The organism is Marinibacterium profundimaris, from assembly GCF_002210095.1.
Lineage (GTDB): Bacteria > Pseudomonadota > Alphaproteobacteria > Rhodobacterales > Rhodobacteraceae > Marinibacterium > Marinibacterium profundimaris.
Genome location: NZ_AQQR01000024.1, coordinates 1 through 55933 on the forward strand (window position 1 = coordinate 1; position 55933 = coordinate 55933).

Genomic DNA, 55933 nt, shown 5'->3' on the forward strand with positions numbered 1-55933 from the left:
TAATTTACGCCAGATCTTGTCCAAGAGATGGGGAGTAGCTCACGTTGCCTTCGAGGATTTGTTCGGCGGCAAGCTCCACGCGGCAGTGGACCGACAACACCCGCGCGATCTCTACGACGTCAAACTGCTGTACGAGAACGAAGGGCTGTCAGACGACCTGTTTCGCACATTCCTGATCTATGTCACCAGCTCACCACGTCCGGCACACGAACTCCTGAACCCTAACCTGATTGAACTTGACCAGCCATACGCGAGAGAATTCGAGGGGATGACCAGGATGCCGGTCGCGCTCGACGAGCTGCTCGAAACCCGCAAGAGACTGTTCGCAGACATCCAGTCCCGTTTGGATGAGGAAGCCAGGCGCTTCCTGCTCACCCTTCACGACGGCACGCCCCAATTCGATGCGATCGCCCGCCCGCAGGCTGGCGACCTGCCAGCCGTGAAGTGGAAGCTATTGAATCTGAACAAGCTGAAGGCCCAGAACCCCGCCAAGCACGCCGCGCAGCGCGCCGCCCTCGAATCGCTCTTCAGCTATTCGGGGCCCGACGACACAGGGCGGTCTGGCCAGAAACGAACCTGATCGTCTCCCCAACCTGACCACGGAGCCAGGGCAACATGTTCCAGGATTTCAATGCCGTTCGTCTGCACGTCGCGCTCGTGGGGGTCGAGCCGCTGATCTGGAGGCGTCTCGTCATCCCGTCTGCCTGGACGCTGGACCGTCTCCACCTGGTCCTGCAGGCAGCCTTCAGCTGGACCGACAGTCACCTGCACGAGTTTCAGATCGGCGGTTTGCGCTACGGTGATCCCGAGTTGCTCGACGACGGTTTCGAGGGCTCGAAGACGTTCAACTATCACGACGTGCGGTTGTCCGACTTCGTCAACCGGGCTGCGGCGTTTACCTACGTCTATGATTTCGGCGACAGCTGGGAGCACCGTGTCACGCTCGAGGATTGGCTCTCGCTGGATCCACTCCCTCGACATGCCGAATGCGTGGACGGTGCAAGGGCTCGGCCGCCGGAAGATGTCGGGGGCTGCTGGTCATACGGAGAATTTCTCGACACGCTCGCAGATCCCGAGCACGAAGAGCACGAGCACAACCTACGTTGGGCCGGAGGGTATTTCGATCCGGAATGGTTCGATCTCGAGCTGATCAACAAGGACTTGCGAAACACCTTCCGCACGAACGCCCGCAGGCGCTTGCATCAACCGAAGCCGCCGGCATGGAAAGCCACATGGTCGGGCAGAAAACCCTGATCGTCATCAGAAAGACCACCCCGGCAGTCTTCGGCCCGCAGCCGATGTCGTGGCCCGGGAACCGGGTTCAATAGTTCACCTGCTCGAAATCGTAGAGACCCTCGAAGTCGCGCCAGTCGACGAACACCGAACGATGGTTGATGTTCGGGCAATCGTCTCCCCATCGCTCGAGCCCGCTATGGGCGTCTGGCAACGCCCGCGGTATGGACGGCTGCCAGGAAAACTCTCCCTGCCTTCCATATGTGCCGCGGGTCACCAAGGCGTAGCGATTGCAACTGCCATCGCTGGACCTGCGCTGCCGTGCCTGGCGCACGTGATACACGCGGATGGACCGCACGAAGTTGAACTCCGGCCCGCTGATGTCGATGTCCGCCCCGTGCTGCGCCAGCGCCAAGGCCCGGGCGACCGCCGGTTCTCTTGGCTCAACCGGGGCCGATAGAAATCCAGCCGATACAGGTGTTCCGGCAACCTTCAGAGGCGCTTTGCGCAGGGCTTCAGGTCGTGGGTGCGCGCCGTCAAATAGCACGTCGTGAACCGGGATATCGAAACGACCACTCGTCCTCGGTCGAAAAGAGGCGCCCATCGGGCATCGCCAGATCTGCAGCGGCGGCTCGACGGGCCAGGGCGTGATCCGCCGCATGAATTCGGCCCTCGCCTGGGTGCAGGGTACGGACGCCGGCCATCCTCCGGCGAGACACAGCAGGATGGCGCAATCAATCGGGTAGGATTGGGCTTCGGTCCGGGCCGCAGGTCCAGTGAGTGCGCAAAGTCCCACAATGGAATTCAGGATGATGCGGGCAAACTATTTGAACATGGCTCGGCACTCGATCAACGCGAAGGTTCCAGGCACTATGCTTCAATAGTCTATCTTAGTCACGTGTGATTTATTTATGGAGGGGCCCGGCGGGATGCTGCCACTACCTGCCGGCGGACAGGTTCTCCAAGATTTCGGGGAACTCTTCTGCATTCAAGACCTTCGCCTTCGCCAGTATCTCCGAAGACATTGGTGGTTCGATGAATTAAGCTGGCATGTCTTCATCAATCCAGAGAACCGACAATTCTGCGTTGTCCCAGAGAATAACCCAGCCAACAGTTCGTTCGCCATCCTCGCCCAGAACGCGTGCGATGGAGGTGCCTTCCACTCTTTCAGAATTCACTGGCACATGCCCGCATATCTTGCCCCCACGCACCGAACAAGGTGGTCAGGTTCTTGATGGGGTTTGAAGAATTCAGTGGGCATTGGAGAAGCTTCCAGTCGCGGCTTCCTCTAAGCGGAAGTGCCAGCAACCACTTGTTTTGATGATGAATTTTACCATCAGGGGCAAGCGCAATCCTGCTATTCTGCAAAACTCTCGTAATCATGGTTATGTGCAATTTGCGGTGAGGCCGACTGTACCGGGCGGGTCACGGGGCCCTCTTCCCGGCGCGGTCTAGAGGTTGAGCCCCGAGCGGCGCAGCCCGTCCAGGAACATCTCGCGGTGCGCGTCGCGCCGGAACGGATAGGACATCGCGATGGTCTCGGCGTCGCAGGCCATGCCCAGCTCGGTCAGCCGTCCGGCCGCCTCGCGCGCGGCGTCGCGGTCGCCCATCAGCCCCGACAATGCGATCCGCCGCTGCAGCGCGCGGCCATAGGTCGGATCCCAGGACAGCGCGCGGCTCAGCCGGCTGTCGGCGGCGTCGAATTGTTCGTCGAGCATGTGCCACAGGCCCAGGTCGGCCTCGATCACCGCGCGGTAGGTATAGACCGGGTCCACCCGGAACAGCCGCTCCTGGTACTGCCGCGCCCGGTCGGAATGGCCGGAGAAGCCGTTGATGCAGCCGCCGAAATGGTAGTTCATCGCGGCACTCGGGTTCAGCGCGATGGCGCGTTCGACATGCAGCAGCGCCAGGTCGTGGTTGCGGTTGGTCCAGAGCTCGCCCACCGCCGAGAGCGCATGGGCGATCCAGGCGCTGCGGTCGATCTCCATCGCGCGGCGGGCGGCCTCCAGCGTCGGGGTGAAGGCGGTGGCGCTGTCGGCGGCGGAGAAGCCACCCATCGCCTGCTGGAACCGGGCAACGGCCACCAGGCACAGCGGCACCGACCAGTCCGGGCTGCGCTCGGCGGCGCGGGTGGCCAGTCTTTCGGCCTCGATCAGCCCGTCGCGGTCGCGCTGGCCCACCAGCCAGGCGGCGCGCATCGCCAGCTCCCAGGCGGTCATGTCCTCGGGGCCCTTGCGCAGCACGCGCCGCGCCTCGGCGCCCTCCAGTTCGGGTGCGATGACCGTGGCGATCTGGGCGGCGATGTCCTCCTCCATGTCGATCAGGTCGCCCATGTCGCAGAGGATGCGGTGGCTCCAGATCTGGCAGCCCTCTTCGGCATCGGTCAGGCTGACCTGCACCTTCAGCCGCTGGCCGACCCGGTGAAAGCTGCCCTCGACCAGGTAGCGCGCCTTCAGCGCCACGCCCAGATCCCCCGCGCCCAGCCCGGCATCGGCAAACCGTTGGGCGGAATTGCGGGCGATCACCGGGAAATAGCGCCAGGCCGACAGCGCCGCGATCAGCTCGTCGGTCAGGCCCGAGGCCAGCGCGTCGGACCGCGCGCCGTCCGACAGATCGCGGATCGGCAGCACCGCGACGGCGGGCCGGTCAAAGGGTGTCGGCCCGGCGCAGGGGTCCGGAGACGGACCGGCCCCCGGACCGGCGACGGGGATCCCCGCGTGTCCGGCGGGGCGCGGCGGTTCGGGCGCGGCCGGGGCGGCGGCGGGCTGTTCCTGCGCCTCGCCCACGAACCGGATCCCGCGCCGCTGGATGGTGCGGATGAACCTCTGCGTGCTGCCGTCGTCGCCAAGCGCCTTGCGCGCGTCCCGGATCCGGCTGGACAGCGCGGCGTCCGACACGATGCGGTTGCCCCAGATCTCCTCGAAGATCTCGTCCCTGCTTACCACCCGGTCGCGGGCCGAAACCAGCATGCGGATCAGGTCGAACACCTGCGGCTCCACCCGCACGATCTCTCCGCTCCGCCGCAGTTCAGCGCGGTCGGCATCCAGTTCGAAATCGGCGAAGACGTAGTTCATACGGTCCACCCGCAAGCCCGAGGCGCGCCATCATACCCCGAAAACGCGAATTCTCCTACGGGTCCGCGTTTGCGGGGCCGCGCGCCAAATCCACCGGATCTGCAGGCATCTCCACGGGCTCTGCATCCTGTCTCCAAGCGGCGCCGGGCAAAGCGGTGCATCACTCTGCCACGACCCGACAGGATATTGGAGACGACGATGAACATTGCCACCGAAACCGCCCCGGCGCCCGATCTCGCCGCCGTCAAGACAAAGCAGCAGGTCACCTGGTCGACCGGCGACTACCCGGCCATCGGCACCACGGTGCAGATCGTGGGCGAGCGCCTGGCCGAGGCCATGGACCTGCGCCCCGATGCCCGCGTTCTGGACGTGGCCGCCGGCAACGGCAACGCCACGCTGGCCGCCGCCCGGCGCGGCTGCAACGTGGTGTCGACCGATTACGTGCCGGCCTGGCTGAAGGCGGGCATGGCCCGGGCCGAGGCCGAGCGCCTGACCGTGGCCTTCCGCGAGGCCGATGCCGAGGACCTTCCGTTCGAAGCCGGCTCTTTCGACGCGGTCATGTCCACCTTCGGCGTCATGTTCACCGCCAACCAGGAGGCCGCCGCAAGCGAACTGGCGCGCGTCTGCCGCTCCAGCGGGCGGATCGGGCTGGTGAACTGGACGCCCGAAGGCTTCATCGGAGAGGTCTTCCGCACCATCGGCCAGCACGTGCCGCCCCCGCCCGGCCTGCGCTCTCCGCTGCAATGGGGCACCGAGGCCCGGATCGAGGAGCTTTTCGGCGACAAGGCCGCCGAGGTGACGCTGACGCGCAAGCATTTCGTCTTCCGCTACCGCTCGCCCGCCTTCTGGGTGGAACACTGGAGCCGCATCTACGGCCCGATGAACAAGGCGTTCGAGGCCGTGGGACCCGACGGGGCCGCCGCGCTCGAATCCGACCTGGTGTCGCTGGCCGCCGCGCGGTCGCGTGACGGGACCCAGATGATCGTTCCGGCCGAATATGCCGAGATCGTCATCCGCCGCGCCTGATCCGGCCCGGCAGGTGCCGGGTCCCGTCCCTGCCCGGCGCATCCCCGGCCGCCTGTCCCCCGGCCGGGGACCCCTTCATTTCCGAAGACTGATTGGAGAAAGCCATGACGTGCTCTACCGCTTCCCTTCCCCAGGGGTCGCTCTTTACCCGCTACGGCGGCATTTCCGGGCTGCGCTCCGTCATCATGATGTTCTACGACGCGGTGCTGGACAGCGAGGTCATCGGCCATTTCTTCGATGACGTCGACATGGGCCGGCTGATCGATCACCAGACCCGGTTCTTCGCCATGCTGATGGGCGGGCCGGCCGATTTTTCGAACGATCGCCTGGCCCGGGCCCATGCCCACCTGGACCTGACCCATGCCCATTTCGACGAGGTCCGGCGCCTGCTGGCCGAAACGCTGGATGCCGCCGGTTTCGCCCCGGCGGACCGCGACATCGTCATGGCCGAGGTCGAAGCCCGCCGGTCCGTCATCGTCCGTTCATGAGGTAGCCCCATGTTTCCCGAAGACCTCAGCGCGCGGCTCCTGAAATCCATCGGCGTGGGCGTCTGCCTCGCCGAGGCCGGGACGCGCCGCATCCTTTATGCCAATCCCACCTTCCTGGGCTGGTTCCCCGATGCCGCCTCCGGCACCGATCTTTGCGAGGCGGTCGGCGGGCTGGATCCCGTCCGCCTGGAAACCGACAGACCGTTCGAGCTGCGCACCAAGGTCAAGCGCCGCACCCTGGTGATCGAGACCCAGCTGCGCAAAGCCGAGCATGACGGCCGCCCGCTTCTGGTGATCGAATGCCAGAACGTGTCGCGCCTGCGCGAGACCGAGGCGATGATCGACAGCTACGCCGCCATGGTCGACCGCCGCACCCGCGACCTGGAACGCGAGAAGACGCATGTGGAAAAGCTGCTGCTGAACATCATGCCGCGTTCGGTCTATGAGGAATACACCACCTTCGGCTCCGTCGCGCCGCGCCTGTTCGAGCCGGTGTCGGTGCTGATGCTGGATTTCGTGGGCTTCACCGAGATGGCCGCCGCCGCCGATCCCACCGTGACCGTGGGCGAGCTGAACGACATCTTCACCGCCTTCGACCGGATCGGAGAGCTTTGCGGCTGCGAACGGATCAAGACGATCGGCGATTGCTACATGGCGGTCGCCGGCCTGCCGCATCCGCACCCCGATCATGCGCTGGCCGCCGCCCGCTGCGCGGTGAAGATGATGCGCTATCTCGACCGGCGCAACACCACGCACCAGCACCAGTGGCGCGCGCGGATCGGCATTGCCTCGGGCTCGGTGGTGGGGTCCGTCGTGGGGATCCAGAAATATGTCTATGACGTCTTCGGCCCGGCGGTGAACCGTGCCGCGCGGCTGCAGCAGATCTCCGATCCGATGGAGATCACGATCTGCGGGTCGCTCATGGGTGAGCTGATCGACACGTTCGACATCTCGCCGCCACGGACCGAGGATCTGCGCGGCTTCGGCGAGGTTTCGGTCGCGACCCTGTCGGAACGGCGTCCCGCGGCGTCGGCGATCGCGTCGTGATCGCGGTCAGTCCCGCCCTTCCCCGTCGCCGCGTTCGGCAAGGCGGCGGGGCAGGTCCGAGCTGACATGCAGAAGGTCCACGATCACGATCCGCGCCGGTTCCTCTATGAAGACAATGTAATGTCGGCCCATCCGGGCAAAGCGCAGGTCCTCGGGCAGGTCCGGGTCCAGCAGGGCGCGGCAGGAGCGGCTGTGCACCATGCCGTCGGCCAGGGCGCTGCAATGGGCGATCAGGTCTTCGGCGTAAAGCTCGGCCTGGCGGGGGCCGAAGGTCTGCCACGTCCAGTCGGCGATGTCTTCCAGCGCGGCCTCGGCCTGCCGGGTCAGGACCCAGGTTCTGGACATCGGGTGTGCGCTACGGCGCGCGGCGGGCAAAGGCGCGGCGGATCGCGTCCTCTCCGCTGCCCTCGGCCAGATCGCCGGCGCGCGCCTGCCCGACCCCTTTCGCCAGCCGGTCGCGCAATGCGCCCGCCTCGGCCTCGTCCTGTTCCAGCAGCCGCAGCCCTGCGCGCAGCGCTTCCGAGGCATTCTGATAGCGGCCGGAGGTGACGAGATCGTCGACGAAGCGCGACTGATGGTCGGTCAGGACGACATTGCGGGTGGCCATCGCGGTCTCCGTGGTCGGTGGGGTTCGATTGGCAATATATGCCATCCCGCCGGTTCGGTCCACCATCACGCGAAAACGCCGCCCCCGGAGACCCGGGAGCGGCGCTAAATGTATCATGTACCGAGGCTCGGCCGGATCAGGCGACCACGGCCAGCTTCGCTTCCTGCGGGATCAGCGCGTCGTGCAGCGCCTTGATCGCCGGCTTCAGGTTGTCGCGCTCCAGGATGAACTGCACATCCACGTTGCGCGGTCCCTGGCTGGCGCCCACGGCTTCCAGGCCGGCACCCGCGATGGCCTGCAGGCCCCGCGTCAGCACCGAAAGGCCGTTCAGGTCGCGCCCGATGACCGAGGCCATCGACATGGTCCGCGAGGACACGCGCGCCGAGGGGTAGAGCTTGGCCAGGTCGGTTTCGACCTGCCGCATCTTGGCAAGCGACGCATCCAGGTAGTGCGTGATCGTGTTGGCGTTCGACACCTTGGACACGATGCGCACGTTGTGCCGCGTCAGCACCTCGAGCACGGCGGTGTCGTAGCCTTTCACGCCGACCATGTCCTGTTCGAACAGCTCCAGCGCGATGATGTCCAGGCCGGTGACGATCTCGACCGCCGGGTTCTCGGCCGGCTGGTCGTCGATCAGCGTGCCCGGATCGCCCGGATCGAAGGCGTTGGTCACCCGCAGCGGCACGCCCGAGCGGCGCAGCGTCTTGGCGGCCTTGGGGTGGATCGCCTCCATCCCCATGTTCGACAGCTGGTCGGCCACGTCGAAGTTCGTGCGGCCCAGCTTGCAGACGGCATCCTCGCCCACCAGCTTGGGGTCGGCCGAGGACAGGTGGAATTCCTTGTGAATGATCGCCTCGCCCGCCCCGGTCAGGGCCGCGATCCGCGAAAAGGTCACTTCGGAATAGCCGCGATCGTAATGGCTCATCAGGCCTTCGGCGCATTGCGCGTAGCCGGTGACGATGGGCATCTCGACCATCGGGTCGATATCCTCGAAGGCGCCTTCGATCCGCTGGTCCAGGGTCACGTCGCCCTCGTCCCTCCAGCCCGACAGATCCACGAACCGCGCATCGATCCCGGCCCGCTGCAGCAGCAGAGTGGTCACGAAGGCCGAATGCGTCTCGCCGAGGCCGGACAGAAGCTCGCGCGTCTGCTGCATGTGCTCGGACAGCCGGAAGTGGCCGTAGGAGCACAGGCGCTGCAGGTCGATCAGGCAGTTGCGCACGCCCAGAATCCGTTCGGTGACGAATTCGTCGGCCATCCGCAGGTCGCCCTTGTTGCTGAGCACCGCGTGATGGGCCGCCTTCATCGCCTCGGCGACGCGGTCCAGCTGGTCGTGCCAGCCGTGTTCCGTGTCGTCGTTGGCGAACAGGGCATAGACGCCGGGCTCGCCCGACTTCTTGTGCTCCAGCAGCAGGTTGGTGATGCCCCCGAAGGCCGAGACCACGAAGATCCGACCGTAGGGGTCATCCTTGTTGAGGAACAGCGTGTCGACAAGCTCGTTCACACGGCTCATCGACGTTCCGCCGATCTTCTCTACGGTATGCGACTTGGGATCAGGTGACATGATTTCCCCCGTCAGGCGTCTTCCAGTGCATAGGAGCCGTCGGCGCGGTGAACTTCCTTGCCAGTGACCGGCGGATTGAAGCAGCAGGCCATGACGAGCTGCTCGTCGGCAATCAGCGTGTGCTTGTCATGCTCGTTCAGCGCATACATCACGCCGGGCTTGATCTCGTGCGATTCGCCGGTGGCCAGGTCGATGATCCGGCCCTTGCCTTCCATGCAGTAGACGCTTTCGAAGTGGTTCTTGTAGTGGAACGTGTGCTCCGACCCGGCTTCGAGGAAGGTGATGTGGAAAGAGAACCCCATCCCGTCGTTCGCCAGCAGCATCCGGACCGAGGACCATTGCGCGTCATTCACCACGCGGTCGCGTTCTTCTTCGATGATCTTGTTGAAATCGCGGACAATCATTGTGCGTTCTCCATATTCTTCTGTTCAGCCATCACTTCGCGCGTCACGTCGAGCAGGATGTCGAAGCCCTGTTCGAAGGTCGCGGTCGGCGTGGTCAGCGGGGCGAGGACCTTGATGACCTGGTCTTCGCTCCCGGAGGTTTCGATCACCAGCCGGCGCTTGTAGGCGCGGGCACAGATCTCGGAGGCAAGTTCGCCCGAACCGACATCGACACCCTGCATCAGGCCACGGCCCTTGAGCTTGGCGCCCGGCACTTCGGCCGCGACTTCGCGCAGGCGGCGGGTCATCAGTTCGGCCTTGCCGGCAAGTTCGGTCTGGAACCGGCCATCGGCCCAGAATTTCTCGATCGCGACGCGGGCGGTCACGAAGGCATGCGTGTTGCCACGGAACGTGCCGTTGTGCTCGGCCGGGCCGAACACGTCATATTCGGGACGCACCAGAACCATCGCCAGCGGCAGGCCGAAGCCCGACACGGATTTGGCCATGGTCACGATATCCGGCATCACGCCCATCTCCTCGAACGAGAAGAAGGTGCCCGTGCGGCCGCAGCCCGCCTGGATGTCGTCGATGATCAGCAGCGCGCCGTGTTTCTTCGCGATGTCGCCGATCTTGCGGACCCACTCGGCCGACGCAGCGTTCAGGCCGCCCTCGCCCTGCACGGTTTCCAGCATGATCGCGGCAGGCGCGTCGATCCCGCCCGAGGCATCCGACAGCATCTGGTCCAGCAGCGCGGCCGAATCGACACCTTCGGCGAAGGCGTCGAAGGGCATGCGGGTCACGCCCTGGGTCGCCATCGCGGCGCCGCCGCGGTGATATCCGTTACCGGTCGCCGCCAGTGCGCCCATGGTCACGCCATGGAAGCCGTTGGTGAAGGCGATGATGTTGGTCCGGCCGGTAACCTTGCGGGCGATCTTCATCGCCGCCTCGACGGCGTTGGCGCCGGTCGGGCCGGTGAACATCACGCGATGGTCCATGCCGCGCGGGGCAAGGATATGCGTGTCGAAGGCTTCCAGGAAATCGCTCTTGGTCGACGTGTGCAGGTCGAGACCATGGGCGATCCCGTCGCTGGTGATGTGATCGACCAGCGCGGCCTTCATGTCCGGGTCATTGTGCCCGTAGTTCAGCGAGGAACACCCGGCCAGGAAATCGATGTAGGTCTGGCCTTCGTTGTCCTTCAGCTCGGACCCGGAGGCCGAGGCGAAGATCGCGGGCATCCCGCGGCAATAGGAGCGTGCGGCGCTTTCGCGTCGTTCGAAAATATCGGTCGTGGCGGTCATGTCCTTGGGCATGAGACGTCCTTTCGTATCCGTAGATGTCAGTTGGGGTCAGGCGACTCGAGCAAGAGGGGCCGGTTGCGGCAGGTCGATGGTGACCATGTGCTCGGTCGCGTGCCGACCGTCGAAATGCGCGTGACGTTCGAAGTGGGGTTCGTCGTCCAGCTCGCCACCGATCTGCTTGGCAAAGCTGCGGAACAGCGCCCACGACGCTTCGTTGTCGCGCGTGATCGTCGTTTTCATGTTCTTCGCCCCGTCGCAGGCGTCGCGATTCACGAGCTCGAGCAACATCTTCTTGCCCAGGCCCAGGCCGCGCGCGGCCGGGCTGACCGCGACCTGCCAGACGAAGAGTTCGTCCTTTTCGGGGATCATGTGGCCCGAGATCCAGCCGACGATCATGCCGTCCAGCTCGGCCACGACGCAGGTGTCACGGAAGTGATCCGCCTGCACGAGGTTGCAATACATGGAGTTCTCATCGAGCGGCTTGCACTTGCGCACCAGCTCCCAGATGCCCGAACCGTCCGTGGCGTCGGGCTTTCTCAAACGAAGGGCCGGAGCCGCTTTCGTCTCGGGGCTCGGCGTTTTCTCGATGTCTTTCGGCATGTGTCCAGCTTCCTCGAAAACTACTTAGAGTGTCTAAGTAGGTCATCGGAACTGAAACTTCAACATTCAAAGTAATTTTCTTCCCCGATGCGCTGTTTCGGCGCATTTCCGCGCCCCGAGGGCGCTCCAGGCGACGGAATGCTTAGCCAGCCAAGCGAAACGGGGAAGGTAGCGCTTGATCTAATAAAGTAAACAGCAATATCGCTTCGTCTATTGAAGCTTTTGCCGGGGATGTGCATATGTAGTGCATGCAAGTAAGCCGACCCGACCGCCTGGATGAGAGCCTCATCGCGCTGCGAAGGATCCTGCGCGCGACAGAATTGTTCGAGCGGGACCTTGCCACTTCGGCGGGTCTCACGCCCGCACAGCTGCGCGTTCTGCAGATCGTGGACGAACGCGAAAGCGTCACGCCCAAGGGGCTGGCGCGGCAGATGGGCGTAAGCCAGGCCACCGTGACCTCGCTGGTCGACAAGCTGGTAGCGCGCGGCCTCGTGGAACGGCAGCCCTCCAGCATCGACCGCCGGCAGACCAACGTGGTGATCACCGCCTCGGGGCAGGCGCGGCTGAAGGTGGCGCCGGATGCATTGCAGCAGCGCTATGTCCGCGCCTTCGAGGATCTCGCCGACTGGGAGCAGGCGCAGCTTGTCTCCTCGCTTGAACGGGTCGCCGCGATTCTCGACGCCGAAACGATCGACGCTTCGCCGGTTCTGACCACGGGAGAGATCCGGCCCGGCGGGCGCCTGCCCGAATCCCATAACTGAGGCCCGCGCCGGACCTTTTGCCATCGGCCGCCTGACGCTGCGCGATCGCCAGCAGCATGCCCAGGTGATCGCGGTTCAACTGCGGCTTCCGCTGACCAGGTGACGGGGCTTACGCTTTGGCGCGCAGCTCCGCCTCCGGGGCGGCGCCGGTCGCGAAACGCGCCTTCAGCAGGCATTCCTCGTATTCCGACCGAACGTCGGAATCGTACACGACACCCCCACCGACATTGAAGATCGCCGCGCCGCCGTCATGCAGGGTAAGCGTGCGGATCGCGACGTTGAAACACATCCGGCCAGAGGGCGCGACAAAGCCGATCGCCCCGCAGTAGATGTCGCGCGGCTGGTCTTCCAGTGCGCGCAGGATCTTCATCGCCTGGATCTTCGGCGCGCCGGTGATCGAACCGCAGGGAAACAGCGCCGCAAAGATGTCGGAGACCGTCGCGCCGGGGCTCAGGCGGGCGCGGACCCTGCTGACCAGCTGGTGCACCGTGGGATAGCTCTCGATCCGGAAAAGCTCGGGCACATGGAGCGTGCCCAACTCGCAGAGCCGCGAGATGTCGTTGCGCAGAAGATCGACGATCATCAGGTTCTCGGCGCGGTTCTTGATATCCTGCCGAAGCGTCTCGGCCAGGGTGGCGTCTTCTTCGGGCGTTGCGCCGCGCCGGATGGTGCCCTTCATCGGGTGGGTTTCGATCCAGCGGTCCGCGTCGACCTCGAAGAACAGCTCGGGCGACCGTGACAGGATCACCGGGCCGCCCAGGTCCACAAGCGCGGCATAGCGCACCGGCTGCCGGTCGGTCATCCGGTCAAAAAGCGCCTCCGGCGCCCCGCTCCACCGCGCGTGGACCGGAAATGTCAGGTTCGCCTGATAGCAATTGCCGGCGCGCAGGTTCGCGTGCACCTGCTCGAAACGCGGCGCGTAGTCGTCGAAGGACCATGCGGGCCGGATGTCCGTCAGGCTGCCCGCAGCACTGTCCGCGCGCGCCCCGGCCGGCCCCGTCTCAGGCGCCTCGAACACCCCGAACAGGACCAGCGGCAACCGCCGCCCGTCGGGCATGTGATCGCGCAGCTTCGGCTCCAGCGCATAGCCGGCCTCGTAGCTGACATAGCCGGCGCACCATTTCCCGGCCGCCTGCGCACGTTCGATCCGCGCCAGGGCCGCCGGCACCTCGTCGGCATGGTCGGCGCGGATCACCTCATCGGGGGCGGCAAAGCGCATCTCGGTGCCCGCGAGATCGTCGCGCAGCAGGATGCCGGCGGCTCCCGGCAGGACACCGGTGTCGGGATCAGTCATCAGGGCTGGTAAGGGCCTGTGTCTGATCGTAATCCACCGCGAACCGCAGCTCTCGCAGGGGTTTCACCTGGCGGATCGACTCGGCGTAGATCTCGTGCGCCTTGTAGGCTGCAAGCGCCGCATCGTCGGCGAATTCGCCGTAGACCACCACATCGACTTCCTTGCTGTTCGGGTCCGTCTTCCGGTTCACCGCGATCTCAAGGTGCTGCGCATGCGGGATGCCGGTCAGCTTCTGAAGGCCCCTGCGGATGGCCTCGATATTGCCGTCGGTCCCGGCGGTGAAGAAGACGATGTGACGGATCATGGCAGTCGGGGTCTCGTTCTGAAAATCTGCGGATCCTTCAAGCATTTGGCCGGATCCTTCCGCAGCAGAGTGTAAGCGCCGCGCCGCTGGCTTCAACCGGATAATCCCGGCCCCCGGCAATCCGTCGCGCAGCATTTTCAAGGCGGATGGGGCCGCCGCCCCGCCGGATCTGCCCGCATATGCACGGGCCGTGACGCTGATCCGCCGCGCGGCGCAGGACCGGGGCAGGTGTCCGGCGGGGGTCGCGGTTCAGCCCGCGTTGCCCCGGTACAGCTGCACGACGTGAATGCGCGCGTCTTCCAGGTGTTCGCGCAACTCCGTGCGCAGCCGCTCGGCATCGCGGGCCGCGAGCGCCTCGATCAGCGGATCATGCGCGCGGGCAAGTTCGCGCGGATCGTCATAGACACGGCCCAGCAGCGCGATACCGGCCCTCAGCTGCGTGGCGATCTGGTCGAACAGCCGGACGATCCGCATGTTGCCGCCCAATTCGCAGAGCATCCGGTGAAACGCATAATCCTGTTCCACCTGTTCGCCCAGCTGGCCTTCGTGGGCGAGCCGTTTCATCAGCGCGACCTGTCCGGACAGCTGGTCCAGATCGGCTTCGGTCATGCGCTCGACCGCGGCGCCGGCGGCATGCAGCTCCAGGCATTCGCGCAGGTCGTAGATCTCGTCGAGCTCGTCCGCCTCGTAGGCATGGACAAAGAACCCCCGGCGCGGATGCGTGACGATCAGGCCCTGGCTTTCAAGGAGCCGCAACGCCTCGCGCACCGGCGCGCGCGAGGTGCCCAGTTCGCGCGCCAGCCGCGCCTCGCCGACCTTCTCGCCCGGGCGCAGCCGTCCATCGCCGATGGCCATCAACACCTGGTTCGCGATCCGGTTGGCTAGATCGGTGTTCTCCAGCTCGGTGAACAGGGGTCCGCCGGTCGATCCTTCGTCGTTCATCATGCGCGGGTCGTCCCCCGTTGATCTTTTGCCTGGCCGCCGGACCGGACGCCGGGCAACAGCCGAATTTTTCATCACCAGCTTGTCACGAGTATAAATCTGCCGATAGTCTAGTTGCAAGATTGTCGACAGTTTTTGGATTCTGCGTCATGTCTTGCCACAACAATCAGCGATCGTGCCCCTGCCCGCCCCGCGAACGGAGACCCGAATGACCCTGCAAGACCCCATCCGCACCAGCCTGGCCCCCGAACGGGTGGAACTGGCCGCCGCCTACCGGCTGATCGCGGAGTTCGGGATGGATGACAGCATCTTCACCCATATCTCGGCCAAGGCCCCCGCCGACGAGGGCGAACATGCCTTCCTCATCAATCCCTACGGGCTGCGGTTCGACGAGGTGACCGCCGGGGCGCTGGTGACCATCAACCTGGACGGCGAAATCCTGAAGGATCCCCATGGCGCGGGGATCAACAAGGCCGGCTTCACGATCCATTCGGCGGTCCATGCCGCCCGGCCCGACGTGGCCTGCGTGCTGCACACCCACACGGTGGCCGGTGTCGCCGTGGCCTCGATGAAGGAGGGGCTGCTGCCGCTCAACCAGTGGTCGGCGCCGTTCTTCAACCGCATCGCCTACCACGATTACGAGGGCATCGCGCTGAACCACGAGGAACGCGCCCGCATCGTGGCCGACCTCGGCGACCGCAACGCGATGATCCTGCGCAACCACGGTCTGCTGACCTGCGGCCGCTCGGTGGGCGAGGCGTTCCGCACGATGATGGACCTCGACCGCGCCTGCCAGGCGCAGGTGGCGATCATGGGCTCGGGGCTGACGCCCAACGTGCTGAGCGACGAGCTGGCGGAATACGTGGCCAGCCAGGAAGAAAGCTGGGCCGAACAGCACGATGCGAAGGGCAAGCCCGACGTGGAATGGGCCGCCTACCTGCGGCTGTGCAAGGCGCGCCACCCGGAGTTCGACCAATGAAGGATGCCACGCTCGCCCAGCCGATCCTGACCGTCGCGCTGTCGGAAACATTCGACCTCGTGGCCAACATGGCCGAAGCCTCCGACCCGCGCGTGACCCTGGTGCGCCCGGACGAGGTCGAGGATCCGGGCGCCGTCACCTGCGCGTTGGCGTGGCGCCCGGCGGACGATGCATTCGATGCGTTTCCGAACATAAAGATGGTGGCGTCGATCGCTGCCGGCGTGGATTCGATCATGAATTGCCCCTCGCTGCCCTCCGGCGCCGTCGTGACCCGGGTTCGGGACGAGGAACAGGCCCGCATGATGGCCGGCTTCGCGGTCTGGCATGTGGTTCACCACCACCGCAGGATGGGCGAGTATCTCGACAACCAGGCGACCGGAAGCTGGAGCCGCAAGTTCCGGGCGGACATGTCCTCTCAGGTGCCGATCGGATTGCTGGGCTTCGGCCTGATGGGCCAGCACGTGGCCAAAGCGCTTGTGGCGTTGGGCTATCCCGTGCTGGCGGCCAGCCGCTCGGGCGGCGCCTCGATGGACGGGGTCGAGATCGTCTCGGGCCCCGACGCTGTCAGCCGCGTGGCCGGCCGCGCCCGGATGCTGATCAACCTGCTGCCGCTGACCGAGCAGACCCAGGATGTGCTGAACGCCGAGCTCTTCGCCACCATGCCCGAGGGCGCCGTGCTGATCCAGCTCGGCCGGGGCGAACACATGGTCGAGGACGATCTGCTGGCCGCGCTCGACAGCGGGCACCTGGCCGCCGCCTCGCTGGATGTCTTCCGGCAGGAGCCGCTGCCGCGCGATCATGTCTTCTGGAGCCACCCCAGGGTGGTCGTCACGCCGCACAAGGCCTCGGACACGACGCGCCACGAGGTGCTGCGCCAGCTGGCCGACAATTACACCGCCCTCGTGAGCGGGCAGACCCCTCCGGGCGCGGTCGACCGCGACGCCGGATACTGAATCAAGCAATGGAAAGTACGCCGATGACCGCCCCCACCCGCATCCTCACCAACGCCAAGATCTGGTGCGGCCTGACCGAAGGCTTTGCCGAGGCGCTGGCCATTTCCGGCGACAAGGTGCTGGCCACCGGCACGGCCGAAGAGATCGGCGCCATGGCCGGACCCGAGACCGAGATCACCGATCTTGGCGGCAAGCTGGCCACGCCGGGCCTGAACGACGCGCACCTGCACCTGCATCTTTACGGGATGAACCTGCGCCAGCTCGACCTGCGGCCCCATCACGGGGTCACCACGGTCGACAAGATCCTCGAGATGGTGAAGGCCGCCGCCGAGGCCACCCCCCCGGGCACCTGGATCCTTGGGCGCGGCTACGACCACGACAAGCTGGAGGGCTTCCGCCATCCGCACAAGTCCGAGCTGGACAAGGTCGCGCCGGATCATCCCGTGATGCTGACGCGCGCCTGCGGCCATACCTGCGTGGTCAACTCCACGGCGCTGGAAATCGCCGGGATCGGTCACAACACCCCCGATCCGCATGGCGGCAAGATCGGCCGCGACCCCGGCGAGCTGAACGGGCTGCTGTGGGAAAACGCCCGCTTCCCGGTGCAACAGGCCCTGCCCGACGTCACCGCCGAGGACTACGCCGACGCGATCTCGGCCGCCGGTGACATGCTGCTGAGCCTTGGCATCACCTCCTGCATGGAGGCCGGCATCGGCCTGGCCGCCGGCCTGCCCGAGCTGCGCGCCTACCAGATCGCGCGCAAGGACGGGCGGCTGAAGGTCCGCGTGGCCGGCACGCTGATGGGCGACCTGGAAAAGAACCTGCTGGATGTGGCCTATGAAGAGGGCCTCGTGACCGGCGCGGGCGACGACATGTTCCGCATCGGGCCGGTGAAGATCTTCACCGACGGATCGGCCGGCGCCGGCACGGCGTGGATGACCCGCCCCTATTCCAACGACGAAACGAACTACGGCGTGCCCTGCCTCACGCCCGAGGAATGCGACGAACTGGTGATGAAGGCCCACAAGATGGGCTACCAGATCGCGCCCCATGCCATCGGCGACGCCGCGATCGGCATGGTGCTGGATTCCTACGAAAAGGCCTATGCCGAGATGCCCGATCCCGACCGGCGCCACCGGATCGAACATTGCGGCTGGCACACGCCCGAGCAGCTGGAGCGGATGCAGGCGATGGGCGTGATCCCGGCCGGGCAGCCGTCGTTCCTGTATTTCTTCGGAGACGGCTATTTCATGTGCCTGGGCGAAGAGCGGCCGCATCACTGCTATCCGTTCAAGACCTGGCTGGACGAGGGGCTGCACCCGTCGGCCTCCACCGATTGCCCGGTCACGGACCCCGATCCGTTCCCCTGCCTTTACGCCATGACCGCGCGCAAGTCCGACACCGGCCGGGTGCTGGGCGACGGGCAACAGCTGTCCATGGCCGAGGCGCTGCATCTTTATACATACGAGGCCGCCTACGGCGTGCACGACGAAGAGCGCAAGGGCCGTCTGATCCCCGGGCAGCTGGCGGATATCGCGGTCTTCGACACCGACTTCTTCGAGATGGACACGCCCGAGCAGATCCTTGACGCCCAATGCCTGCTGACCATCCGGGGCGGCGAAACCGTGTTCGAACGGGGGGCCTGATGCTCAACGTCATCGCGCAGCGTCTGGTCCTGTCGGTTCCCGTGCTCTTCGGGGTGCTGCTGTTCGGCTTCCTGCTGATGCAGATCGTCCCCGGGGACCCGGCCCTTGTCGTCGCCGGGCCTTCGGCCACTCCCGACGTGGTGGCGGCGATCCGCGAGGAGATGGGGCTCGACAAGCCCGTCCTGGTGCAGTTCTGGTCCTACCTGGAGCGGATGGCGCAGGGCGATCTCGGCCGCTCGATGATCTCGAACAAGGCGGTGACCGAGGAACTGGCCGCAGCACTTGGCCCGACGCTGGAGCTGATGATCGGGTCGATGCTCTGGTCGGTGCCGGTGGGCATAGCCATGGGGACCCTGGCCGCCGTTCTGCGCGGCTCGCTGGTGGACCGGGCGATCATGGCGCTGTCGGTCGCGGGTGTCTCGCTGCCGATCTTCTTCATCTCGCTGGTGCTGATCCAGTGGCTGGGCGTCACCTATCCGATGTTCACCTTCATCGGCCGGCCCGGGCCCTGGTACACGCCCGAAGGCTTCAACGGGCTGTTCCTGCCGGCGCTGTCGCTGGGTCTGATCCTGATCGGGCCGGTGGCGCGGATGACGCGGTCCTCGGTGCTGGAGGTGCTCAAGCTCGATCACGTGCGCACCGCCCGGGCCAAGGGTGTCTCGGAAACCCGGGTGATCCTGGCCCACGGGCTGCGCAACGCGCTGATCCCGGTGATCACGCTTGTGGGTCTCCAGGTGGGTTACCTGCTGGGCGGCGCGGTCGTGACCGAAACCATCTTCTCCTGGCCCGGTCTCGGCCGGCTTGCCGTGGGCGCCATCCTGTCGTCCGATTTCACCGTCGCCCAGGGCACGATCATGCTGTTCGCGCTGGGGTTCATCACCGTGAACCTGATCGTCGACATTCTCTATTCCCTGCTTGATCCGAGGGTCCGGAAGTGACCATGACAACAGCCAACGCGGCCCCGCCCGCCGAGCCGATCGAAGACGCCGACCAGGTCACCGCCCCCGCCCGCGCCCACTGGTTCCGCCGCCTGCTGCGCGACCGGGCCGCCGCGCTGGCGCTGGTGACGCTGGCGTTGATCATCCTGGGCGCCCTCTTCGCGCCGCTGCTGGCCACGCACGACCCGGCGTCAAACTCGCGCTCGATCATGACGCCGCCGATCTGGTCCCCCATGGGAGAGGCCGGCCACTGGCTCGGCACCGACGGGCAGGGCCGCGACATCTATTCCCGCCTTCTCTACGGCGCGCGGCTGACCCTGCTGATCGGCTTCCTGGCCGTGGGCCTGGGCGGCTTCATCGGCTCTCTGGTCGGCCTGCTGTCGGCCTTCAACGAACGCATCGACCCCTGGATCATGCGCACCATGGACGTGCTGCTGTCGTTCCCCGCGATCCTGCTGGGCCTGGCGCTGGTGGCGGTCATGGGACAGGGCGTGATTCCGGTCATCATCGCGCTGTCGGTGTCGTCCATCCCCGATTGCGCCCGCGTCGCCCGCGGCATCGCCATCGGCGTGATGAAGCAGGAATTCATCGAGGCCGGCCGCGCCGTCGGCCTGTCGAACATCCAGCTGTTCAAGCGCTACCTCGTGCGCAACGCGATCTCGTCGATCATGATCTTCATCTCGCTGCGCTTCGGGCAGACCATCCTGATCGGCGCGACGCTCTCGTTCCTTGGCCTGGGCGCGCGCCCGCCGGCCGCGGAACTGGGCATGATGGCGTCTCAGGGGCGCGAGTTCCTGCTCTTTGCCCCGCATATCGCGGTCATCCCCTCGGTGGTGATCTTCATCATCGTGCTGTCGGCCAACGTGGCCGGAGATGCGCTCCGCGACGTGCTAGACCCGCGCCTGCAGGCCTGAGGCCGGCAGGACGCGCAACAAGACCAACAAAAACAACAACAAGACCAAAAAGAACCACCACTCGACCAACAAGGAACACATGCAATGAGAACGAAGACCAACAGGATACGCGCGGGCCTCGGCATCGCCACGGCCGTGGCACTGGCCCTGCCCGCCGCCGCGCAGGAACTGACCATCATCCGCAACCAGGACAGCAACCACTACGACCCGGCCCGCACCGCGGCGCTTTCGGGGTCCGAGGTGCTGTTCATGCTGGCCGATACCGTCGTGGGCCTTGACGAGGACATGTCGACCATCGTGCCGCACCTGGCCAGCAGCTGGGAGGTCTCGGACGACGGCCTGGTCTATACCTTCACGATCCGCGACGACGTCTCCTTCTGCGACGGCAAGAAGATGACGGCCGAGGACGTGGCCTATTCGCTGAACCGCTGGTACGACCCCGAGACCAAGTCGCCGGTCCGCTGGCGCATGGGCGACGTGAAATCCATCACCGCCCCCGACGACACCACGCTGGTCTACGAGCTGAACGCCCCGCATTCGGAGCTGCTTTATCAGCTGGCGCAAAGCTTCGGCTCGGTCGTCGACAAGGAAACCGTCGAAGCGCTCGGCGCCGATTTCGGCGTGACCGGCTTCAACGGCACGGGCCCGTTCTGCTGGGACAGCTGGACGCCCCGCGACAAGATGGTGCTGACCCGGCACGAGGGCTACAACTGGGGCCCCGCCAACTATGAGAACACCGGCCCCGCCCAGGTCGAAAAGATCACCTGGCAGATCGTGCCCGAGGCCGCGACCCGCACCGTCGCGATGCTGACCGGCCAGGGCGAGGTCTCTCCCTATGTGCCCTTCATCGGTGTCGACAAGCTGCGCCAGGCGCCCGGCGTCGAGATCGTCGAATCCGACCAGGCGTTCTGGACCAACTACATCGGCTTCAAGATCACCAAGGACATGGTCGACGACATCAAGGTCCGGCAGGCGATCAACCTGGCCGTGAACCAAGAAGCCATGGCAGAGGACCTGTTCTTCGGCGAGGTCGAGCCGGCGTTCTCCTACATCTCCTCGGGCGCTCTCGACTGGGACGAGTCCCTGGACGACAAGCTGCTGACCTACGATCCCGAGAAGGCCGCCGCCCTGCTGGACGAAGCCGGCTGGACGCTGAATTCCAACGGCGTGCGCGAAAAGGACGGGGTCGAGCTGGCGCCGCTGGCGATCACCTTCACCGGTGAATGGCAGCAGACGGTCGAAGCCGTGCAGGCCGACCTGCTGAAGGTCGGGATCAAGCTGCAGATCGAACCGATGGACGCGACCGTCTACTGGGGCAAGTCGGCGACCGACGAGTTCGACATGTATGTCATGGGCTTCCCCTATGTCTCGGCCGGCGACGCGCTGAACCTCTACTTCCGCTCGTCGAACATCCCCACGCCCAACCGGATGAACTACGACGATCCGAAGACCGACGAGCTGCTGCTCACCGGGTCGCATGCCACCAGCGATGCCGACCGGGCGAGCGCCTACGGCGAGGTCCTGGCCACGGTGCATGACGAGGCCATCTGGCTGCCGGTCTACCACAAGCCGATGCAGATCGCCGTGTCGGACAAGCTCAAGCCCTTCGAGGCGCACAACATCTACGGTGCCGGGCTCTACAAGGGCCTGCAGCTGGGCTTCAAGTAACTTCAGGGACATCCCCGACTGGGTCGCCCTCCGGGGCGGCCCCCTTTCCCCGCAAGGACCGAATTCATGACCACCACCGTCATCCGCAACGCCGCCTACATCATCGCATGGGATGCCGAGGCCGACAGCCACACGCTGCTGCAGGGCCAGGACATCGCCTTTGACGAGACCGGCATCCTTCAGGTCGGCGGCCGCTACGACGGCCCCGCGGACGAGGAGATCGACGGCTCGGACCGCATGGTCAGCCCGGGGCTGGTCGACATCCATTCCCACCCCTCCTCCGAGGCCATGAACAAGGGCATGCTGGACGAGCTGGGCTCGCCCGGCCTGCGCATGTCCTCGCTTTACGAATTCATGCCGCTGTTCCGCCCCGACGGCCAGGGCACGCCCTTCGCCGTCAAGACCGCCTATTCCGAACTGGCGCTGTCGGGCGTGACCACTCTGGTCGATCTGTCGGTCGCCTATCCCGAATGGCTGTCGCTGGCCGAGGCCTCGGGCCTGCGCGTCGTCATCGCGCCGATGTACCGCTCGGCCCGCTGGTATACCGACACCGGCCATTCCGTCGATTACGAATGGGCCGAAGACGACGGGCGCGGCGCCATGCAGGTCGCCATGGACACGATCGACGCGGCCACCGCCCATCCCTGCGACCGGCTGACCGCCATGGTCGCGCCCAGCCAGATCGACACCTGTTCCGAGGCACTGATAAAGGACAGCTATGCCGAGGCCGAGAAGCGCGGGATCAAGATGCAGATCCACGCCGCGCAATCCATGGTCGAATTCAACGAGATCACCACCCGCCACGGCATGACCCCGATCCAGTGGCTGGACAGCCTCGGCGTGCTGACCGACCGCACGATCATCGGCCACGGCATCTTCCTCAACGACCTGCACCCCTGGCCGGCCTGGCCCGATGGCGCGGATTTCGAGATGCTCAAGGCCTCCGGCGCCGCCGTGGCCCATTGCCCGACCGTGTTCCAGCGCCGCGGCGTGACGATGCACACCTTCGGCAAGTACATCCGCAATGGCGTGCCCATGGGCATCGGCACCGACACCTATCCCCACAACATGCTGGAAGAGATCCGGCATGCGCTGATAAATTCGCGCATCACCTCCAAGAACGTCTACGACCTGCGCACCACCGACGCCTTCGACGCCGCGACCGTGGGCGGGGCGAAGATCCTGGGCCGGGACGACATCGGCAAGCTGGCGGTGGGCTGCAAGGCCGACCTCTTCATGGCCGACATCCGGCATCCGGCCATGCGCCCGCTGCGCGATCCGCTGGCCTCGCTGATCTATGTCGCCGCCGAACGCGCGGTGACGGACACCTTCGTCGACGGCGCCGGGCTGGTGCGCGGCGGCGAGCTGAAGACCTTTGACCTGGATGCCGCGCTCGACGGGCTGGAAGACGCGCAGCGCCGGGCCGAGGTGGAATTCCAGCAGCTCGACTTCCGCGACCGCACCCATGACCAGGCCGCGCCGATCAACTACGCACCCGCCAAGGAACCCTCATGACAGCGACCCCGCTTCTTGACGTCCGCGACCTGGCCATCGAGTTCAAGACCGAGGGCGGCGCCGTGCGCGCCGTCGACGGGGTCAGCTTCTCGGTGGACCGGGGCAAGACCATCGGCATCGTCGGTGAATCCGGCTGCGGCAAGTCGGTGACGTCTCTGGGCATCATGGGGCTGATCCCCACGCCGCCCGGCCGCTATGCCGGCGGCGAGGTCCTGTTCGAGGGCCGCGACCTTCTGAAGATGTCCGCCCAGGAGCGGCGCGGGCTGCGCGGCGGACGGATGGGCATGGTCTTCCAGGAGCCGATGACATCGCTCAACCCGGTCTACACGATCGGCGCGCAGATCATCGAATGCCTGAAGGCCCACGGCATGCGCAACGCCCGCGAGGCGCGCGACCGTGCGGTCGAACTGCTGGATCTCGTCCGCCTGCCCTCGCCCTCGTCCCGCGTCGACGATTATCCGCACCAGCTTTCAGGGGGCCAGCGCCAGCGCGTGATGATCGCCCTGGCGCTGGCCAACAACCCCGACCTGCTGATCGCGGACGAGCCCACCACCGCGCTTGACGTGACGATCCAGGCGCAGATCCTCGACCTGATGCGCGACCTGTCGGACCGCACGGGGGCCGCGATCATGCTGATCACCCACGACCTCGGCGTCGTGGCCGAAACCTGCGACGACGTGGTCGTCATGTATGCCGGCAAGGTCGTCGAACGCGCCCCGGCAAAGGACCTCTTCGACGGTCCGATGCATCCCTACACGCTGGGTCTCATGGCCGCCGTGCCGCGGCTGGATACCGATGCCGACCGTCTCGAAACCATCCCGGGTGCTGTTCCTCCGCCCTGGGCCATGCCAGCGGGCTGCCGATTTGCCTCGCGCTGCCCGCTGGCGACGGACCAATGCCGCCAGTCGCCGCCGCCCCTGCGCGAGATCGCCACGAACCGTCTTGTCGCCTGCTGGCGCGCCCCCATCGAGGAGATCGCCGCATGAAGCCCAATGTCCTCGATGTCTCCGGCCTGACCAAGCACTTCACCCTCGGAGGCGGCCTGTTCGGCCGCAAGAAGGGTGTCGTGCAGGCCGTCTCGGATGTCTCCTTTTCGGTGGCAGGGGGCGAGACCCTGGCGATCGTGGGGGAATCCGGCTGCGGCAAGTCCACCACCGGGCGCGCCCTGCTGCGCCTGCTGGAGCCCACCTCCGGCTCGGTGAAGCTGGACGGAGAAGAGGTCACCGGCCTCTCGCCCGGCCGGCTGCAGGCGTTGCGGCGCAACATGCAGATGGTGTTCCAGGACCCCTTCGGCTCGCTCAATCCCCGCATGACCGTGCGCGAGACGCTGATGGAGCCGCTGCTGCTGCACAATGTCGCCACCGGCAAGCGCGCCCACGAGGCCACCGCGCGGCTGCTTGAAACCGTCGGGCTGGCGGCCCATCACGCCGACCGCTATCCGCATGAATTCTCGGGCGGGCAGCGCCAGAGGATCTGCATCGCCCGCGCCATCGCCACGCGGCCCCGGCTGATCGTCTGCGACGAGCCGGTCTCGGCGCTCGACGTGTCGGTCCAGGCCCAGGTGGTGAACCTGCTGCAGGACCTGCAACGCGAATTCGGCATGGCCTATGTCTTCATCTCGCACGATCTTTCGGTGGTGCGTCACATCGCCGACCGCGTGGCCGTCATGTACCTTGGGCGCGTCGTCGAAGAGGCGCCTGCGGCGCAGCTCTTCGCCGATCCGCGCCATCCCTACACGCGCGCCCTGATCGAGGCCGCGCCCCGGCCGGTGCCCGGCCTGCGCATCGCCGCCGAGCCGCCCAAGGGCGAGGCGCCTTCTGCGCTGAACCCCGGCCCCGGCTGTGCCTTCGCGCCCCGCTGCCCCCTGGCCACCGATCTCTGCCGGACGACGCGCCCCGCGCTGGAACCGGCCGGCGCGGCGGGCCGGGTCGCCTGTCACCATTCCGAAACCGCCGCCGGGCTTTCCGTGGCCGAGGCACCGCCGCAATCGCCGCAACTGGCCGCGCGGCTGGCGGTCATGGCCAGGGCCCGCGCCGCGCAGGCCAGCGGAACCCCGGCATGAGCACGCCGGGGTTCAGACGCCCCCGAAGGTCATCCCCGCCGGCAGTGCCACCGCGTCCTTGCGGTAGAACACGTAGGTCGGCGCGATCCACCTGAACGCCCTGTCGTCGCCCGGCGTATCCAGCGGCCCAAGCGCCAGCGCGCCGGTATCCGACCTCAGCAGCGCGCGGGCACCGCCCCAGTCCGGGCCCAGGATCGCGGCAAGGTCGTCCACCCCGGCGTAACATTCGCACAGGATGACGCGCGGCGGCTCTTCGGACAGAAGCCGCGCGGCGCCCCGCAGCACCGCGTGTTCGGCCCCCTCGGCATCGATTTTCCAAAGATCGCCGGCACTGCCGTTGTCGAACACCTGGTCCAGCCGCGACGTGCGGACCGTCTGCCTCCGCAGCCTGTCGCCGAACACCTTCGGGAACTGCGCCACCTGTTCTGCCGACAGCGTATGACCCTGGTTGTGGCTTTGCGACAGGATGATCTCGGCCATGCCATCGCAATCGCTCAGCGCGATCCCGTGCACCTCGACCGAGGGCACCGCCATGGCCCGCAGACGGTCGGCCAGGCTTGCCACCGGCTCGAAGGCGATGACCCGCGCGGCGCCCAAAGACAGCATTTCCAGCGCCGTCATGCCGATGTTGGCCCCGATATCCAGGCAGACATCGCCGTCGCGGACGAACGTTTCGAACAGCTTGTGATCGATATCGGCCTGCGGATGCGGCAGCCCGGTCAGCGCCCGCAGCACGTACCGCACCTCGTGCGGGTTGGAGAGGTCGAAGGACACCTCGTGACCGCAGATCTCCATCCGCAGGGGCCCCCTGTAGGAAATGCTGCCTTCAAGCTCGGAAACGTCGTTCAAGACCAGTCCCTTCCGCATACCGCCCAAATCACGTGTACGGATTGCGGGTGCCTGTCTATCGGCGCGGCGTCAATGCCCTGAAGGCGCACGGCACGGGACAGTTGTAGCGGCGACCGGCCCTGCGCGCGGGCCGCCGCCTTCGGTCGCGGCGCGCTAACGGCGCCGGGCCAGGGGCGGCCACATCCGGGCAAAGACCCCGTCGCGCAGGATCAGACCGTGCAGCAGGGCCGCGCCGATGTGGATCGCGATCAGGGCCGCAATCGCGTAGGCCCCGTAGAAATGCAAGGCCTTGGCGGCGTTGGCCAGCGCCTCGGATCGCGGCACCAGCGTGCCGATCCCAAGCGCGTCGAGCCCCTCGATCGGAAAGCGTCCGGCCCGCACGCGGATGTAGCCGGCCAGCGGCATCACCAGCAGCAAGGTGTACAGCAGCACATGCGACACGCGCGCCGCCATTGCCTGAAGCGGGTGAAGCGTTTCGGGCACGGGCGGTGGCGGCCGGAGCCAGCGATAGGCCAGGCGCAGCAGCACCAGCAGGAACAGGATCACGCCGATGTTCTTGTGAAACACGAACAACGTGTTCTGCACCGGCCGGGCCAGCCCGTCCTGGATCATGATGAAACCTGCCGGAATCGTCAGCAGCACGAACAGCGCCACGATCCAGTGCAACAGCCGCGCCGGCGTGCGGTAGTCCTGCGAGGGGTCGGTCACGGGGAGTCTCCTCCTGCTTTACCCAGGGTCAGGGTAGCCCGCCGGGCCCGCCGATCAAGCGCGCTGTGGCCATGGCCGGCCGACAGGGCCTGTCGGTGCCCGCGCGCCTTGACCCCTGTCCGCATGCGCTAGAACTATGTCACATGAGCGTAACCTTCGAAGCGAAACCCCTGCAGGGCCGGACCCTTGAGCAGACCGGGCGGCGCCGCACCGGGCTGGTGCCGGGCATCGCGGCGGCGCTGGTCGCCTGGGCCATGGCGCAGATGCTGGTCTTTCCCTCGGTGCCGGTCACCGGCTGGGTGCCGTCGCTGGTGCTGCTGCTGGCCGGGATCGCGGCGATCACGTCCCTGATGGCCCGCCATTACCCGCATCCCGCCTTCGGCTGGGCCAATACGGTCACGCTGGTGCGGCTGGGCCTTGCGGTGTCGCTGGTGACGCCGCTGCTGGCGGGCATGCCGGCGGGCTGGGCCGTGGCGCTCCTGGGCGGCGTGGCGCTGGCGCTTGACGGCGTCGACGGCTGGCTGGCCCGGCGGCACGGGCGCACATCCGCCTTCGGCGCGCGGTTCGACATGGAGGTCGACTCGCTTCTGTCGGTGGTGCTGGCGGTTCATGCCATGCTGGGCGGCCCGGCCGGGCCCGTCCTGCTGGTGCTGGGGCTGACGCGCTATGTCTTTGTCGCCGCGACCTGGGCCCTGCCTTGGCTCGCCGCGCCGCTGCCCGAAAGCCTCCGGCGCAAGGCGGTCTGCGTGCTGCAACTGGCGACGCTGATCCTGCTTCAACTGCCGGGCTGGCCGCCCGCGCTGGCACTGGCGGCCTCGGCGGCCCTTCTGTGGTCCTTTGCGGTGGATATCCTGTGGCTGGCCGGGCGGCGCGCGTGACGCGCCCGGTCTCTCCCTGGGCCGCGACGGGCGGCGCCGTGGTGCTGTTCCTGGTGCTGATCCAGCCCAACCATCCCGGCGCGATGACCTGGGGCGCGCTCAGGGTCTTTCCGCTGGAACTGCCGGTGATCCTGCTGCTGCTCCTGGCACTGGGAACGGGCGTCGGAGGTCGGATCCTCCGCGCGCTTCTGGTGCCGGTGCTCGTGCTGATCTTCGCGCTGAAAGTCGCGGATTACGCGATGTTCACCGCCCTTGGACGCGGGTTCAACCCGGTGGCCGACGTGGCGCTGATCGACGCCTCCGTCCGGCTTCTGGCCTCCAGCATCGGGCCGGTCCGGACCGGTGCGGTGATGCTGGGCGCTCTGGGCGCGACCCTGCTGGTCGCGGCCGCGCTCTGGTGGGCGATGGGCTGCTGGATGCGGCTTGCCCCGCGCCGCCCTGCCCCGCGTCTGGCCGCGGGGGTCGTGGCGGCCCTGGCCGGGCTGGTGATGGTGGCCGAGGTCGGCCACACCATGGGGCGCTGGAGCCTGCCGCAGCCGCCGCCCGGCACCGCCTTTACCGCCCGCGTGGGCGCCGAACGGATGGCGCTTGCGCGGCGGACATGGGCAGACCTGCGCGCCTTCGACCTGGCCGCGCGGAGCGATCCCTTTGCCGGGCAGGCCGGGCTCTACGATCTCGTCGACACCGACGTGCTTGTGCTTTTCGTCGAAAGCTACGGACGCACCAGTCTCGACACGCCGTTCTACGCGCAGACCCATCGCGCCACGCTGGCACGGGCCGAGGCAGCCCTGAGCGAAGCCGGGCTGGCCATCCGCTCGGGCCTTCTGCGCGCGCCCACCCGGGGCGGGCAAAGCTGGCTGAGCCACACCACCTTCGCCACCGGGCTCTGGACCGACGACCAGGCGCGGTACCTCGCGGCCCTGGGCAGCGGGCGGCAGGGGCTGTTCCACCTGGCCCGCGACGCCGGGTTTCACACCGCCGCCGTGATGCCCGCGATCACGCAGGACTGGCCCGAGGCGCTTGGCATGGGCTTCGACACGATCCTCGCCGCGGAGGATCTTGGCTATGCGGGCCGGACGTTCAACTGGGTCACGATGCCGGATCAGTTCACCCTGGCCGCACTCGACCGGATCCTGCGCGGCCCCGGACGCACGCAGCGCGTCTTTGCCCAGGTGGCGCTGATCTCGTCCCATGCGCCGTGGGTGCCGGTGCCGCGGATGCTGGACTGGACCGACCTGGGCGACGGCACGGTCTTTGACGCCATGGCCGGGGCCGGCGATCCGCCCGAGGTCGTCTGGCGCGATCCCGACCGCGTGCGGGCCGCCTATCGCGACTCGATCGACTATGCCCTGCAGACGGTCTTCGCCTATGTCGCGCGGCAGGCGGACGACCCGCCGCTGGTCTTCGTCCTGGGCGATCATCAGGCCGCCGGCTTCGTCGCCATGGACGACCGCGCCGAGGTGCCGATCCACGTGATCGGCCCCGCGCATCTGGTGGACCGGGTCGCGGCCTGGGGCTGGACCGACGGCCTGATCCCGGACGGGACCCTGCCGGCCGTCCCGATGGACGAGATGCGCGGCCGGATCCTGCGCACCTTCTCCGGCCCGACACGTGACACGGAGACCCGGACATGAGCCGCGCCTGGATCCTCCCGGCGCAGGTGGCGGTCACGGCGCTTCTGTTCGTGCTGCTCTGGCGGCAGCTTGACGGGGCCGAGGTCGCCCGGAAATTGTCGGGCGCCGCGCCGGGATGGCTTCTGGCGGCTCTTGTGGCGCTGATCCTTCAGACGGCGCTGTCGGCCCTGCGCTGGCAGATCGTCGCGCGGGCCTTCGGGATCGGGATGCGGCTGCGCCAGGCGATGGCCGAGTATTTCCTGGCGCAGGCGGTCAACCAGTCGCTGCCCGGCGGCGTGCTGGGCGATGTGGGCCGGGCGGTCCGGGCGCGCGGCGCGGCGGGTCTTGCGCGGGCCGGCCAGTCGGTTCTGGTGGAACGGCTCTGGGGGCAGGCCGCCCTGTTCGCACTGCTGGTCGCAGGCGTGGCCGGGGTCACGCTGGCGCCCGGGGGCCTGCGCCTGCCCGACCCGCTGGTTCTGGGCGTGGCGCTTGCGGCGCTGATCGCGGGCGCGGCGGGGCTGATCCTGATGCGGGCGCGCGCCCTGCCGGACCGGGCCATGCGGATGCGGGATGCGCTGCTGCTGCCGGGCAGCTGGCCGTGGCCCGCGCTTCTCAGCCTTGGCACCGCCACGATGAACCTGCTGGCCTTCGCCTTCTGCGCGCGGGCCACCGGCACGGATCTGGGCCCGGCGGCGGTGCTGGCGCTGGTGCCGGTGATCCTCTTCACCATGGTCCTGCCCGTCTCGGTCAGCGGCTGGGGCCTGCGCGAGGGCGCGGCCGCGGCGCTCTTCCCGCTGGCGGGCGCCAGCGCCGAGGCGGGGCTTGCCGCCAGCGTGGCCTTCGGCCTCGTCTTCCTGGTCAGCGCCCTGCCGGGCCTGCCCGTCCTGATCTTCACCCGCCGGGCCGCCCGCCCGGCCGACCATCCCACCCCTCTCCCCGCCTGTCCCGGTTTGTCCGGCACCCCCCAGGCGGCCAGCACGGAGGCACCATCATGACATCACATCTTCACACCCGCCGCAGCATCCTGGGCGCCGGCGCCGCCGGGCTGACCCTGGCGGGGCTGGGCCTTGGCCCCCGCGCCGCCCAGGCGCAGGAGGCGGTGCGCCTGCAATTGTCCTGGCTCCACTCGGTGCAGTTCGGCGGCAGCTATATCGCGCAGCACAACGGCTGGTGGTCCGATCGCGGGCTTGACGTCGCGCTGGACCAGGGCGGCCCCAACGCCCCGGTGGAACCGCCGGTGGTCTCGGGCACGGCGCTGGTGGGGATCTCGGCCGCGGATTACACCGCCGCCGCCGCCGAACAGGGCGCGCCATTCCGCATCCTCGGCGTGGCCATGCAGAAGAACCCCTTCGTCATCGCCTCGCTTCCCGGCAACCCGGTGAACCTGCCCGGCGATCTGGAGGGCAAGCGGATCGGCATGGCGCTGGCCAACACCCCGGTCCTGCAGGCGCTTTGCACCCTCAACGACGTCGACATCGACGCGATCGAGGTGGTGCCCACGCAATATTCGGCGCAGCCGCTGGTCTCGGGCGAGGTCGATTGCCTGCTGTGCTGGCAGACCGACCTGCCGGTGGCCATGACCATGCAGGGGATCGACAATGTCACCATGCTGATGGCCGATCATGGCTATGCCGTGCATTCGCAGACCTACATCGCCACCGAGGACAGCCTGGCCAACCGCCGCGACCAGCTTGTCGCGCTGATGGCCGGCGAGGTGCAGGGATGGGAGGCCTATCGCCAGGACACCGCCGCCGCCGCCGCGCTGACGGTCGAGATGTATCCCGACGCCGGCCTGGACCTTCCCACGCAAGAGCTGCAGGCCGAGCGGCAGGTGCCGCTGATGTTTTCCGACCTCACCGACACCCACGGCTTCGGCTGGTGGACGGACGAGACGGTCACCGCGAATATCGAAACCCTGGCCCTGCTGGGCCGCAACGTGACGCCGGACCTGTGGGACCGTTCGATCCTCGAAGAGGTCCATGGCGCCTGATCCGCATATCCCGGCCGAGGTGGTCTGCGAAGACCTCGCCAAGACCTTCGCGGACGGAACAGAGGTGCTGCGGCCCCTGTCGGTGACACTGCCCTCGGGCGGGACAACAGCGCTGGTCGGCCCGTCGGGCTGCGGCAAGTCCACGCTGTTGCGCATGATCGCCGGGCTGGAGCCGCCAAGCGCCGGGTCCCTGCGCATCGGCGGCGCGCCGCCCCGGGCCCTGCTGAAGCAGGCGGGCCTGTCGATGGCTTTCCAGGATCCGTCACTGCTGCCCTGGCGGTCCGTGCGCGGCAATATCGAACTTGCGCTGAAGCTGGCGCGCCGGCCCGCCGCGCCGCAGGCCGTCGATGACCTGATCCGTCTGGTGGGCCTCGACGGCTTTGCCGGGGCCCGCCCCGCGACCCTGTCGGGCGGCATGCGCCAGCGCGCGGCGATTGCCCGTGCGATGGTGACCGAACCCCGGCTGCTGCTGCTCGACGAACCCTTCGGCGCCGTGGACGAGCTGACCCGCCGCCAGCTGGCCGAGGATCTGCCCCGCACCTGGGAGCCGCGCCAGACCACCACCCTTCTGGTCACCCATTCGATCACCGAGGCGGTGATGCTGTCGGACCGGATCCTCGTCTTCTCGCCCCGGCCCGCGACGCTGGTGGCCGATATCGCGGTCGACCTGCCCAGGCCGCGCCGCGCCGCCCTGACCACCGATCCCGCCTTTCTGGGTCTGGCCGAACAGGTGGCGGCGGCCCTGGCCGAAGGCGTCGCGGGGGCAAACCGGCCCTGGGCCGCGCAATGACGGCGGCCGCCACGGCGCACCGTCCGGGGAGGCACACGGCCCGGCGCTGGCAGGCGGCGGCGGGTCTTCTGCTGCTTCTGCTGGGCTGGGAATATGCCGGGCGGGCACTGAGCGGTGCCTTCATCCTCGCCGCGCCCAGCGAGGTGCTGGCCTGGACATGGCAGAACGCCGGGCTGATGGGCCGCGCCATGGGCGAGACGCTGGGCAATGCCGTGCTTGGCTTCGTCTATGGCAATGCGGCGGCCGTGCTGTTGGCCTCGGTCGCGCTGCTCTGGCCCCGGACCGAGGCGCTGATCGGCGGTCTTGCGCTTTTGGTCTTCTGCCTGCCGCTGGTGGCGACCGGGCCGATCCTGCGCGTGCTCATGGGCCCCGGCGACGGGCCGCAGATCGCGCTGGCCGCGCTGGCGGTCTATTACACGACGCTGGTGCCGCTGCTGGTCGGCCTGCGCGCCGCGCCGTCCAGCTGGTTCGACCTGGTGCGCAGCTACGGACGCGGACGCGGGGCCGAGCTGGTGCATGTGCGCGCCATGGCCGCCCTGCCCTATCTTTTCGCGGGCCTCCAGATCGCGGCGCCGGCGGCGATCCTGGGCGCCATGGTGGGCGAATTCACCGGGGCCGAGCGCGGGCTGGGCGTGCTGACCATCCGCGCGATGCGAGCGCTGGACGTGCCGGCGACGTGGGCGCTGGCCAGCGTGTCGGCGGCGGTGGCGATCCTGGCCTATGCCGGTGTCGGATGGCTGGGCCGCAGGCTTTCGACCGCGCCGCCCCCGGTTCTGCTGGCCCCGCCGGCCGTGGCCGGGCGCCGTGGCGGCGGCGCGCTGGTGCAGGGCCTCGGTGTCGCGGTGCTGGCCCTGCTTCTGTGGTGGGGCGCGATGGAGGCCTTCGGGCTCAACCGCTTCTTCGCCAAGCGCCCCGGCGATGTCTGGGCCGCGCTGGTCACCGCGCCGGATGCCGCCGTCACGCGGGCGACGCTGGCCGTGGCCCTGCGGGAAACCGCCGCCTACGTGCTGCCCGGATACCTCGCCGGGCTGGCGATGGGCCTCGGGCTGGCGGTGGCGCTGGTGCTGCTGCCGGCGCTGGCCGCCGTGGCCATGCCGGTGGCCGTTGCCCTGCGATCCGTGCCGATCGTCACGACCGCCCCGCTCTTCGTGATGCTGCTGGGCCGGGGGGCCGTGGGCACGGTGGTGCTGGTCGCGGTGATGGTGTTCTTCCCCACCTTCGTGGCCTGCGCGCAGGGCCTGTCGCGCGCGCCGGGGCAGGCCAACGACCTCTTCGACAGCTACGCGGCCGGGCGCCTGTCCCGGCTGATCCACCTGCGCCTGCCCGCCATGCTGCCCGCCTTCTTCGCCGCCGCACGCATGAGCGTTCCGGCCGCCGTCCTGGCCGTGACGGTGGTGGAATGGCTGGCCACCGGGCGCGGCATGGGCAGCCTGATGGCGATGTCGGCCTCGCTGTCGGATTACGACATGTTGTGGAGCACGGTCGTCGTGGTCTCTGTCCTGTCGGCCGCCTGCTATCTGGCCGTGGGCGGGGTGGAACGCCGGGTGCTGGCGGTCTACGCCCCCGAGCAGGGCGCGCGATGACACCTGCGGCCTTCGCGATCCCCGGCGATATGACCACGCTGACCGGCGGCTACATCTACGAACGCCGCCTGCTGGAGGGGCTGCGCGCGGCCGGGCGCGACGTGACGCACCTGGCCCTGCCTTCGGGCTTTCCCGATCCGTCAGGGGCCGAGACGGAAGCGGCTGCCGCGATGCTGCAGGCCGTCGGGCCGGATCGGGTGCTGATCCTCGACGGGTTCGTCTCAGGCGCGATGGAAACCGCCCGGCTGGCCCGGGTGCGGGCGCCGATGGTTGCCATCGTGCACCATCCCCTGGCACTGGAGGAAGGCCTGTCCGAGGCCCGGCGCGCCCATCTCTACCGGACCGAGCGCGACAACCTCGCGCTGGTCCGCCACGTGATCGTGCCCAGCCCGCACACGGCCCGGACGCTGGTCGACCGCTACGGCGTGCCGGGCGACAGGATCACCGTGGCCCGCCCCGGGGTCGACCCGGCCTCGGGCCCGCCGGACCCGGTGGATCCGCCCCTGATCCTGTCGGTCGGGATCCTGCATCCGCGCAAGGGGCACGACGTGCTGATCGCGGCGCTTGAGCATATCCGCGCCCTGCCCTGGACCTGCGTGATCGTCGGGCGTGACTGGGATACAGACCATGCCCGCGCGCTGGCCCGGCAGGCGGCGCAGACGGGGCTTGGCGCGCGGCTGAGGCTGGCTGGAGAGGTCGAACTGCCGCAGCTGCAGCGCCTCTACCGGCAGGCGACGCTCTTTGCGCTGGCCACGCGCTACGAGGGCTACGGCATCGTCTTTGCCGAAGCGCTGCGGCACGGGTTGCCGGTGATCAGCTGCCGGGTGGGCGCGGTGCCCGATACGGTGCCCCATGGCACCGGCCGGCTGGTGCCGCCAGACGATCCCCGGGCCTTCGCCGCCGCGCTGCAAGAGCTGCTTGCCACGCCTGCCGCCCTGCGCGACTGCCGCCTGGCCGCCCGCCTGGCCGGCGACGGCCTGCCGGGATGGCCCGAGACCGCGCGCCTTGCCGGCGACGTGCTGGAGACGGTGGCGCGCGACGGCTGACCCCGGCGCCCGGCCGCCCGGCCTAGACCCGTTCCAGCGCCACCGCGATGCCCTGCCCCACGCCGATGCACATGGTCGACAGGCTCTTTTCGCCCGGCTTCAGGTCCAGCATCGCGGTTCCGGTGATCCGCGCCCCGGACATGCCCAGCGGATGGCCAAGCGCGATCGCACCGCCGTTGCGGTTCACCCGGCTGTCGTCATCGGCGATGCCGAGATCGCGCAGCGTCGCCAGGCCCTGCGACGCGAAGGCTTCGTTCAGCTCGATCACGGCAAAGTCGTCCACGCCAAGGCCAAGCCGCGCCATCAGCTTCTTCGAGGCCGGCGCGGGCCCGATCCCCATGATCCGGGGCGCCACACCGGCGGTGGCCCCGCCCAGAACGCGCGCCACCGGCGTCAGGCCGTGCCGCTTCGCCGCCGCCTCTGAGGCCACGATCAGCGCCGCCGCGCCGTCATTCACGCCCGAGGCATTGCCCGCCGTGACCGTGCCGCCCTCGCGCACGATGGGGCGCAGGCTGCCAAGTTTCTCAAGCGTCGAGGCGCGCGGGTGTTCGTCGGTCTCGACCACGGTGTCGCCCTTGCGGCCCTTGATCGTCACCGGCACGATTTCCCGTGCAAGCCGCCCGGCTTCGATCGCCGCCGCGGCCTTGTCCTGCGAGCGCAGGGCAAAGGCGTCCTGGTCCGCGCGGCTGATGCCGAAATCTTCGGCCACGTTCTCGGCCGTCTCCGGCATCGAATCCACGCCGTATTGCGCCTTCATCAGCGGGTTCACGAAGCGCCAGCCGATCGTCGTGTCGTAGACCTCGGCCGCGCGGGAATAGGCCGCCTCCGCCTTGGGCATGACGAAGGGCGCGCGGGACATGCTTTCGACACCGCCGGCGATGATGAGGTCGGCCTCGCCCGCGCGGATGGCCCGCGCCGCCGTCATCACCGCGTCCATGCCCGACCCGCACAGCCGGTTGATCGTCGCGCCCGGCACGTCGTCCGGCAGCCCGGCAAGCAGCGCCGCCATGCGCGCGACGTTGCGGTTGTCCTCGCCCGCCTGGTTGGCGCAGCCAAAAAGCACCTCGTCCACGGCGGCCCAGTCGACGCTTGTGTTGCGCTCCATCAGCGCGGCGATCGGGATCGCGCCCAGATCGTCGGCGCGTACCGGTGCGAGACCGCCACCGAAGCGGCCGATCGGGGTGCGGATGTAGTCACAGATGAAAACGTCGGTCATTGTCTTTCCTGTTTGTCAGAAGTGTCGTTCGAGGCTCGTGTCCGGCTTCCCCGATCATGACCGCATCGCGCCCGCTCTGCATGACTTTTGACACGCTCACCGCGATACGACCCCCCGGTCCCCTGCCGCGCCGTCCGCCTGACACCGGGCCCGCAGGCCCCGCGGTGCCAGAGGCCTCGGCGCGCACGCCGACACTTAATCAAATTAAATCAATGATTTGCACATTTCTCCAGGCACCCAAAGCCCCCCAACGGCAGATCACGCGCTGGTCTGTTGGCAGAGAAATGATATCAACCAACCCGATCAGCAGGTGCAACGAGTAGCTTAAATTACGCCAGATCCTGTCCAAGGGACGGGAGTAGCTCAGTCTGGCGGGGTTCCGGACGGAGCCCACCACCCACCACGGGGTTGATTTCAGGCCCGTTCTCCGATCCGCGCGCGTGCGCTTCCTCAGACATCGGAGAACAGTTATGGCCAAGTCCAGGTTCGACGCCGCGGCGTCGATCACGAACGAACTCATTGCGATCATCGACCGGGGTGTTCTGCCCTGGCGCAGACCCTGGCAGGTCGGCGGCAGTTTCGTGCCTCTCAGGCAGAACGGGGAGCCCTACCAGGGGATCAACAACTTCCTGCTGACCATGCGTACCCTGATGGCGGGGTATGTCTCGCCCTACTGGATGACGCTCAGGCAGCCGAACGAACCCGACGCAAGGATCGTGAAGGGGTCGAAATCGTCGATCGTCATCTACTACGGCACGGCCGGACAAGACCCGACCGAGGATGCGTCCGAGGACACGGGCCCCGAAGACCGCAAGGCCGTCCCCTTCCTCAAATCCTACCGCGTCTTCAATGCCGACCAGATCGAAGGGCTCGACGCCCGGTTCCATCCCGAGCCGGCCGAGGTCCCAGCCACGCCCGAACGCGCGCCAATCCCGCACATGCAAGGCTTCTTCGAGGCCATCGAAGCGTCTGTCAGTTTCACGGGCCGTGAAGCGTGTTATCTGCCCGCGCTCGACAAGGTCTGCGTGCCGCAGATCGAGCTCTTCGAGGACCCGCGCAGGGGCCATCGGCCTCGGCCAGCTCATGCCGGAGACGGCACAGGAACTGTGCGTCGATCCGCATGATCCGCACCAAAGCCTCGACGGCTCCGCCCGCTACCTGCTTCTGCAGCTCCAAGACCTCGGATCGCTCGACCTCGCCCTCGCGGCTTACACCGCCGGACCCGATGCGGTGCGGCGGTATAGCGGCATACCACCCTCCGCCGAGACCCGTGGCCATGTCCGCAAGGTCTTCTCACTCTACCATTCGACACCTGGACAGTACTCGCCATAAGTATCAAACCGGGGCGGCCGGCTGCGTCCTGTATCCCGGCGGCAGCCATGCGCCTGATGCATGGCCGCTGCCCTGTCCGACCCCCACAATGCGCGCAGAGCGCGGCCGGCCTGCCTGGTACCGCTCAAGACCCGCCAAGGGCCGTTAAGGTGACCGTCATTGAGGCAGGTTATGATGCAGCGTCGCAAATTTCCATTTGTAGACAAAACGTGTATCGCCTTCTCCGAAGCCGGCAGTATCCAAGAGAGGCGATGGCCCCTCGGTGCCGCATCCGATGACGCATGCTGGAGATCAATAATGCGAACTCTTTCCCGGACCCCCGCGATCTGGCTGATGGCCATCCTTGCCCTGTCGCTGCTGTTCGCCACCTCCGGTCTTGCCCAGGAGGGAGGCGAGCGGCCGCCGACCCCCGTCACCGTCGTCACGCTTAAGGCGCAGGACGTGGTCCTGACCGCCGACCTGCCGGGCCGTGTCACCGCGTCGCGGGTCGCGGAGGTCCGTCCGCAGGTCAACGGGATCGTGACCGACAAGCTGTTCGAGGAAGGCCAGGCGATCGAGGAGGGACAGCCAATGTTCCACATCGATGACGACGTCTACGAAGCCGACCTTGCCGCCGCCCAGGCCAGCCTTGCCCAGTCGCGGGCCCAGCTGGATGCCGCCGAGCGGGAACTGAAGCGGGTCAACGACCTGCTGGACCGCAACGTCGCCACGCAGCAGGCCTATGACGACGCGGTGACCTCGCGCGATGCCGCCGCCGCCAGCGTCAAGGCGGTGGAGGCCAGCCTGCGCGCCAGCCAGATCAACCTGGAACGGGCCACCATCAAGGCGCCGATCAGCGGGCTGGTGGGGCTGTCGCAGGTGACGCAGGGCGCCCTGGTGACCGCCGGACAATCCATGCCGCTGGCCGTGATCCGCGATATCGACCCGGTCTTCGTCGACGTGACGCAATCGGCGGCCAGCGTGCTGCGCTGGCGCCGGTCGGGCAACATCGTCCAGGCCGAACCGGACGCCGAAGTCCGCCTGCTGCTGGCCGATGGCAGTTACTACGAACAGAACGGCAAGCTTTCCGCCGCCGAACCGCATGTGAACGAGCTGACCGGCGTGGTGGTCGTGCGGTTGGAATTCCCCAACCCCGACGGGCTGCTGCTGCCCGGCATGTACGTTCAGGTCGAGGTGCCCGAGGCCACGATCCCCAATGCCATCCTTGCCCCGCAAGAAGGTGTCACCCGCAACCGCCGCGGCGTGCCGACCGCCTTTGTCGTGAACGCCGACAACGTCATCGAGGCGCGCACGCTGGACGTGGTGGGCGACCAGGGCCCCTACTGGGTGGTAAGCGAGGGACTCGAAGCCGGGGACCGCATCGTCGTGGCCGGGCTGCAGAAGATCGCGCCGGGCGCTCCCGTCGCCCCCCAGGAACGCCAAGCCCCCGCGGCTTCGGAATAAACAGGTCGGACAGGACAACACATGGCACGGTTCTTCATCGACCGACCCGTCTTTGCTTGGGTCATTTCCATCCTCATCATGGGCGTCGGCCTGCTGTCGATCCTGACGCTGCCCGTGGCGCAGTATCCGCAGATCGCGCCGCCCACGGTCACCGTCTCGGCCAGCTACCCGGGCGCCTCGGCGGAAACGGTCGCCAACACGGTCACCCAGATCATCGAACAGCAGATGACCGGCCTTGACGGGCTGCGCTACCTGTCATCGTCCTCGACCTCGGCCGGGACCTCCTCGGTCACGCTGACCTTCGAGACCGGGACCGACAGCGACCTGGCGCAGGTGCAGGTCCAGAACAAGGTCTCGCGCGCGCTCAGCCTGCTGCCGGAATCCGTGCAGCGGCAGGGCGTGCGCGTCGACAAATCCTCCTCCGGCTTCCTGATGGTGATCGGCCTGATCTCGACCAATGGCGAGATGGACCAGGCCGACCTGTCGGATTACCTGAACTCCAACCTCGTCGATGAATTCAGCCGGATCGAGGGCGTCGGCGGCGTGCAGGTCTTCGGCGCGCAATACGCGATGCGGATCTGGCTGGATCCCTCGAAGCTGGCCGCCTACGAGATGACGCCGACGGACATCGTCAACGCCGTCTCGGCGCAGAACGCGCAGATCTCGGCCGGGGCTTTCGGCTCGCTCCCGGCGGTGCAGAACCAGCAGCTGAACGCCACGATCACCGCGCAATCCCTGCTGCAGACGCCCGAGGATTTCCGCAACATCGTCGTGCGCGCCGAAACCGACGGCGGCCTGGTGCTGCTTTCGGATGTCGCGCGGGTCGAGATCGGGGCCGAGAACTATTCGACCATCGCATCGTACAACGGGCAGCCCGCCAGCGGCATGGCCGTGCAGCTGGCCTCGGGCGCCAATGCGCTCGATACCTCGGAAATGGTGCGCGAGCGGCTCGAGGACTACGCGCAGTTCTTCCCCGACGGCATGGAATACGTCATCCCCTACGACACGACGCCGTTCATCGAAATCTCGATCCACGAGGTGCAGAAGACCCTGATCGAGGCCATCGTGCTGGTGTTCTGCGTGATGTTCCTGTTCCTGCAAAGCCTGCGCGCCACGATCATCCCGACGCTTGCCGTGCCGGTCGTCATCCTCGGCACCTTCGCCATCCTCGGTGCCTTCGGCTACACGATCAACGTGCTGACCATGCTTGCCATGGTGCTGGCCATCGGCCTTCTCGTCGACGACGCCATCGTGGTGGTCGAGAATGTCGAACGGATCATGGAGGAAGAGGGCCTTGGCCCGCGTGAAGCCACGCGGAAATCCATGGACCAGATCACCGGGGCGCTGGTCGGCATCGCGCTTGTGCTCTCGGCGGTGTTCATCCCCATGGCCTTCTTCGGCGGCGCCACGGGCGTGATCTATCGCCAGTTCGCCGTCACCATCATCTCGGCCATGACCCTGTCGGTGGTCGTCGCGCTGACCCTGACGCCGGCGCTTTGCGCCACGCTGCTGAAGCCAAGCCACGGGGCGCCGTCCAGGTGGAACCCCTTCACCTGGTTCAACCGCGGCTTCGACAAGGTCACCCGCGGCTATGCGCGCATGGTGGGCTTCAACATCCGCCGGCCGGTGATCCTGCTGATGGTCTATGCCGGCATGGGCTACGGCATCTACTGGCTGTTCGACAACACGCCTCCCGGCTTTCTCCCCGACGAGGACCAGGGCATCCTGCTGACGATCGTGCAGGGCCCCACCGGCGCCACCGCCGTCCGCACCGAGGCCGTCCTCTCCGAGATCGAGGATTACTTCATGACAGCCGAGGGCGAGGAGGTGGCCTCCATGTTCACGGTCACCGGCTTCTCCTTCGCGGGACAGGGCCAGAACATGGGCCTGGGCTTCGTCAAGCTGACCGACTGGGACGAACGGCCCAACCCCGACCAGAGCGCACAGGCCATTGCCGGTCGCGCCTTCGGCCGGTTCATGGGGATCCAGGACGCCATGGCCTTCCCCATCGTGCCGCCGGCAGTGCCGGAGCTGGGCAACGTCTCGGGCTTCGATTTCTACCTTCAGGCCCAGGCCGGGCAGACCCACGAACAGCTTGTGGATGCGCGCAACCAGCTCTTCGGCATGGCCGCGCAAAGCCCGCTGATCGCCAGTGTCCGGCCCTCGGGGCTCGAGGATGCGTCGCAGTTCAACCTCGACATCGACTGGCGCGCCGCGGGCGCCCTGGGCGTGTCGCCCAGCAACCTGGGCAACCTGCTGTCGATCGCCTGGGCGGGCCGCTACGTGAACGACTTCAACGACAACGGCCGGATCAAGAGGGTCTATGTCCAGGGCGAGGCCGATGCCCGCTCGGGGCCGTCGGACCTGCAGAAATGGCGGGTGCGCAATGCCTCGGGCGATCTCGTGCCCTTCGACAACTTCACGCAGCAGAACTGGCAATACGGGCCTCAGGGCCTCTATCGCTACAACGGCATCCCCGCCGTGCAGATCCAGGGCTCCCCTGCCCCGGGCGTCTCGACCGGCGAAGCCATCGAAGAGATCGAGCGCCTCGTCGATCAGCTGCCGCCCGGCTACCAGGTCGCCTGGACGGGCCTGTCGCTGGAAGAGCTGGAATCAGGCGGCCAGGCGCCGATGCTCTACGCGCTGTCGCTGGCGGCCGTGTTCCTCTGCCTCGCGGCGCTCTACGAAAGCTGGACAATCCCGATCTCGGTCATGCTGGCCATGCCCATCGGGGTCCTGGGGACGCTGTTCGCCGCCTGGTACGGCAACTTCCAGAACGGCGTGTTCTTCCAGGTCGGCCTGCTGACCGTCATCGGCCTGACGGGCAAGAACGCGATCCTGATCGTGGAATTCGCCCGCGACCGTTACGAGGCCGGCGAAGAGCTCTTCACCGCCGTGCGCGAGGCCGCACGTCAGCGTTTCCGCCCCATCGTGATGACCTCGGTCGCCTTCACGCTGGGCGTGCTGCCTCTGGTGCTGTCGCAGGGTGCGGGCTCGGGCGGGCGCCGCTCTGTCGGTGCGGCGGTCTTCGGCGGGACACTGACGGCGACGATCTTCGGCGTGCTCTTCGTGCCGCTGTTCTTCGTCATCGTACAGCGGATCTTCCGCCGCCGCCGGGCCTGAGACCCCTGCCCTGCGCCTGGCGCAGAACAAAACGGCCGAAACACGGGTTGCCCATGTTTCGGCCGTTTTGCTGAAAAACTGTTCACAAAATATTTATTTAATATCAGGGTGATAGCTGCCACAGAAACGCAACGCGGCATTGCAGAATGGGCATGGCTGGGCTGTTGTGCAGCCGCAGCATCATGGCTATCTTTAGTTCCAGTGATCGGTTCTCCTCCTCCTCCCTTGAACCGGTCATTCTGATATGGCGGCATCCACTCCTCCCGGATGCCGCCTTTTCTTTTTCCGACATGCCCCCTGCCCCCTTGGCCGCCCCATGGCGCTGCCCCGTGACCCTGAGCGACATGAAAAGCGGTGACGATACCGATCAGGCCGCGCTGTCCGACCGGGGGCGCAGGGACCGGGCCGAAAACAGCGCCAGACGCTCGGCTTCGGGCAGATCTGCGCGCAGCCCGGCGGCCAGGACCGTCTGTTTCACCAACCGCGCCACATGCCTGTCGTTCAGCCGCTGCGGCTGCGCGCGCTGACCGTCGCGGGAGACCCGGGTAAAGATCGGCCCCTCGGTGATCCCTGCGTGCTTCAGCCAGTGTTCCAGCGCATGGACGGCACACTGTCCGGGTCTGGCGTTGCGCGCCACGTGAACCGGCAGCGGCCCGGTCCGGCGCGCCACGACAATGCGCGCCCCGCCGGCGTGCAGGGACAGGCGCCCGGGTGCGGCGGGGGTCGTGTCCGGCCAAAGGTCCAGCCCGACAAGCTCGGCCCGGTTCAGCCCGGCAGCATGGCCCAGCAGCAGAATCGCCCGGTCGCGCAGCCCGCGCAGGTCGCGGGGCAGGGTGTTGGCCATGGCGCGGATCTCGGCGCCGCTGACCGGGTCCTTCCGCCGGGGGCGCAGCGGCGCCTGCCGGAGACGGTTCAGCGCCTCGGCGATCGGGCCGGTCCTGCGGTTCAGCTCCATCCCGCGCCGGCGGTACTGCCAGCCAAGGCCGGAGAGACGGCGTTCGATGCTGGCCCGCGACAGCGCAGGCGTTTCGCCGGATGGCCTGGCGAGTGCGGCGATGTACTCCGCGATCAGCTCCGGCGCGGGGGGAAGCGGCCGGGCCCCGCGCAGGTGGCACCAGCGGGTGAACTGGGCCCAGTCGGCCTCATAGGCCCGCCGGGTGGCGTCGGCCGGTGGCCGGGCCGATGTCGGATCGAAGCGCCTGTCCATGCGCCGGAGCATAGGCCGGAGGGCGCGAAAGGCAATATTATCGGACACGAACAGCAATGCCTGTCGCCTGAATCGAAGGCGGAAGCACGCCCGCCCCCCTCATCGACCCCGAGGCGATCAAGCGGCTGCCACGACTCCCCGGGGCGCGTGCCATGCCGCCCGGCACAGCGGCAGAGGCGACCGTCATTTTCGCCCTGGCCACCACGCGACATGTAACCGGCGTGACATTTCTGCCCGAGGATGCCTATACACCCGGGGGAGGGACAGAAAAGGCACAGGCGGATCAGGCGGATGACTGGCACGGATACGGCGCGGGACACCTTGTGGAACGCGGCCTATGGCTGCACGATCATCCTGCTGATCCTGCTTCAGTCCCTGATGGAATGGACCGGCCTGACCTGGCCCGAAGCGCCCGCGGCCCTGGTCCTGCTGGTGGTCGTGGCCTTCCTGGTGCGGGCCGCGTCGCCTGTCGGGCGGGCCTTCCTTGCTGTCTCGGCGGCGCTGACGATCGGGCTGATCCTGACGCGGCCGGACTGGGGCGCGATCGTCTGGCCCGCGCTGGTCCGGACCGGGTTCCTCGCTGCCTTCTTCTGTTCGCTGTCGCTGCTGCGGAACGTCGCGCAAAGCTCTCCGGCGATGGCGACCGCCGGCACCTATCTGGCGAGCCAGCCGCCGGGGCGACGCTATCTGGCGCTGACCACCGGGGCGCATGCCTTCGCGCTGGTGCTGAACTACGGGGCGATCCAGCTTTTGGGCACGCTGTCGCTGACCAGCGCGCGGACCGAGCCGGACGACTACATCCGCAACACCCGCATCCGCCGGATGCTTCTGGCGGTGCATCGCGGCTTCGTGTCGTCGCTGTCGTGGTCGCCGCTGGCCTTTTCCATCGTCGTCATCGTCTCGGTCATTCCCGGCACCAGCTGGTCGGGCATCGTCGGGCCGGGGCTGGTGATCGGGGTCATGCTGCTGGGCACCGGCTGGGCCATGGACACGATCTTCAAGCCGCGCCCCTCGGGCCGCAAGCCTGCCGTGCAGGACCCGGGCCACTGGACCGCGCTGTTGCCGCTGGGCGGTCTGATGCTGCTGATGCTGGCCACGATCCTGCTGGTCGAAGAGACCCTGCATGTCCGCGTCATCGGCATCGTGCTGGTCGCGGTGCCGGTGATCTCGATGATCTGGCTGGCGATCCAGTTGGGAGATTCAAAGGCCTGGGCCGCGCGGATGAAGGCCTATGTGGTGGACGAATTGCCCGGCTTCCGGCGCGAGGTGCTGCTGATCGCCTCGGCCTCCTATATCGGGATCACCGGATCGGCCCTGGCCCTGCCCTGGATGGAGGCCTCGGGGTTCGACCTGGGCATGGTGCCGACCTGGCTGCTGTTGCTGGCGCTGCTCTGGATCGTTCCGGCGCTTGGACAGATCGGGGCGAACCCGATCCTGTCGGTCTCGCTGATCGGCCCGCTTCTGCCGCCGGCCGCGCAGCTGGGGGTGACGCCGACGGCACTGGCCAATCCGCTGCTCTGCGGCTGGCTGCTGACCGGGCTGACCTCCCCTTTCACGGCCGTGACGCTGCTGATCGCGCGCTTCGGCGGGATCAGCCCGTTGCAGGTCGCGTGGGACTGGAACCGCGCATATTTCATCGCGATCGTGGCGCTGCTGTCGGGCTGGACGCTGGTCTATGCCTATGTCCTGACCTGAGGTCGCCGCCCGCCCCTTGCCCCGGGCCCCGTTGCGGGACGCCGGGACACCAGGGCGGCGGCGTCAGTTGATCATGTCGAGCTTCTTGTAGAGGTAGGAGCGCGACACGCCCAGATGCTCGGCCGCCTTCTTCTTGTTGCCCTTGAAGCGGATGATCGCGTCGCTGATCAGCCGGTTTTCGAGCTCTTCCAGCGATTCCTTCAGCTTCGTGTGCTTCAGCGGGGACGAGGCCGGCAGGCTTGACGCCTTGATCGCGGCAACCGGCGGTCCGCCCGGGCCGGGGCAGCCGTCGCGCTGGAAATCCGCGACCGTCAGGCGCCCGTCTTCGGCAAACATCATGGCGCGTTCGACCGCGGCGCGCAGCTGGCGCACGTTGCCGGGCCAGGATTTCTCCATCAGGTATTCCTGCACGCTGACGTCGATCTCGGGCGGGGGGCGGTTGCACTGCCGCGCCAGATCGGCGGCGAAATGCTGCAGCAGAAGGGGGATGTCTCCGATCCGCTCCGCAAGCGTCGGCATCGCGATCACCACGGGGCTGATCCGGCAGAACAGGTCCAGCCGGAACCTGTCCTGCTCAATGAAGGTATCAAGATCGCGGGTCGTCGCGCTGATAAGGCGGACATCGACGCGCCTGAACGTCTCGCCTCCGACGCGTTCGACCAAGCGGTCCTGCAGCACCCGCAACAGCTTCGACTGCACCTCCATCGGCATGTCGCCGATCTCGTCGAGGTAGATCGTGCCGCGGTCGGCCAGCTCCAGCTTGCCCGCCTTGCCCTTGCAATCGCCGGCAAAGGAGCCCGGCTGGTATCCGAAAAGCTCGCTTTCCAAAAGCGCCCCGGGCAGTCCCTTCGCGTTCGCCGTCACCAGCCGCGCGTTGTGGCGCGAAGACTGCATGTGCAGCGCCTGCGCCACCAGCTCCTTGCCGGTGCCGTCTGCGCCCTGGATCAGGACGGGGATGTCCAGCGGCGCGATCTTGCGGATCTGGTCCTTGAGCGCGCGGATCGCAAAGCTTTCGCCGACGATCGCGTCCAGGAACGTCTCGGGCCCGGTCATCCCCACGGCCCTGGACCTGTAGCTGGCGATTTCCTCTTCCAGCGTGTTGATGCGCCGCGCCATCGCCTCCAGCTGCGGCGGGCCCTTGCACATGAGGCGCCCGATGGCGCCGACGATCCTGCCGTCGTGCTGGATCGGGTGACGCGACACGACGCGGTCGCGGCCGCCCAACCGGTGGATCTGGCCGATCTCGGCCACGCCGGTGCGCAGCACGTGGTGCAGGCGCGATTCCTCGAACACCTCGCGCACGTCCCTGCCCACGATCTCGCCCGGACGCAGGCCAAGCGATCTTTCATGTTCAGGCGACAGATAGACCAGCCGTCCCTCGGCATCGACGACGGCCATCGCGTCATAGGGATCGGACAGCACGTGGTTCAGGATCTCGTAGGTGAAATCCACGCTCATGACGAAATCCAGCGCAGTGTCGGACGGCGGCGCCGACAGCAGCAAGAGACAGCCATCTTCCAGCTTCGTCACCAGGCCCAGGTACCGGCGGTCGCTCAGCAGGATCGGCACCAGCCGCCGCTCCAGCGCGCCCGCCAGCCAATCACTGTCGCCGATCATCGCCCTGACGCGCGGGTCGGATCCCGCGCCAAGCGCGATCCGGATCCCGCCGGCGGTGTCCGTGATGATGACGCCGCTGACCCCGGTGGCGGCTTCCTTCGCTTCAGGCATGTCCCCTCCTGCTTCTGCGGACGACGGCGGCTTGGTCGATCTCCCGTTCGACCACGGCTCGGACTGCGCCGAAGTGACCGCAGGTGCTTCACTCCCGCCATCACTCTGTTCGGCAAAAGCACAAAGTCAACCGGATCAGGCCTTTTCATTCGACACTGCGTGCCCGTGCTCAAGGAAAAAGCGCCCCGGTTCCGGTGGGGCCTTGCGCCGGCCGGTCCGGTCCGTGCCGGCGTTCCGGACCGCCCGGTCGCCCCATGCCGGCCGTCTCCCCGGCGGGGTCCCTGCCCTACCCGTCCAGCGCCTCGCGGATATGCGCATAGCCCTCGCGATAGACGGCCTCCGGGCTCTCGGCGAAGTCGCGCCAGACCCGGGTCGCGGCCGCCAGCTCCGGCAGGCCCCGGCCGAAGGCCTCGATCGTCAGCCAGTCGTCATAGCCGATTTCGCGGATTGCCGCGAAGGTCTCGGCCCAGGGGATATTGCCCCGTCCGGGCACGCCCCGGTCATTTTCCGACATGTGGATATGGACGACATCGCCGGAATGCCGCGTCAGCGCGCCGATCGGGTCGGTCTCCTCTATATTGGCGTGAAACGTGTCGTACATCGCCCGGATGTTGGGGTGATCCACCCGCGCCAGCAGGGCCGACAGGTCCGCCATGGTGTTGACCAGGTAGCATTCGAACCGGTTCAGAGCCTCCAGCCCGACCGTCACGCCGACAGAGGCGGCGTGTTCGCCGATGCGCTGCTGGCTGTCCACCGCACGCGCGATCTCGTCCTCCGTCGGCCCCGTTCCCGAAAACTGGCCCAGCACCGAATGCAACGGGCCCGACACCGTCCGCGCGCCAAGAGCCGCGGTGCAGTCCAGAACCCATCTCATCCGCTCGACCCCCGCCTCGCGCAGCGCCCGGTCGGGCGAGATCAGGTCATGCGCCGGATCGCCAAGCGCCGACACCGCCGTGCGGTCAAGCCCCAGACCGTCCAGCATCCGACCGATCCGGGCATATTCATCGGGGCCGCCGTCAAAGACGGGAATCTCGACCCCGTCGAACCCCGTCTCGCAGATATCCGCCAGCAGCGGTTCGTGCTCCGGCCCGATCCGTGTCGTCCAGAGAAACATGCACATGCCGATCTTCATTCACCGCTCCCTGTCCCTCCATCTGGTATTACCAAAAATGCCGACACTCAAGCAACGAAAACCGCAGATGTCCGCCGCGAACCCCACATCGACGGCGGAAAAGAAAGCCGTGGCGACGATGAAGGCAAAGAGCTGTCTCTTGACCGCCCCCCGAAGAATACGCAATCTGGTCCAACCAGAACAGGATGCCGGGGTGTGCAGCCCGCGCATCGACAGGGAGGACAGCATGCACCTTTCAACCCACAACTGGATGCGCGCCGAACCGCTTGAGACCACCGTCCGGCGGATCAGGCAGTTCGGCTACGAGTCGATCGAGATTTCCGGCGAGCCCGACCAGTACGACGTGACCGAGACACGCGCCCTGCTCAAGGACACCGGCATGCGGTGCTGGGGGGCTGTGACACTGACGCTGGGCGAACGCAACCTCGCGGCCAAGGACGAAGGACAGCGCGCGCGCTCGGTCGATTACGTCAAGTCCGTCATCACCATGGTCTCCGAACTGGACGGCCAGGTCGTGACCCTGGTGCCCGCCACCGTCGGCAAGGTCGTGCCCGATGCCACGCCCGAAGAGGAATGGGCCTGGGTCGTCGAGGCGACGAAGGAATGTTTTGCCCATGCCCAGGCGAAGGGCGTGAAGATCGCGATCGAGCCGCTGAACCGGTTCGAAACCTACCTGTTCAACCGCTGCGCCCAGGCCCTGGCGCTGGCCGACGCGGTCAGCCCCGAATGCGGGGTCTGCCTGGATGCCTATCACCTCAACATGGAGGAATCCGACATCTACGCCGCGATCCGCCTGGCCGGAGACCGGCTGTTCGATTTCCACGTCGCCGACAACAACCGCTTTGCCGCCGGGCTGGGCCACCTGGACTGGCCCAAGATCGTCGGCACGCTGAAGGAGATCGGCTATGACGGTGCGCTGACCAACGAATTCGTGGCTCCCGTCGACCGGACGCCCGCCGCCATCTATCCCGACATGGTCGAAACCGATCCGGTCGACATCTCGCCCGAGCAGCTTCAGTTCATCCAGGACCACGGCTCGTCCCTGCTGACCGAGAAATTCTACGCCGATCAGATGCGGATCACGGCCGAAACGCTTCTGCCGCTGATGAAGTGAAACCGCGCGGGCGGCCCCCTGCCGCCGCCCGCCGCCCAAAAGGACGCGACAGATGCGGATAAAGTCAGTCGAGGCGCGGTGGGTGCAGATCCCCATCGCGCAAGAGCAGCAGCATGTCAGCGATTTCGGCCGGCTCAGGACCTTCGACGCCGCCATCCTGCGGATCGAGACCGAAGATGGCCTTGTCGGCTGGGGCGAAGGCAAGAACGCCGCCGGAAGCGCCGGGCAGTACGCGGCTCTCGTCCACCTTCTGAACGCCGAATTCGGTCCGCGCCTGATCGGGCAGGATGCCGCCGCCATCACCCCGATCTGGGAACGCCTTTACAACGGTGTGCGCCACCAGGGCGCCGCCGCGCGCGGCCACACGATGCCCGAGCTCGCGCGCCGGGGCCTGAGCGTGGCCGCGATCAGCGCCATCGACATCGCGCTGTGGGATCTGCGGGGCAAGGCCCTGGGCGAACCGGTCTGGTCCCTTCTGGGCGGGCGCTCGGCCGAGCGCCTGCCGGCCTATGCCTCGGGCGGCTGGGCCGATGCCGGAGCCATCGGCGATCAGCTGAAATCCTATGTCGACGCCGGCGGCTTCGGCGCGGTCAAGATGCGCGTGGGGTCCATGGACGGCGCGCCGCATGCCTCGGCCGACCGGGTCCGGGCCGCCCGCGCCGCGCTGGGTCCGGGGATCGACCTGATGGTCGACGCCCACGGCACCTATACCGTGGCCGACGCCAAGCGCTTTGCCGCGATGGTCGCCGATTGCGACCTCGCCTGGTTCGAAGAGCCGGTCACCGCCGACGACCGGGCCGGGCTGATCGAATTCCGCGCCGCCACCCACATTCCCGTGGCGCTTGGCGAAAGCGAGGCGACGCGGTTCGATTTCGCCGACCTTGCCGCGCGGCGCGCCGCGGACGTCCTGCAGCCGGATCCGGCCTTCTGCGGCGGCATCACCGAGACGATGCGCATCGGCACCATCGCCTCGGCCTTCAACCTGCGGCTGGCGCCGCATCTCTGGGCCGGCGCGCCCGCGTTCTTTGCCGGGCTTCACGTGATCGCCGCCGCCCCCGCCGGCGCCATCGTCGAATTTTCGCTGGGCGCCAATCCGATGATCCACGATCTGTCGCGCGCGCCGGTCCGGGTCACCGACGGCACCATCGCCGTCCCCGATGCGCCGGGGCTGGGGCTGGAGATCGACGAGGACATCATTGCCCGCTACACGAAGCGCTGACCCCACGGTAAGGACCGGCCCATGCAGGAACACGAGCTTCTCCCCGCGATCACCGCGCATGTGCTGAGCACCGCGCGCGCCAACAACGGCAAGGCCCCGTCCGAACGTCACCTGGCCGAACATTTCTCGGTCAGTCGCGGGCAGGTGCGCGAGGCGCTCGCGATCCTGGAATCGATGCAGGTGATCGAACGGCGCGCCAAGTCGGGCATCTATCTGGCCGAGGGTCACACCGGCATCGCCGCCATGGCCTTCTTTGCCCGGGCGGGCCTGCCGCTGGAAAACCGGCAGATCTACGAGGCGGTCGAGGTGCGCAAGATCCACGAGATCAAGGCCGCCGAGCTTGCCGCCGAACGCGCCACCGAAGAGAACTTTGCCCGGCTGGCCGACATCCTGGAGCGGTCCGAAGAGCGGCTGGCCCGGGGCATGGGGCTCGACAGCCTGGACCAGGAGTTTCACCTTGAAATCGTGCGCGCGACGCAGAACAGCGTGTTCCTGGGCATCTGCACCGCCTTCTACGAGGTCGGCGCGACGCGGCTGCAGCTGTATTTCCGCGATCCCGACCGGAACCGCAAATCCCACGAGGAGCACCGCCAGATCCACGATGCGCTGGTGGCCCGCGATCCGGCCCTTTCCGCCGCGCTCATGGTCTCGCACCTGCGCGGCGCGATGAGCTACTGGACGGAACTTCTGGAACCCGACGCCGACAGGTCCGCGTGATGGCGCTGTCGATCTTCTCCACCCATCCGCTGCATTCGCAAGTCACCGAGGCGCTCGCCGCCATCGGCCGCTATCGCGTGGCCAGCGCCCCCGTGGCCGAGGCGATCGCGGAGGAAAGCGCAGGGGCGGATGTCATCGTCGTGCGCGCGCCGATCCCGCCCAGGGTGATCGGGCGCCTGCCGGGTCTGCGGGCGCTGGTGCGGCACGGGGCCGGGCTCGACATGATCCCGATGGACGTGGCGACACGGGCCGGTGTGCTGGTGGCCAACGTGCCCGGCGCCAATGCGGTGACCGTGGCCGAACATGCGATCTGGTCGGCGCTGGCCCTGCTGCGCCGGTATCCGCAGGTGAACGGCGATCTGCGCGCGCAGGGCTGGGCGGCCGGCCGCGCGCATTCGGACGCGGGGCGCGAGGTCACCGGGCGGACAATCGGCATTCTCGGCATGGGCAACGTCGGGCAGGCGCTGGCGCGGATCGCCTCGGGCGGGTTCGGCATGTCCGTGCTTTGCCATACCCGCAGCCCCGGGCGCGTGCCGGACGGGATGACCGCCGCCGCGCTGGACGACATGCTGGAAGGCTCGGACATCGTCGCGCTGTGCTGCCCGCTGACGGAGGCCACGCGCGGCCTGATCGGCGAAGCGGCCCTGGCCCGGATGCGGCCGGGCGCCGTTCTGGTCAACGTCGCGCGCGGCCCGGTGGTGGACGAGGCGGCGCTGATCGGGGCGCTGCGATCGGGCCATCTGGCCGGCGCGGCGCTGGATGTCTTCGACACCCAGCCGCTGCCCCCGGATCATCCGCTGATGGCGCTGCCCAACGTGATCCTGACGCCGCACATGGCGGGCATCACCGAAGAAAGCATGTTGCGCATGGGCCAGGGCGTCGTCGATGCGATCCGCTGCATCGACGCCGGCACGCTGCCCGGCACGCTGGTCAATCCCGACGCCGTGCCGCTTTATCGCCAGCGGTTCGGCCTGCCGGGGCCGGCCTAGGCAAAGGCCAGGTTCCGCCCCGTCTCGCGGTCGAAGGTCAGCACCTTGTCGGGCTTCCAGCCAAAGCGCACCGTTTCGTCGCGCGTCACGCGGGTGCCCGCTGGCACCGTCGCATGCAGCCGCGTCTCGCCGAAGTCGAGCGACAGGATCTTGATGACCCCCTGGTCCTCGATGTCGAACACCCGCGCCTGCGCCGGGGCGCCCTGCTCCAGCACCACCGCCTCGGGCCGGACACCGAAGGTCAGCGGACCGGTGCCGCCCGCCATGCCGGAGGCGACCGGCAGGCGCGCCCCGTTCAGATCGGCGGCGGTTCCCGACAGGGTGCCTTCGATCAGGTTCATCGGCGGCGAGCCCACGGACCGCGCAACGAAAGTGTTCCGGGGGCGTTCGTAGATGTCCGAAGGCGTGCCGACCTGCACCAGCCGCCCCGAGCGCAGCACGCCGATCTTGTCGCCCATCGACATCGCCTCGACCTGGTCGTGGGTCACGTACAGGAACGTCGCGCCCAGATCGTTGTGCAGCGCCTTCAGCTCGACCCGCAGCGATTCCCGCAGCTTGGCATCCAGCGCCGACAGCGGCTCGTCCATCAGAAAGACCTGCGGTTCGCGCACGATGGCCCGGCCAATCGACACGCGCTGCATCTCGCCGCCCGACAGCCGTTCGACCTTGCGGTCCAGCAGGTGGGTGATCTGCAGCGTCCGCGCCGCCCGGTCGACGCGCTGCGCGATCATCTCCTCGCTCATGCGCCGCACCTTCGGACGCAGCGGAAATTCAAGGTTCCCCCGCACGGTCAGCCGCGGGTAAAGCGAATATTGCTGCAGCACCAGCGCCACGTCGCGCTCGGCCGCGGTCCAGCCGCCCACGTCCAGACCGTCGATCAGCACGCTGCCTTCGTCCAGCTTTTCCAGCCCGGCAATGGCGCGCAAAGCCGTGGTCTTGCCCGCCCCGGTGCGGCCCAGCAGGACAAAGAATTCGCCATCCTCCACCGTCAGGCTCAGGTCCTTCAGCGCGCGGGTGCCCCCGAAGCGCTTGGTGGCGTTCTTCAGCTCGACACGTGCCATCAGCCGGCCCTCCTCATGGATTGACCCGTCGCCGCATCGAAGAAATGCGCCCGCTCGGGGTCAAGCGACACCCAGACCTTTTCGCCCTCGCCGCGCGCAAAGCCCGACTCGCAGCGCGCCCGAAGCGTTTCCCCGCCGATCCGGACATCGACGATGTCATGGCTGCCCAGCGGTTCCACGTTGGTGGTTTCCGTCTCGATCCCGCCCTGCCCCGGCTCGCGGGTCAGCAGGACCGCCTCGGGGCGGATGCCCAGCTTGGTGGCCGCGCCGTTCAGATGCGCAACCGCGCCGCCCGGCACCCGGAACCCTTCGGCCCGGCCGATCCGCAACAGCGCATCGGTGCCGGCGCCCTCGACCGCGACATCCGCAACATTCATCACCGGAGAGCCCACGAACTGCGCCACGAACAGGTTCGCGGGATGCAGATAGACCTCGTCCGGGGCGCCGACCTGCTGCAGCACGCCGTTATGCATCACCACGATCCGGTCGGCCAGCGACATCGCCTCCACCTGGTCGTGGGTCACGTAGACCGAGGTGGAGTTGCGCGCGATATGCAGGCGCTTGATCTCGGCGCGCATCTGTTCGCGCAGCTTGGCGTCCAGCGCGCCGATGGGTTCGTCCATCAGCAGCGCCTTGGGCCGGCGCACCAGCGCCCGCCCGATCGCCACGCGCTGCATGTCGCCGCCCGACAGCGCCGAGGGCCGCCGCGACAACAGCCGCTCGATCCCCAGGAACCGCGCGACCTCCTTCACCTCGGACTCGCGTTCGGCGCGCGAACTGCTGACGGCGCGCAGCGGAAAGGCGATGTTCTCCTCGACCGTCATATGCGGATACAGCGAAAACGACTGGAACACGAAGGCGATATCTCGGTCCCCGGCCTTCAGGTCCTGCACCTCGCGCCCGTCGATGGTGATGGTGCCCGACGACACCGTCTCAAGCCCCGCGATGGCGCGCAGCGTCGTCGTCTTGCCACAGCCGGACTGGCCCAGCATCACCACGAATTCGCCATCCTCGATCGTCAGGTTGACGTCCTTGAGCACCTGCACGGAGCCAAAGAACTTCTGCACGTTTGCCAGTTCGATCCGCGCCATCAGATCAGCTCTTCCTCTTCTTCTTCCTCGGCCTCGGGTTCGGGCGGGATGTGCGAGGTCACGAGAAAGGCGATCAGCCCGACGATGGTGATGGTCACCCCGTAGCGATGCAGCGGCTCGATCCAGGGCTGGCACAGCGCGATCAGCCCGAAGATCATCAGGCACTGGGCCGCGGGTTCGTAATACTTCTGGTTCTTTTCACGAAAGGTCATTTGCGGATCGCTCCGAAGGACATGCCCCTCAGCAGGTGGTTGCGCAGAAGGAAGGTGAAGATGGCGACCGGCAGCAGGAACAGGAAGGCGCCGGCGGCGATCACGCTCCAGTCCGGCAGGCCGGATCCGACCTGGCTGGGGATATAGGGCGGCGCCGTCTGGGCGTTGCGGTTGGTCATCATCAGCGCGAAGGCGTATTCGTTCCAGGCGATGATGAAACAGAACACCGCCGTGGCCGCGATGCCGGTCAGCGCCTCGGGCAGGACGATCTTCCAGAAGGCCTGCAGGCGGGTATAGCCGTCGACCAGCGCCGCCTCTTCGTATTCGCGGGGGATCTCGTCGATGAACCCCTTCATGATCCAGACCGAAAACGACAGGTTGAACGCCGTGTAAAGGATGATCAGCCCCAGATGCGTGTCATGCAGGCCCACGGTCCGGTACATCAGGAACATCGGGATCGCCACGACCACGGGCGGCAGCATCCGGGTGCTGAGGATGAAGAACAGCCAGTCGTTCTCGCCCTTCACCTTGAACCTGGAAAACCCGTAGGCCGTCAGCGTGCCCATCGACACCGCCAGGAAGGTCGAGATGATCGAGACGATCAGCGAGTTCTTGTAGCGGTCCCAGTAGCCCGAGGGCGTGATCTCGCCGCTGCGACGGTTGCGCACGACGCTTTCGCCGTCGTCATAGATCAGCTGCTCCCACCAGGGCGCGGCGTCATAGGTTTCCTGGTCCACCGGCTCGCGCATCTGGCTGCGGCGGACGAAGAGCTTGGCGAAGGGCGTCAGCGTCGGTTCGAAGAACACGGTCGGCGGCACGGTGGTCGCCAGGCTGCGGGGTTTGAATGCGGTGGAGGCGATCCAGTAGATCGGCGTCAGCATCACGATCAGCGCCACGAAGACGGCGGCGATCGCGGCCCGGTTCATCACGACTTCACGGGTTGTCTTGACCTCGGCCATATCAGCGCGCCTTCGCCCGGTTGAGGTATTTCACGTAGATGTTGGTGATGGCGACCACCATGATCAGCACGATGTAGGCAAAGGCCGAACTCATGCCGGTCTGCCATTCCAGGAACGCCATCTTGTAAAGCCGGATCGCGATCAGCTCGGTCGTGGGCTGCGACGACAGGATGTAGGCGTGATCGAAGGTCTTGAAAGCTTCCATCGTGCGGAAGATGATCGCGATCATCAGGATCGGCGCCACCAGCGGCAGCGTGATCCTGAAAAAGGTATAAAGCGAACTTGCCCGGTCGATCTCCGCCGCCTCGTAAAGGTGTTTCGGCACGGCCGAAAGCCCGGCCAGCGACAGCAGCATGACAAAGGGCGACCACATCCAGATATCGACGATGGCGACGGCGTAAAGCGCCACCTGCGGATCGGCCAGCCATTCGAATTTTCCCAGCCCCAGGAAGTAGTTGATGATCCCGAAGGACGGATCGTACAGCAGTTTCCAGAACAGGCCGACAACGGCCATGGACAGCATCATCGGCAGCAGCAGCAGCGTGGTGATCAGCCCTTTCATGGGGATCTGCCGGTTCAGCAGCATGGCCAGGCCAAAGCCCACGACCACCTGCCCCGAAACCGAGATCAGCACGTATTTCGCGGTGATGGTGAAATTGCGCCAGATGAATTCGTCGCTCAGAAGCTCGCGGTAATTCTCCAGCCCGATCCAGTTCGCCGGCGCCGTGGTCGATGCGCGGAAATCCGTGAAAGAGGTCCACAGCGAATAGAGCAGCGGAAAGACATTGAAGATGATGAGAAAGGCGATCGTCGGAATGATGAACAGATTCCGGATCGTCAGGTCGGACAGCCCGCGCGCGGCGGCGCGGGTATCCGGCTCTAGCCTGGTCATAACGTTGGCCACGTGGGTCGTCCTGCCTGTGAGATGTCTGGGCAGAGGCA

At 67.4% G+C, this 55933-nt stretch carries 53 protein-coding genes; 31 read left to right on the top strand and 22 right to left on the bottom strand.

Going from position 1 to position 55933, the window contains the following annotated elements; translation table 11 throughout:
• Together ATO3_RS25000 and ATO3_RS25005 are read left to right on the top strand one after the other, a co-directional pair.
• On the top strand, positions 1 to 580 hold a 580-nt coding region (locus ATO3_RS25000), incomplete at its 5' end, for a nucleotidyl transferase AbiEii/AbiGii toxin family protein (RefSeq protein WP_198963349.1).
• A 35-nt stretch (positions 581 to 615) separates the two neighbouring features.
• On the top strand, positions 616 to 1254 hold the full coding sequence (locus ATO3_RS25005; protein WP_088652599.1) for a plasmid pRiA4b ORF-3 family protein: 639 nt from the start codon (positions 616 to 618) through the stop codon (positions 1252 to 1254).
• Between the two features lie 67 nt (positions 1255 to 1321).
• On the opposite strand, the gene ATO3_RS25010 is transcribed toward ATO3_RS25005, so the two are convergent.
• Both ATO3_RS25010 and ATO3_RS25015 read right to left on the bottom strand, forming a co-directional pair.
• Complete coding sequence (locus ATO3_RS25010) at positions 1322 to 2032, bottom strand: hypothetical protein (RefSeq protein ID WP_408630832.1); 711 nt, start codon at positions 2030 to 2032, stop codon at positions 1322 to 1324.
• Positions 2033 to 2684: 652 nt separating this feature from the next.
• Entirely contained in the window at positions 2685 to 4307 is a 1623-nt protein-coding gene (locus ATO3_RS25015) for a winged helix-turn-helix domain-containing protein (protein ID WP_088652601.1), read from the bottom strand.
• 198 nt (positions 4308 to 4505) lie between these two features.
• Here ATO3_RS25015 and ATO3_RS25020 point away from each other — a divergent pair, with 198 nt between their 5' ends.
• The 3 genes from ATO3_RS25020 (at position 4506) to ATO3_RS25030 (ending at position 6868) form a co-directional block, all read left to right on the top strand.
• Positions 4506 to 5333 carry a class I SAM-dependent methyltransferase gene (locus ATO3_RS25020; protein WP_088652602.1) on the top strand — a complete coding sequence of 276 codons (828 nt, stop codon included), beginning with the start codon at positions 4506 to 4508 and terminating at the stop codon, positions 5331 to 5333.
• A 104-nt stretch (positions 5334 to 5437) separates the two neighbouring features.
• Positions 5438 to 5821, top strand: coding sequence for a group I truncated hemoglobin (locus ATO3_RS25025; RefSeq protein WP_088652603.1), 384 nt, complete (start codon positions 5438 to 5440; stop codon positions 5819 to 5821).
• A 9-nt stretch (positions 5822 to 5830) separates the two neighbouring features.
• Positions 5831 to 6868, top strand: coding sequence for an adenylate/guanylate cyclase domain-containing protein (locus ATO3_RS25030; RefSeq protein WP_088652604.1), 1038 nt, complete (start codon positions 5831 to 5833; stop codon positions 6866 to 6868).
• Between the two features lie 6 nt (positions 6869 to 6874).
• On the opposite strand, the gene ATO3_RS25035 is transcribed toward ATO3_RS25030, so the two are convergent.
• The 6 genes from ATO3_RS25035 to ectA all read right to left on the bottom strand — a co-directional run bounded on the left by ATO3_RS25035 (position 6875) and on the right by ectA (position 11320).
• Positions 6875 to 7213 (bottom strand): type II toxin-antitoxin system RelE/ParE family toxin, encoded by a 339-nt coding sequence (locus ATO3_RS25035; protein WP_088652644.1) that lies wholly within the window; start codon positions 7211 to 7213, stop codon positions 6875 to 6877.
• A 10-nt stretch (positions 7214 to 7223) separates the two neighbouring features.
• Positions 7224 to 7475 (bottom strand): type II toxin-antitoxin system ParD family antitoxin, encoded by a 252-nt coding sequence (locus ATO3_RS25040; RefSeq protein WP_088652605.1) that lies wholly within the window; start codon positions 7473 to 7475, stop codon positions 7224 to 7226.
• Between the two features lie 136 nt (positions 7476 to 7611).
• A complete protein-coding gene (locus ATO3_RS25045) occupies positions 7612 to 9039 on the bottom strand; it encodes an aspartate kinase (protein WP_088652606.1) in 1428 nt (475 codons plus the stop codon).
• A gap of 11 nt (positions 9040 to 9050) precedes the next feature.
• The gene (locus ATO3_RS25050) at positions 9051 to 9443 is read right to left on the bottom strand and encodes an ectoine synthase (protein WP_088652607.1); all 393 of its coding nucleotides are present in this window, start codon (positions 9441 to 9443) and stop codon (positions 9051 to 9053) included.
• Positions 9440 to 10732 (bottom strand): diaminobutyrate--2-oxoglutarate transaminase, encoded by a 1293-nt coding sequence (ectB, locus tag ATO3_RS25055; RefSeq protein ID WP_088652608.1) that lies wholly within the window; start codon positions 10730 to 10732, stop codon positions 9440 to 9442. The genes ATO3_RS25050 and ectB overlap by 4 nt, the downstream gene beginning before the upstream one ends.
• Positions 10733 to 10768: 36 nt before the next feature.
• Entirely contained in the window at positions 10769 to 11320 is a 552-nt protein-coding gene (ectA, locus tag ATO3_RS25060; protein ID WP_088652609.1) for a diaminobutyrate acetyltransferase, read from the bottom strand.
• Between the two features lie 248 nt (positions 11321 to 11568).
• Here ectA and ATO3_RS25065 point away from each other — a divergent pair, with 248 nt between their 5' ends.
• Positions 11569 to 12081, top strand: coding sequence for a MarR family winged helix-turn-helix transcriptional regulator (locus ATO3_RS25065; RefSeq protein WP_088652610.1), 513 nt, complete (start codon positions 11569 to 11571; stop codon positions 12079 to 12081).
• Positions 12082 to 12190: 109 nt separating this feature from the next.
• Here the strand turns inward: ATO3_RS25065 and ATO3_RS25070 are convergent, their stop codons facing one another.
• The 3 genes from ATO3_RS25070 to ATO3_RS25080 form a co-directional block, all read right to left on the bottom strand.
• Positions 12191 to 13375, bottom strand: a complete 1185-nt coding sequence (locus ATO3_RS25070) for an aminodeoxychorismate synthase component I (protein WP_088652611.1) — start codon at positions 13373 to 13375, stop codon at positions 12191 to 12193.
• Positions 13368 to 13679 carry a Dabb family protein gene (locus ATO3_RS25075; RefSeq protein ID WP_088652645.1) on the bottom strand — a complete coding sequence of 104 codons (312 nt, stop codon included), beginning with the start codon at positions 13677 to 13679 and terminating at the stop codon, positions 13368 to 13370. Before ATO3_RS25075 ends, ATO3_RS25070 begins: the two co-directional genes overlap by 8 nt.
• Positions 13680 to 13928: 249 nt before the next feature.
• Positions 13929 to 14624, bottom strand: coding sequence for a GntR family transcriptional regulator (locus tag ATO3_RS25080; protein WP_198963351.1), 696 nt, complete (start codon positions 14622 to 14624; stop codon positions 13929 to 13931).
• A 205-nt stretch (positions 14625 to 14829) separates the two neighbouring features.
• Between ATO3_RS25080 and ATO3_RS25085 the strand changes: the two genes are divergently transcribed.
• From ATO3_RS25085 to ATO3_RS25125, 9 genes are all read left to right on the top strand, one after another.
• A complete protein-coding gene (locus ATO3_RS25085; RefSeq protein WP_088652612.1) occupies positions 14830 to 15600 on the top strand; it encodes a class II aldolase/adducin family protein in 771 nt (256 codons plus the stop codon).
• Positions 15597 to 16553, top strand: coding sequence for a 2-hydroxyacid dehydrogenase (locus tag ATO3_RS25090; protein WP_158218074.1), 957 nt, complete (start codon positions 15597 to 15599; stop codon positions 16551 to 16553). The genes ATO3_RS25085 and ATO3_RS25090 overlap by 4 nt, the downstream gene beginning before the upstream one ends.
• A 23-nt stretch (positions 16554 to 16576) precedes the next feature.
• A complete protein-coding gene (locus tag ATO3_RS25095; protein WP_088652647.1) occupies positions 16577 to 18199 on the top strand; it encodes an amidohydrolase in 1623 nt (540 codons plus the stop codon).
• A complete protein-coding gene (locus tag ATO3_RS25100) occupies positions 18199 to 19137 on the top strand; it encodes an ABC transporter permease (protein WP_088652614.1) in 939 nt (312 codons plus the stop codon). Before ATO3_RS25095 ends, ATO3_RS25100 begins: the two co-directional genes overlap by 1 nt.
• A gap of 2 nt (positions 19138 to 19139) precedes the next feature.
• The gene (locus tag ATO3_RS25105; RefSeq protein WP_088652615.1) at positions 19140 to 20051 is read left to right on the top strand and encodes an ABC transporter permease; all 912 of its coding nucleotides are present in this window, start codon (positions 19140 to 19142) and stop codon (positions 20049 to 20051) included.
• Between the two features lie 84 nt (positions 20052 to 20135).
• The gene (locus tag ATO3_RS25110; RefSeq protein ID WP_088652616.1) at positions 20136 to 21719 is read left to right on the top strand and encodes an ABC transporter substrate-binding protein; all 1584 of its coding nucleotides are present in this window, start codon (positions 20136 to 20138) and stop codon (positions 21717 to 21719) included.
• Between the two features lie 66 nt (positions 21720 to 21785).
• Positions 21786 to 23234, top strand: coding sequence for an amidohydrolase family protein (locus tag ATO3_RS25115; protein WP_088652617.1), 1449 nt, complete (start codon positions 21786 to 21788; stop codon positions 23232 to 23234).
• A complete protein-coding gene (locus ATO3_RS25120) occupies positions 23231 to 24220 on the top strand; it encodes an ABC transporter ATP-binding protein (protein ID WP_088652618.1) in 990 nt (329 codons plus the stop codon). The genes ATO3_RS25115 and ATO3_RS25120 overlap by 4 nt, the downstream gene beginning before the upstream one ends.
• On the top strand, positions 24217 to 25296 hold the full coding sequence (locus ATO3_RS25125; protein ID WP_088652619.1) for an ABC transporter ATP-binding protein: 1080 nt from the start codon (positions 24217 to 24219) through the stop codon (positions 25294 to 25296). The genes ATO3_RS25120 and ATO3_RS25125 overlap by 4 nt, the downstream gene beginning before the upstream one ends.
• Before the next feature lie 12 nt (positions 25297 to 25308).
• On the opposite strand, the gene ATO3_RS25130 is transcribed toward ATO3_RS25125, so the two are convergent.
• Both ATO3_RS25130 and ATO3_RS25135 read right to left on the bottom strand, forming a co-directional pair.
• Entirely contained in the window at positions 25309 to 26145 is an 837-nt protein-coding gene (locus ATO3_RS25130) for an FkbM family methyltransferase (RefSeq protein ID WP_158218075.1), read from the bottom strand.
• Positions 26146 to 26298: 153 nt separating this feature from the next.
• On the bottom strand, positions 26299 to 26853 hold the full coding sequence (locus ATO3_RS25135) for a cytochrome b (protein WP_088652621.1): 555 nt from the start codon (positions 26851 to 26853) through the stop codon (positions 26299 to 26301).
• Between the two features lie 143 nt (positions 26854 to 26996).
• On the opposite strand from ATO3_RS25135, the gene ATO3_RS25140 reads away from it, so the two are divergent.
• Genes ATO3_RS25140 through ATO3_RS25170 form a run of 7 tightly spaced genes read left to right on the top strand, consistent with a single transcriptional unit; the run spans position 26997 to position 34753 of the window.
• Positions 26997 to 27731 carry a CDP-alcohol phosphatidyltransferase family protein gene (locus ATO3_RS25140; protein WP_269845437.1) on the top strand — a complete coding sequence of 245 codons (735 nt, stop codon included), beginning with the start codon at positions 26997 to 26999 and terminating at the stop codon, positions 27729 to 27731.
• Positions 27728 to 29365 carry a sulfatase-like hydrolase/transferase gene (locus tag ATO3_RS25145; RefSeq protein WP_088652649.1) on the top strand — a complete coding sequence of 546 codons (1638 nt, stop codon included), beginning with the start codon at positions 27728 to 27730 and terminating at the stop codon, positions 29363 to 29365. Before ATO3_RS25140 ends, ATO3_RS25145 begins: the two co-directional genes overlap by 4 nt.
• Positions 29362 to 30339, top strand: coding sequence for a lysylphosphatidylglycerol synthase transmembrane domain-containing protein (locus ATO3_RS25150; RefSeq protein WP_088652622.1), 978 nt, complete (start codon positions 29362 to 29364; stop codon positions 30337 to 30339). Before ATO3_RS25145 ends, ATO3_RS25150 begins: the two co-directional genes overlap by 4 nt.
• Positions 30336 to 31334: an ABC transporter substrate-binding protein gene (locus ATO3_RS25155; protein WP_088652623.1), complete on the top strand. Its 999-nt coding sequence runs from the start codon at positions 30336 to 30338 to the stop codon at positions 31332 to 31334. The genes ATO3_RS25150 and ATO3_RS25155 overlap by 4 nt, the downstream gene beginning before the upstream one ends.
• Positions 31324 to 32124 (top strand): ABC transporter ATP-binding protein, encoded by an 801-nt coding sequence (locus ATO3_RS25160; RefSeq protein WP_088652624.1) that lies wholly within the window; start codon positions 31324 to 31326, stop codon positions 32122 to 32124. The genes ATO3_RS25155 and ATO3_RS25160 overlap by 11 nt, the downstream gene beginning before the upstream one ends.
• The gene (locus tag ATO3_RS25165) at positions 32121 to 33707 is read left to right on the top strand and encodes an ABC transporter permease (protein WP_088652625.1); all 1587 of its coding nucleotides are present in this window, start codon (positions 32121 to 32123) and stop codon (positions 33705 to 33707) included. Before ATO3_RS25160 ends, ATO3_RS25165 begins: the two co-directional genes overlap by 4 nt.
• Positions 33704 to 34753, top strand: coding sequence for a glycosyltransferase family 4 protein (locus ATO3_RS25170; protein ID WP_088652626.1), 1050 nt, complete (start codon positions 33704 to 33706; stop codon positions 34751 to 34753). Before ATO3_RS25165 ends, ATO3_RS25170 begins: the two co-directional genes overlap by 4 nt.
• Before the next feature lie 22 nt (positions 34754 to 34775).
• Here the strand turns inward: ATO3_RS25170 and pcaF are convergent, their stop codons facing one another.
• Positions 34776 to 35969, bottom strand: coding sequence for a 3-oxoadipyl-CoA thiolase (pcaF, locus tag ATO3_RS25175; RefSeq protein WP_088652627.1), 1194 nt, complete (start codon positions 35967 to 35969; stop codon positions 34776 to 34778).
• Between the two features lie 470 nt (positions 35970 to 36439).
• Between pcaF and ATO3_RS29345 the strand changes: the two genes are divergently transcribed.
• The 4 genes from ATO3_RS29345 (at position 36440) to ATO3_RS25195 (ending at position 41867) form a co-directional block, all read left to right on the top strand.
• The gene (locus ATO3_RS29345; protein ID WP_088652628.1) at positions 36440 to 37093 is read left to right on the top strand and encodes an ArdC-like ssDNA-binding domain-containing protein; all 654 of its coding nucleotides are present in this window, start codon (positions 36440 to 36442) and stop codon (positions 37091 to 37093) included.
• Positions 37053 to 37301 (top strand): lytic transglycosylase domain-containing protein, encoded by a 249-nt coding sequence (locus ATO3_RS29350; RefSeq protein ID WP_408630831.1) that lies wholly within the window; start codon positions 37053 to 37055, stop codon positions 37299 to 37301. The genes ATO3_RS29345 and ATO3_RS29350 overlap by 41 nt, the downstream gene beginning before the upstream one ends.
• 297 nt (positions 37302 to 37598) lie before the next feature.
• Complete coding sequence (locus tag ATO3_RS25190; RefSeq protein WP_088652629.1) at positions 37599 to 38744, top strand: efflux RND transporter periplasmic adaptor subunit; 1146 nt, start codon at positions 37599 to 37601, stop codon at positions 38742 to 38744.
• Positions 38745 to 38765: 21 nt separating this feature from the next.
• Positions 38766 to 41867, top strand: a complete 3102-nt coding sequence (locus tag ATO3_RS25195) for an efflux RND transporter permease subunit (RefSeq protein WP_088652630.1) — start codon at positions 38766 to 38768, stop codon at positions 41865 to 41867.
• 367 nt (positions 41868 to 42234) lie between these two features.
• Here the strand turns inward: ATO3_RS25195 and ATO3_RS25200 are convergent, their stop codons facing one another.
• The gene (locus tag ATO3_RS25200; protein ID WP_088652631.1) at positions 42235 to 43074 is read right to left on the bottom strand and encodes a site-specific integrase; all 840 of its coding nucleotides are present in this window, start codon (positions 43072 to 43074) and stop codon (positions 42235 to 42237) included.
• Between the two features lie 291 nt (positions 43075 to 43365).
• On the opposite strand from ATO3_RS25200, the gene ATO3_RS25205 reads away from it, so the two are divergent.
• Entirely contained in the window at positions 43366 to 44769 is a 1404-nt protein-coding gene (locus ATO3_RS25205; protein ID WP_088652632.1) for a hypothetical protein, read from the top strand.
• A 63-nt stretch (positions 44770 to 44832) separates the two neighbouring features.
• On the opposite strand, the gene ATO3_RS25210 is transcribed toward ATO3_RS25205, so the two are convergent.
• A complete protein-coding gene (locus ATO3_RS25210; protein WP_088652633.1) occupies positions 44833 to 46497 on the bottom strand; it encodes a sigma-54 interaction domain-containing protein in 1665 nt (554 codons plus the stop codon).
• 286 nt (positions 46498 to 46783) lie between these two features.
• Positions 46784 to 47629 (bottom strand): sugar phosphate isomerase/epimerase family protein, encoded by an 846-nt coding sequence (locus ATO3_RS25215; RefSeq protein ID WP_088652634.1) that lies wholly within the window; start codon positions 47627 to 47629, stop codon positions 46784 to 46786.
• A 226-nt stretch (positions 47630 to 47855) separates the two neighbouring features.
• On the opposite strand from ATO3_RS25215, the gene ATO3_RS25220 reads away from it, so the two are divergent.
• Genes ATO3_RS25220 through ATO3_RS25235 form a run of 4 tightly spaced genes read left to right on the top strand, consistent with a single transcriptional unit; the run spans position 47856 to position 51668 of the window.
• Positions 47856 to 48743, top strand: coding sequence for a sugar phosphate isomerase/epimerase family protein (locus ATO3_RS25220; RefSeq protein ID WP_088652651.1), 888 nt, complete (start codon positions 47856 to 47858; stop codon positions 48741 to 48743).
• 52 nt (positions 48744 to 48795) lie between these two features.
• Positions 48796 to 49962, top strand: coding sequence for a mandelate racemase/muconate lactonizing enzyme family protein (locus ATO3_RS25225; RefSeq protein WP_088652635.1), 1167 nt, complete (start codon positions 48796 to 48798; stop codon positions 49960 to 49962).
• 21 nt (positions 49963 to 49983) lie between these two features.
• Complete coding sequence (locus ATO3_RS25230; RefSeq protein ID WP_088652636.1) at positions 49984 to 50679, top strand: FadR/GntR family transcriptional regulator; 696 nt, start codon at positions 49984 to 49986, stop codon at positions 50677 to 50679.
• Complete coding sequence (locus ATO3_RS25235) at positions 50679 to 51668, top strand: 2-hydroxyacid dehydrogenase (RefSeq protein WP_088652637.1); 990 nt, start codon at positions 50679 to 50681, stop codon at positions 51666 to 51668. Before ATO3_RS25230 ends, ATO3_RS25235 begins: the two co-directional genes overlap by 1 nt.
• On the opposite strand, the gene ATO3_RS25240 is transcribed toward ATO3_RS25235, so the two are convergent.
• From ATO3_RS25240 to ATO3_RS25260, 5 genes are read right to left on the bottom strand one after another with little or no spacing between them, the layout of a single operon-like run.
• The gene (locus tag ATO3_RS25240) at positions 51665 to 52729 is read right to left on the bottom strand and encodes an ABC transporter ATP-binding protein (protein WP_088652638.1); all 1065 of its coding nucleotides are present in this window, start codon (positions 52727 to 52729) and stop codon (positions 51665 to 51667) included. The genes ATO3_RS25235 and ATO3_RS25240 overlap by 4 nt on opposite strands.
• Positions 52729 to 53820: an ABC transporter ATP-binding protein gene (locus tag ATO3_RS25245; RefSeq protein WP_088652639.1), complete on the bottom strand. Its 1092-nt coding sequence runs from the start codon at positions 53818 to 53820 to the stop codon at positions 52729 to 52731. The genes ATO3_RS25240 and ATO3_RS25245 overlap by 1 nt, the downstream gene beginning before the upstream one ends.
• The gene (locus tag ATO3_RS25250; protein ID WP_088652640.1) at positions 53820 to 54032 is read right to left on the bottom strand and encodes a hypothetical protein; all 213 of its coding nucleotides are present in this window, start codon (positions 54030 to 54032) and stop codon (positions 53820 to 53822) included. The genes ATO3_RS25245 and ATO3_RS25250 overlap by 1 nt, the downstream gene beginning before the upstream one ends.
• Complete coding sequence (locus ATO3_RS25255) at positions 54029 to 54991, bottom strand: carbohydrate ABC transporter permease (protein WP_088652641.1); 963 nt, start codon at positions 54989 to 54991, stop codon at positions 54029 to 54031. The genes ATO3_RS25250 and ATO3_RS25255 overlap by 4 nt, the downstream gene beginning before the upstream one ends.
• Position 54992: 1 nt before the next feature.
• On the bottom strand, positions 54993 to 55895 hold the full coding sequence (locus ATO3_RS25260; protein WP_198963352.1) for a carbohydrate ABC transporter permease: 903 nt from the start codon (positions 55893 to 55895) through the stop codon (positions 54993 to 54995).
• Positions 55896 to 55933 lie beyond the last annotated feature (38 nt).

What these genes read in the sequence shown, in the direction of transcription:
- ATO3_RS25140 (WP_269845437.1), top strand. Translation starts at nt 26,997, where the DNA reads ATGAGCGTAACCTTCGAAGCGAAACCCCTGCAGGGCCGGACCCTTGAG.
- ATO3_RS25110 (WP_088652616.1), top strand. Translation starts at nt 20,136, where the DNA reads ATGAGAACGAAGACCAACAGGATACGCGCGGGCCTCGGCATCGCCACG.
- ATO3_RS25255 (WP_088652641.1), bottom strand. Translation starts at nt 54,991, where the DNA reads ATGGCCGAGGTCAAGACAACCCGTGAAGTCGTGATGAACCGGGCCGCG.
- ATO3_RS25230 (WP_088652636.1), top strand. Translation starts at nt 49,984, where the DNA reads ATGCAGGAACACGAGCTTCTCCCCGCGATCACCGCGCATGTGCTGAGC.
- ATO3_RS25090 (WP_158218074.1), top strand. Translation starts at nt 15,597, where the DNA reads ATGAAGGATGCCACGCTCGCCCAGCCGATCCTGACCGTCGCGCTGTCG.
- ATO3_RS25030 (WP_088652604.1), top strand. Translation starts at nt 5,831, where the DNA reads ATGTTTCCCGAAGACCTCAGCGCGCGGCTCCTGAAATCCATCGGCGTG.
- ATO3_RS25210 (WP_088652633.1), bottom strand. Translation starts at nt 46,497, where the DNA reads ATGCCTGAAGCGAAGGAAGCCGCCACCGGGGTCAGCGGCGTCATCATC.
- ATO3_RS25225 (WP_088652635.1), top strand. Translation starts at nt 48,796, where the DNA reads ATGCGGATAAAGTCAGTCGAGGCGCGGTGGGTGCAGATCCCCATCGCG.
- ATO3_RS25165 (WP_088652625.1), top strand. Translation starts at nt 32,121, where the DNA reads ATGACGGCGGCCGCCACGGCGCACCGTCCGGGGAGGCACACGGCCCGG.
- ATO3_RS25190 (WP_088652629.1), top strand. Translation starts at nt 37,599, where the DNA reads ATGCGAACTCTTTCCCGGACCCCCGCGATCTGGCTGATGGCCATCCTT.
- ATO3_RS25245 (WP_088652639.1), bottom strand. Translation starts at nt 53,820, where the DNA reads ATGGCGCGGATCGAACTGGCAAACGTGCAGAAGTTCTTTGGCTCCGTG.
- ATO3_RS25075 (WP_088652645.1), bottom strand. Translation starts at nt 13,679, where the DNA reads ATGATCCGTCACATCGTCTTCTTCACCGCCGGGACCGACGGCAATATC.
- pcaF (WP_088652627.1), bottom strand. Translation starts at nt 35,969, where the DNA reads ATGACCGACGTTTTCATCTGTGACTACATCCGCACCCCGATCGGCCGC.
- ATO3_RS25040 (WP_088652605.1), bottom strand. Translation starts at nt 7,475, where the DNA reads ATGGCCACCCGCAATGTCGTCCTGACCGACCATCAGTCGCGCTTCGTC.
- ATO3_RS25195 (WP_088652630.1), top strand. Translation starts at nt 38,766, where the DNA reads ATGGCACGGTTCTTCATCGACCGACCCGTCTTTGCTTGGGTCATTTCC.
- ATO3_RS25095 (WP_088652647.1), top strand. Translation starts at nt 16,577, where the DNA reads ATGACCGCCCCCACCCGCATCCTCACCAACGCCAAGATCTGGTGCGGC.
- ATO3_RS25070 (WP_088652611.1), bottom strand. Translation starts at nt 13,375, where the DNA reads ATGACTGATCCCGACACCGGTGTCCTGCCGGGAGCCGCCGGCATCCTG.
- ATO3_RS25170 (WP_088652626.1), top strand. Translation starts at nt 33,704, where the DNA reads ATGACACCTGCGGCCTTCGCGATCCCCGGCGATATGACCACGCTGACC.
- ATO3_RS25125 (WP_088652619.1), top strand. Translation starts at nt 24,217, where the DNA reads ATGAAGCCCAATGTCCTCGATGTCTCCGGCCTGACCAAGCACTTCACC.
- ATO3_RS25150 (WP_088652622.1), top strand. Translation starts at nt 29,362, where the DNA reads ATGAGCCGCGCCTGGATCCTCCCGGCGCAGGTGGCGGTCACGGCGCTT.
- ATO3_RS25120 (WP_088652618.1), top strand. Translation starts at nt 23,231, where the DNA reads ATGACAGCGACCCCGCTTCTTGACGTCCGCGACCTGGCCATCGAGTTC.
- ATO3_RS25215 (WP_088652634.1), bottom strand. Translation starts at nt 47,629, where the DNA reads ATGAAGATCGGCATGTGCATGTTTCTCTGGACGACACGGATCGGGCCG.
- ATO3_RS25015 (WP_088652601.1), bottom strand. Translation starts at nt 4,307, where the DNA reads ATGAACTACGTCTTCGCCGATTTCGAACTGGATGCCGACCGCGCTGAA.
- ATO3_RS25205 (WP_088652632.1), top strand. Translation starts at nt 43,366, where the DNA reads ATGACTGGCACGGATACGGCGCGGGACACCTTGTGGAACGCGGCCTAT.
- ATO3_RS25035 (WP_088652644.1), bottom strand. Translation starts at nt 7,213, where the DNA reads ATGTCCAGAACCTGGGTCCTGACCCGGCAGGCCGAGGCCGCGCTGGAA.
- ATO3_RS25085 (WP_088652612.1), top strand. Translation starts at nt 14,830, where the DNA reads ATGACCCTGCAAGACCCCATCCGCACCAGCCTGGCCCCCGAACGGGTG.
- ATO3_RS25200 (WP_088652631.1), bottom strand. Translation starts at nt 43,074, where the DNA reads ATGGACAGGCGCTTCGATCCGACATCGGCCCGGCCACCGGCCGACGCC.
- ATO3_RS25115 (WP_088652617.1), top strand. Translation starts at nt 21,786, where the DNA reads ATGACCACCACCGTCATCCGCAACGCCGCCTACATCATCGCATGGGAT.
- ATO3_RS25065 (WP_088652610.1), top strand. Translation starts at nt 11,569, where the DNA reads ATGCAAGTAAGCCGACCCGACCGCCTGGATGAGAGCCTCATCGCGCTG.
- ATO3_RS25250 (WP_088652640.1), bottom strand. Translation starts at nt 54,032, where the DNA reads ATGACCTTTCGTGAAAAGAACCAGAAGTATTACGAACCCGCGGCCCAG.
- ATO3_RS25220 (WP_088652651.1), top strand. Translation starts at nt 47,856, where the DNA reads ATGCACCTTTCAACCCACAACTGGATGCGCGCCGAACCGCTTGAGACC.
- ATO3_RS25045 (WP_088652606.1), bottom strand. Translation starts at nt 9,039, where the DNA reads ATGTCACCTGATCCCAAGTCGCATACCGTAGAGAAGATCGGCGGAACG.
- ATO3_RS25235 (WP_088652637.1), top strand. Translation starts at nt 50,679, where the DNA reads ATGGCGCTGTCGATCTTCTCCACCCATCCGCTGCATTCGCAAGTCACC.
- ATO3_RS25080 (WP_198963351.1), bottom strand. Translation starts at nt 14,624, where the DNA reads ATGATGAACGACGAAGGATCGACCGGCGGACCCCTGTTCACCGAGCTG.
- ATO3_RS25020 (WP_088652602.1), top strand. Translation starts at nt 4,506, where the DNA reads ATGAACATTGCCACCGAAACCGCCCCGGCGCCCGATCTCGCCGCCGTC.
- ATO3_RS25240 (WP_088652638.1), bottom strand. Translation starts at nt 52,729, where the DNA reads ATGGCACGTGTCGAGCTGAAGAACGCCACCAAGCGCTTCGGGGGCACC.
- ectB (WP_088652608.1), bottom strand. Translation starts at nt 10,732, where the DNA reads ATGCCCAAGGACATGACCGCCACGACCGATATTTTCGAACGACGCGAA.
- ectA (WP_088652609.1), bottom strand. Translation starts at nt 11,320, where the DNA reads ATGCCGAAAGACATCGAGAAAACGCCGAGCCCCGAGACGAAAGCGGCT.
- ATO3_RS25005 (WP_088652599.1), top strand. Translation starts at nt 616, where the DNA reads ATGTTCCAGGATTTCAATGCCGTTCGTCTGCACGTCGCGCTCGTGGGG.
- ATO3_RS25025 (WP_088652603.1), top strand. Translation starts at nt 5,438, where the DNA reads ATGACGTGCTCTACCGCTTCCCTTCCCCAGGGGTCGCTCTTTACCCGC.
- ATO3_RS25050 (WP_088652607.1), bottom strand. Translation starts at nt 9,443, where the DNA reads ATGATTGTCCGCGATTTCAACAAGATCATCGAAGAAGAACGCGACCGC.
- ATO3_RS29350 (WP_408630831.1), top strand. Translation starts at nt 37,053, where the DNA reads ATGCCGGAGACGGCACAGGAACTGTGCGTCGATCCGCATGATCCGCAC.
- ATO3_RS25160 (WP_088652624.1), top strand. Translation starts at nt 31,324, where the DNA reads ATGGCGCCTGATCCGCATATCCCGGCCGAGGTGGTCTGCGAAGACCTC.
- ATO3_RS25105 (WP_088652615.1), top strand. Translation starts at nt 19,140, where the DNA reads ATGACAACAGCCAACGCGGCCCCGCCCGCCGAGCCGATCGAAGACGCC.
- ATO3_RS25155 (WP_088652623.1), top strand. Translation starts at nt 30,336, where the DNA reads ATGACATCACATCTTCACACCCGCCGCAGCATCCTGGGCGCCGGCGCC.
- ATO3_RS25100 (WP_088652614.1), top strand. Translation starts at nt 18,199, where the DNA reads ATGCTCAACGTCATCGCGCAGCGTCTGGTCCTGTCGGTTCCCGTGCTC.
- ATO3_RS29345 (WP_088652628.1), top strand. Translation starts at nt 36,440, where the DNA reads ATGGCCAAGTCCAGGTTCGACGCCGCGGCGTCGATCACGAACGAACTC.